Below are 57,047 nucleotides of genomic sequence, written 5' to 3'. Positions count from 1 at the left end.
TCGGCGGTCGCGCCCAGCTCGAGCTCGAGCAGCTGCCCCGGCGCCGGGTTGCCCGCCGAGAACTCCTCCGTGCGGCTGAAGACGATCCGCACCGGGCGGCGGAGGACGAGCGCCGCGGCGGCCGCGAGCGGCTCGGCGATCATCAGCTTGCCGCCGAACGCGCCGCCGAGCGGCGCGGCCTGGACGCGGACCTTCTCCATCGCCAGCCCGAACGTGTTGGCGAGGCCCTGGCGCGTCATGAACGCGCCCTGCGTGCTCGAGTGCACGACCAGCGTGCCGTCGGGCTCGACCCACGCGAGCGTGGACTGCGGCTCGAGGTAGGCCTGGTGGACCCAGCTCGTCCGGAACCGGCCGCGCACGACGTGGTCGGCGGCCGCGAGGCCGGCTTCGACGTCGCCGGCCTGGAGGCGCTGGCGCACGGCGATGTTCGGCGAGGCCGCGGCGCCGCCGTGATCGCCGTCGCCGCCGCGCGCCTCGTCGCCGCCGCCCCCGTGGGCGTCCGCGGCGCTGTCGTCGTCGCCGGCCCGGGCGGAGATGCGGGCGGGCGGGGCGCCGTCGGCGAGCGCGGCATCCAGGTCCAGCACCGGCTCGAGCCACTCCGTGTCGACGTCGACGAGCGCCGCGCCGTCCTCCGCGGCCGCCTCGCTCTCGGCGATCACCAGCGCGACGGGCTGGCCCGCCCAGACGATCTCCTCGCGCGCGAGCGGCTCCGCGGCGCGCCCCGAGCCGCCGGCCAGCGGCAGGTCGGCGTGCGTGAGCACCGCGACGACGCCGGGTTGCGCGCGGGCCGCTTCCGTATCGATGCCGATGATCCGCGCGTGCGCCTCCGCCGCCAGCACCGGCCGGGCGTGCAGCAGCCCGTGTGCCGGCATGTCCCCCACGAAGCGCGTCGCGCCGCGTACCTTCGCCTCGCCGTCGCGCCGGCGCCGCGCCGTCCCGATCATCCGGCGGACACTAATGGCCGAGCGAAGTGGTAGGAGGCGATTCGCATCCCGTGGTTGAAGTAGAAGCGGTGCGCGTCCTCGCGCTCCGGGCCGACGCCGGAGTCCAGGTGCAGCTGGTCGCAGCCGAGGCGCAGCGCCTCCTCCTCGATCCAGGCGAAGACGCGGTTGGCGTGCCCCTTGCCGCGGTAGGCGGCGCGCGTGACGAGGTCGTCGACGTAGAGCATCCGGCCCGCGAACGTCGTCTCGAGCACGCGGAACCCGCCGACTGCCGCCGCCTCGTCGCCGACGAGGTCCACGACGCTCCGGTAGCCGTTCGCGCGCTGCTCGTCGATCCGCGCGGCGAGCGCCTCGACGGTCTGGAAGTGCGGCCGCAGCTCGATCAGCGCGGCGGCGGCGAGGTGGGACTCACCCGGTTCGATCTCACGGACCATCCGGGAGATATAGCGCCGCCGCGTTGTCCCACAGGGCGCGCTCACCGCCGAGCTCGGCCACCAGCTCCAGGTCGGCGTCCACGAACGGCCGTGGCGAGCGCGTGCCGGGGAGGTCGGTGCCGAACAGCAGCGCGGCCGGGTTGACGGCGACGATCGCGCGCAGCGTCGCCGGCACGTCCAGCGTCAGCGCACCGAAGCGCGTCGCTTTCACGCGGGCGCCGCACGCGACCAGCTCCAGGAGCGCCGGAAGCGCGTCGGCGGTCAGCCCGAGGTGGTCGATGACGAGGCGCTCCGGGTTCAGGCCGCGCGGAAGCGCACGCGGGTCGCCGTAGACCTCGAGGTGCCAACCGACCAGTGCGTCGAGTCGCCGGGCCATCTCCACGAGGCCCGTGGGCGCCGTGTTCCGGTGCAGGTTGGCGCGAAACGCGCGCACACCGGCGCTGTGCAGCGTGCGCACCTCGTCCTCGGTGATCCCCGGCGGTACCTGGGCGACGCCCACGAACGTCGGCCCGAGCCGCTCCAGGGCGTCGATCAGGTACCCCTGGTCGTAGGCCTGGAAGGAGCCGGAGACCACGGCGCCGCCCGCGGCTTCGAACCGCGCGCGGTAGTCGTCGACCGTGAACGGCTCGGGCAGGAACCCCTGGTTCTCCACGAGCGGGAAACGCGGATCGACGATGTGAAGATGTGTGTCGAAGACCCGCACTTGAGGAAGCGTCGCAGGCTGCCGAGATACAACGTAGGTACTTCGTATGACTGCGCTCCGCCTCGCCCACCGCCGACTCCGCTCCCGCTCGCTTGCGATCGGTCAGACCGCGCTCGCCGCGCTGACCGCCTGGTACCTCTGCGTCTGGCTGCTGCCGGACCCCGAGCCGGTGTTCGCGTGCATCGCGACCGTGATCGCGATCGGCGCCACGCACGGCCAGCACGGCCAGCGCGCGCTGCATCTGATCGCGGGCGTCGTGCTCGGCCTGACGTTGTCCGCCGTGCTCGTGCACCTGATCGGCACCGGCCCGTGGCAGCTCGCGCTGCTCGTGATCGCCGCGATGTCGGTCGGCGTGCTGTTCAACGGCTCCGACCTCGTGATCGGCGAGGCCGCCGTCTCGGCGATGCTGCTCCTGATGATCGGCGGCACGAACGCGCCGAACCGCATCTTCGAAGCGGTCATCGGCGGCGTCGTGGCGCTCGCCATCGTCGTCATCTTCCCGCCCAAGGCGATCCTGCACGTCGGCCGTGCCGGACAGGCGGTCATGGCCGCGCTCGGCCAGTCGCTCGAGCGGGTCGCGGCCGCGCTCGCCGCCGGCGACGCCGACAAGGCCGAGTCCGCGCTGGTCCAGGCCCGCGCCATCGACGCGCTGCTGGACGCGCTCGACGACGCGCTGGAGATGGGCCGCGAGACCGTCCGCACGGCGCCGACCCGGTTCGCCGAGCGCGAGCCGGTCGAGCGCTACAGCCGCTCCTTCGAGCAGATCGATCTCGCCGTCCGCAACACCCGCGTGCTCGCCCGCCACGCGCACCGCGCCCTGCGGTCCGGCCACGCGCCGACCGGCGTCGCCGCCTCGGTCACCGACCTGGCGCGCGCGGTCTGGGATCTCGCCGCCGCGTTCGACGACCCCGCTCGCGCGGCCGACGCCCGTGAGCACGCCGCCCGCGCCGCCGCCGGAGCGGCGACCGACGCGCTCGGCGAGAGCGTCCGCTCCACCGCCGTGGACCTGATGCGCGCCGCCGAGCTCGTCGCCGGCGCACCGGACGAGCTGCCGACCGAAGAGATCCTGCTGGCGCTGCCCGCTCAGCCGGCCGAGGTCGTCGCGCTCACCCGCAGCGAGCGCAGCGCCGCCTCCACGCGCGAGAGCTCCGAGAGCATGGCGTCCGCCGCCTGATCGAGCACGTCGTTCGGGCGGAACTCGCCGTCCTCGCCGACGAACTGGGCGACGAACGGGATGTTCACGGCCTCCACGACCGCGGTCATCCGCAGCGCGCCGACCACCGGCTTGAGCGCCTGCATCGCGCGGGTGCCCGCCGCGATCCCGCCGTAGCTGACGAAGCCGACCGGCTTGTGCGCCCACTCGGTGTGCAGGAAGTCGATGGCGTTCTTGAGCGGCGCGTTGAAGCTGTGGTTGTACTCGGGCGTGACGAAGACGAACGCGTCCGCGGCGTCCACGCGCGCGCTCCAGTCCTTCGTGTGCTGATGCTCGTACTGCTGCAACCGCGGGTGCTTGGGCTCGTCCATGAACGGCAGCGCCAGCTCCGCGAGGTCGACCGGGTCGACCTCGAACGCGCCGTGGCGTTCCGCGTGGGCGTTGAACCAGTTGAACACCGGCAGCCCGACGCGTCCTGGGCGGGTGCTGGCGAGGATCACTTGCAGTTGCGACATGGGTTCAGCCTGCCCGCGGTCATGCCTCTCGACGCGCCACGATCCGGACGTCCACGTTCGGGAGCGCATTCAGGATCCTGACGATCTGCGGCTCGGCGAAGCGGCTGAGCCCGCGCCGCGGCTCGGGCGGGCCGACGAGCACGTAGGTCGTGCCGCGCTCGCGGGCGACGCGCTGCAGCACCGCGATCTCCTCGCCCTCGTCGACGAGCAGGTGCGCGCCGACCATCGCCGCGAGCCGGCGCAGCGCCTCCAGCCGGGCGCGCTGGTCCGCCGACGCCTCGGACTCGGGGTCGCGGACGACGAGCACGTCGAGCGTCGCGCCGAGCCGCGCGGCCGACCGGGCGGCGCGGCGCACGACCCGCTCTCCCGCCTCGTCAAGGGAGACGAACGCCAGCAGCCGCTCGGCGATCGGCGGCGCGTCCACGCGTCGCGCCTCGACCGTCTCGGCCACCTGCCGCAGCGCGACCTCGCGCAGCGCGCGCAGGTTCTCGACCCGGAAGAAGCCGTTGAGCGCGGCGGGCACGCGGCCGGCGTCGTAGACCTTGCCGTCGCGCAGGCGCCGGACCAGGTCCTCGGGCGGCAGGTCGATCAGCACGATCTCGTCGGCCTTGGCCAGCTCGTCGTCGGGCACGGTCTCGCGCACGCGCACGCCCGTGAGCTCGGCCACCTGGTCGTTCAAGGACTCCAGGTGCTGGACGTTGACGGTGGAGTACACGTCGATGCCCGCGGCGCGCACGTCGGCGATGTCGTCGTAGCGCTTCGGGTGCTCGACGCCGGGCGCGTTCGTGTGCGCGAGCTCGTCGATCAGGCACAGCTCCGGGGCGCGGGCCAGGATGCCCGGCAGGTCCATCTCCTCCAGCTGGACGTCGCGGTAGGCGACGCGCCGGCGCGGGAGCAGCTCCAGCCCTTCGGCCATCCGCTGCGTCTCCGCGCGGTTGTGCGTCTCGAGCAGCCCGACGACGACGTCGCGGCCCGACTCGGCCTGCGCCTGGGCCTCCGACAGCATCCGGTACGTCTTGCCGACGCCCGCCGCCATGCCCAGGAAGATCTTGTAGTGGCCCGCCATGCGTAGGCTCTCAGCCTGCCATGAACGACCGCCCGCGCGTGCTCGTCGTCGACGACGAGCCCCAGATCCTGCGCGCCCTGCGCATCATCCTGCGCGAGGCGGGCTTCGAGGTGCTGCAGGCCGCGACGGCCGAGGAGGCGCTCGACCAGGCGGCGCTGAAGCCACCCGCGGCGGCGATCGTCGACCTCGTCCTGCCCGACCGTGACGGCGTCGAGGTCACGCGCGAGCTGCGCACCTGGACGCAGATCCCGATCATCGTGCTCAGCGCGGTCGGCGAGGAGGACGAGAAGGTCCGCGCCCTTGCGGCGGGCGCCGACGACTACGTGACCAAGCCGTTCGGTCCGCGTGAGCTGGTCGCTCGCCTGCAGGCCGCGCTGCGCCGCGCCGACCCGGGCGTCGCGGAGCCGGTGATCGAGGCCGACGGCCTGCGGATCGACCTCGCCGCGCACACGGTCGCGGTCGACGGCGCGGGCGTGCACCTCACGCCGATCGAGTTCAACCTGCTGCGCACCCTGGCCAAGAACCGGGGCCGGCTCCTCACCCACCGCGCGCTGCTGGTCGAGGTCTGGGGCCCGGAGTACGCCGACGACGTGCAGGTGCTGCGGGTGCACATGTCCAACCTGCGGCGCAAGATCGGCGCGCGCTATCTGCACACCGATCCGGGTGTGGGCTACCGCTTCGCCGCCTGAGCCGCCGATTACTCAAGTCCGGCGAACGCGGTCCGATAGGCCGGGACATGACCCGTTCGGCCGTCCTGCTCACCTTCCTGCTCCTGCTGATCCCGTCCTCCGCCTCCGCGGCGAGCCGTATTCAAGACGGCCTGATCGGCGCCAGCTACGACAAATCCTGTGCGATCGAGGCCGACGGCACCCCGCGGTGCTGGGGCACCGCTTCAAGCCAGGGCAGCGCGGCGATCCCGGGCGGGCTCGGCAAGGTGCGCTGGCTCTCGGTCGGCGCGCACTCGACGTGCGCGATCAAGGTCGATGGCACCCCCGTCTGCTGGGGCGTGGGCTCGACCATCTCCATCCCGGGCTCGGTCGGCCCCGTCAACCAGGTGTACAGCAGCGAGACGCACGCGTGCGCGATCGAGGTCGACGCGTCGCTCAGCTGCTGGGGCGGCAACAGCGACGGGCAGCTCAACCTGCCGCCCGGCCGGTACCTCGACGTCGGCGTCGGCAACCGGAACACCTGCGCGCTCGCCGAGGACGGCACGATCGCCTGCGCCGGGTACAACTCCCAGGGCCAGTCGTCCCCGCCGGCGGGGATGTTCAAGGCGATCAGCCTGAGCCGCAGCAGCGGCTGCGCGATCGCGACCGACAACACGGTGACCTGCTGGGGCCTCAACGGCAACAACGCTCCCGGCGGCCTCGGCCCGGTCCGGCAGGTCGCGACCGGCGATGACACCGCGTGCGCGATCAAGGTCGACAACGAGGTCGAGTGCTGGGGCGCGGCCTCAGCGCCCGTCGGGCTCGGCCCCGTGACGTCGATCTCGATCTACTGGGCGACGGCCTGCGCGATCAAGGTCGACGGCACCACCGCCTGCTGGGGCAACAACGGCTTCGGCCAGCGCAACGCGCCCACGGGCACGTTCGGCCGTCGCGTCGTCGAGGCCGACGAGCAGAGCACCTGCGTGATCGACCTCGACAGCTCGCCGCTGTGCGTCGGCAACAACGGCCAGAACTCGGGCACGATCCCCGGCTCCGTCGGCGACGTCACGCAGATCTCCCTCAGCCCACTGCACGGCTGCGCGGTCAAGGTCGACGGCACCGCCGCGTGCTGGGGCTTCAACGCCAACGGCCAGACCACCGTCCCCGGCGGCCTCGGCCAGGTCCTGCAAGTGGGTGCCGGCGCGCAGCACTCGTGCGCGCTCAAGGCCGACTCGTCCGTGCAGTGTTGGGGCAGCAACACCTACGGGCAGACCAGCGTGCCGGTGTGGCTGGCCCCCGTCAAGCAGCTCGCCGTCGGCCACTCGCACACGTGCGTGCTTCAGGTCGACAGCCAGGTCCTGTGCTGGGGCGACAACTCGAGCGGCCAGACCAACTCGCCGCCGTACACGGCCAAGGCGCTGAGCTCCGGAAACAGCGCGACGTGCGCGGTCAAGCTCGACGGCACGCCGGAGTGCTGGGGCGCCGGCCCCGCCGCGGCGCTCCCGGCCGGGCTCACCGACCTCACCGACGTGACCATGTCCCAGAACGCCGGCTGCGTGTCCGGCGGCGACGGCACGCCCACGTGCTGGGGTGAGAACGACGCCGACTTCGGCAGCACGCGCGCCATCCAGCTGACCGGCGGCCACTACCACGCGTGCGCGATCGACGGCGACGGCTACGTCGACTGCCAGGGCAGCGACCAGCTGCTGCAGATGATCAAGCCGGCCACGTTCTCGGGCGCGACGTCCAGCCTGATCGGGAAGGACGCGTTCTCGCTCCCGCCCGCGACCGGCGTGGGCCGCCCCGCCGCGACCTTCGCCGTCACGGCGGGCACGCTGCCGAACGGCCTGTCGCTCGACCCGGGTACGGGCCAGATCACCGGCACGGCCCTGGCCGAGGGCGACGCGACGGTCACGCTGACGGCGACGAACGGCCTGACCTCGCCGGCCGCCAAGACGCTGACGCTGACGGTCGACCAGACCGCCCCGGTCACCACCGACGACGTGCCCACCACGGCCGTCAAGGCGGCGGTGCCGGTCACGCTGCACGCCACCGACGCCCGCAGCGCCGTGGCGCGCACCTACTACACGACGGGCGCCTCGCCCGCCCTGCCGACGACCGCCTCGGCCGTGTACGACCCGGCCAACAAGCCCGTGCTCGGCAACGGCGAGCAGATCCGCTACTTCAGCGTCGACAAGGCCGGCAACGCCGAGCCCGCGAAGTCGAGCGTCACCGTGGCGGTCCAGGCGCCGCCGCCCGTGCCGCCCATGCCGCCCGTGCCACCCGTCGCCACCCCTACGCCCCAGCCGCCCGCGCGGGAGACCCGGGCCGCGGTCGCCGCGCCCAAGCAGCTCGCGCTCAGCCGCGACAGCATCACGCTCAACGTCACCTGCTCGACGGCCTGCCGCGCGACCGGCTCCGGCACGGTCACGATCGGCGGCCGCACGTTCGGCAAGCTCACCGCGAAGCCGATCGCCGTCACCGCGAACGCCAAGGCGCGCGTGAAGCTCCGGACGACGCGAGCGCTGCGGACCGCGCTGCGCCGCTACCTCAGCCGGCATCCGAAGGCGGTCGCCACGTTCCGCCTGAAGGTCAAGGTCACGACCGCCAGCGGCACGACGACGCACCCGGTGACGATCAAGGTCCGGCGCCTGGAGCGCTAGCGGAGCGCGAGCAACTCGAGGGCGCCGGCGCGGAGATCCGCTCCGCCGTCGGCGCCCGACAGCCCCTGCAGCAGCGCCTGCTGGAACAGCCCGTCCAGCATCGCGTAGATCCGAGCTGAAGGGAATGCGGGGTCCGTGCCACGCAGCTCCGCGTGGCGGCTGACCACGCGCCAGATCATCTGCTCGAGCGCGGCGTCGATCTCGACCGCGCTCTCGCGCAGGGCCACGTCGAACTGCGCCTGCGAGCGCAGGTCGTACCAGAGGCGGTGCATCGCGGCGTCCTCGACCACCGTCATGACGAGCGCGTCCGCGAACCGCTCCGCCAGCTCCTCCGCGTCGGCCGCCGACTCCACGATCGCGTCGTAGCGGGTGACGCACTCCGCCTTGTACTGGCGCACGCAGTAGGTGATCAGCTCCGCCTTGTCGGCGAAGTAGTAGTGCACGACGCCGTGCGAGTAGGGCGAGTTCTGGGCGATCTCGCGCAGCGAGGCGCGGGCGTAGCCGAGCTCCCCGAGCGTCTGCAGCGCGGCCGTGGCGAGCTCGCGCCGACGCGCCTCGAACTTGTCCGCCGGCGGGGTCCTCGTCGCAGCCATCGACGGCGAAGCGTACCGGCCTTGACAAGCGTCAAGCAATCTCTTGACAACTGTCAAGCACGAGTCGTAGGGTCCGGTGCAGTCCAGGCGACAAGAGGAGAGAGATGGCTCAGGACACGCTCGCGGGTCGGCACGCGCTGGTAACCGGCGGCGCGCAGGGGCTCGGCGCGGGGATGGCGCAGGCGCTCGCCGCGGCCGGCGCGCAGGTGATGATCGGCGACGTCCAGGAGGACCTCGCGGCCGAGACCGCCTCCGCGCTCGGCGGGAAGGCCACGCGCCTCGACGTGACTGACGAGGCCAGCTGGGAAGCGGCCGTCGGCGCGACGATCGAGCAGCTCGGCGGGTTCGACATCCTCGTCAACAACGCCGGCATCGAGCTCTCGTCGCTGATCGTCGACATCGACGCGGGTGACCTGCGCAAGATGCTCGAGGTCAACGTGCTCGGCACGGCGCTCGGCGTCAAGCACGCGCTGCGCGCCATGCGCCCCGACGGCGCGGCGGGTAAGGGCGGCGCCATCGTCAACGTCTCTTCGGTCGCCGCGACGATCGCCTTCCCGGGCATCGCGGGCTACTCGGCGACCAAGTCCGCCGTGGACCGGCTCACGCGCGTCGCCGCCTTCGAGGCCGGCAAGCTCGGCCTCGGCGTGCGCGTGAACTGCGTCTACCCCGGCCTCGTGCCGACCGCGATGGGCCAGAAGCTCGCCGTCGACATGGCCGAGCTCGGCCTGTTCGAGAGCCCGGAGGCGGCGGTCGGCGCCGTCGTCGAGCAGACGCCGCTCGGGCGCCTCGGGGAGGTCGCGGACATGGCCGACGCGGTCGTCTTCCTCGCGTCCGACCAGGCGCGCTTCATCACCGGCATCGGCCTGCCCGTCGACGGCGGGATGGGGATGTAGGCGATGGCCAAGCCCGTCGTCGTCTACGGCGCGTCCGGCTACACCGGCCGCCTGATCTGTGAGTACCTGCGCGAGCACCACGTCCCGTTCACGGCGATCGGCCGTGACCTGGAGCGCACGAGCGACGTCGTCGCCCACGTGCCCGGCGTGGACACGATCGACCACGAGGTCACCACCGCCACGCACGACGTCGCCTCCCTCACCGAAGCGTTCGAGGGCGCGTCCGTGGTCTGCAACTGCGTCGGCCCGTTCATCTCCTACGGGCACGAAGTCGCCGAGGCGTGCCTCGCGGTCGGCGCCCACTACCTGGACACGACCGGCGAGCAGGACTGGGTGCTCGAGGCGCAGGAGCGTTGGGGCGAAGCGTTCGCCGAGGCCGGGCTGCTGCTCTCCCCCGGCGTCGCGCAGATGTACACCACGGGCGAGATCGCGGCCAATCTCGCGCTCGAGACGCCCGGGATGGAGACGCTGGACATCCTCGTGCTCTGGAAGGGCTTCCCGACCTACGCGTCGACCCAGACGATCTTCACGATCCTCAAGGCCGACTGGTTCCACCTGGTCAACAACGAGTACGTCGCGTGGGACCACACCGCCACGCGCATGTGCGGCGTCCCCGGCCAGCACGAGGTGGCGCTGACGGTTCCGTGGGGCGGCACCTGCCACCCGGTGTGGTTCAAGAGCGACCCGCGCGTGTCCACCGTGACCGTCACCGGCGGCGTCATGGACCGGGCCGTGATGGACGGCGTCGTCGCCACGACGCAGATGTTCGAGGAGCAGATCCGGCCGCTCGCCCCCGCCGAGCAGGAGGCCAAGCTCGCGGAGATCGCGGCGGGCCTGCAGGCCGGGATGCCGCCGCGCGAGAACCCGCGCGTGAACATCTCCGTCGACAGCGTGCACGCGAGCGGGCCGCTCGGCCGGGCGCACTGCGTCATCCACGGCAACTCGAACTACAAGCAGACCGGGCTGCTGCAGGCGTGGGGCGCGTACTCGCTGCTCCAGCAGGCGCCCAAGCGCGTCGGGCTCGCGAGCGCGTGCCAGGCGTTCGGGCACCGCGAGCTGCTCGGCGTGCTCCGGGCGCACGGCCTGGTCATGAAGCCGGTCCTGACGGTCCAGGACTGACGTGTCGTCGCTCGTCGACTACCTGGACAAGGGCGCGTCGCTCGGCCGCGACGCGCCGTGCCTGGTCGAGGGCGCGCAGACGGTCAGCTACGGCGAGGTGCAGGACCTGAGCTGGTCGGTGGCCGGCGCGCTGTCGGCCGCCGGCGTCCGGCCCGGTGACAAGGTCGGGATCCTCTCCGCCAACAACGCGCGGGCGTTCGCGTGCGTGTTCGGGATCGCGCGGCTCGGGGCGGTCTGGTGCCCGATCAACCCGCGCAACGAGACCGCGGAGAACCGCGCGCTGCTGGAGCTGTTCGACTGCGACTGCCTGCTCTACCACTCCGCCTACGAGGCGATGGTGCGGGAGATCCCGCTGCGCGTCGCGGTCTGCCTCGATCGCGACGACGAGTTCGTGGACTGGCTCTCCCAGCGCGACCCCGTCGAGCCGTCCGACCCGCCCGAGGACCTCGCGATGCTGGTCGGCACCGGCGGCACGACCGGCCTGCCCAAGGGCGTGATGCTGACCGCGCGCAACCTGGAGACGATGACCGCGCTGACGCTGATGGGCTACCCGTTCGCGGGTCGGCCGGCGTACCTCGCGCTCGCGCCGCTCACCCACGCCGCCGGCGTCCTCTGCTTCCCGGTGCTGGCGCTGGGCGGCCGGATCGTGGTCATGCCCAAGCCGGACCTCGGCGCGTTCCTGGAGCTCATCGAGCGCGAGCGGATCACGCACACGTTCCTCCCGCCGACGCTGATCTACATGCTGCTCGGCCACGCGCGGGTGCACGAGACCGACTTCTCCTCGCTGCAGTGCTTCTGGTACGGCGCGGCACCGATGTCGGTCGCGCGCCTGGCGGAGGCGCTCGTGGTGATCGGGCCGGTGATGGCGCAGCTGTTCGGCCAGAGCGAGGCGCCGATGATGGTCTCGATGCTCCCGCCCGCCGAGCACTTCGACTCGAGCGGGAACGTGGCGACGCGGCGGTTGGCCTCTGCCGGGCGGCCTTCGCCGCTCGTGCAGGTCGCGATCATGGACGCCGACGGCCACGTGCTGGGCACCGGCGAGCGCGGCGAGATCGTGGTGCGCGGCTCGCTCGTCATGGCCGGCTACTACAAGGACCCCGAGGCGACCGCCCAGGCGTCGCGCTTCGGCTGGCACCACACCGGCGACGTCGGCTACCTCGACGACGAGGGCTACCTGTTCATCGTCGACCGCCTGAAGGACATGATCATCACCGGCGGCTTCAACGTCTACTCGGCGGAGGTCGAGCAGGCGCTGATGCAGCATCCCGCGGTGCGCGACTGCGCCGTCATCGGCCTGCCCGACGAGAAGTGGGGCGAGCGCGTGGAGGCGGTGGTCGAGCTCAAGCCGGGCGTCGAGACGTCGGTGCCCGAGCTGATCGGGTTCGTGAAGGAGCGGATCGGCAGCGTGAAGGCCCCGAAGGCGATCGCGATCTGGACCGAGCTGCCGCGCTCGCGCGTCGGCAAGGTGCTCAAGACCGAGGTGCGCACCTCGCTACTCGGCGGGTAGCAACCCTGCGTTGCGGAGCCCGCGCAGGACCTCGGCGGCCAGCTCGGCGCCCTTGTCCTCGGGGGCTTCGCTATCCGGGTCGACCTTGACGGAGAGCCGGTAGCCCTCGTACTTGGTCTCGAGGTGGATCTTCCAGCTGAACGGGAAGCCCTTCGTCATCCCGGCCGCGAACCGGTTGGGGTCGAGCTCCTCATCCTTGTCCTGCATCAGCCCCGCGCCCAGGCGGGCGTGCGGCGGCCGGAAGTCGTAGTAGTGCCCTTCCGGCGCGGCGTAGAGCCAGATCGTCCGGTCCGCCGGGAGCGTCGGGTGCTTGAAGGACACGTAGCGCTGGATGTAGCCGCGCCCGTTCCGCGACCGGCGCGTGAGCTTGCTCAGCTCCGCGTCGGGGATCTCCGCGGCGACAAGGTCGGCCGCCCGCTCGACGGCGACCTTGCCCCACGTTTCGAACTCGGCGTCTTCCACGACGCCCGAGGTTACGCGGTCGTCTCGACCTTGAAGTAGCCGATCGCCTCACGCAGGTCCTCGGCGGTCCCGGCCAGGGTGGTCGAGCTCGCGGCGATCTCCTGCGTCGTCGCGCTCGTCTCCTGCGTGGAGGCGGACACCTGCTCGGCGGACGCGCTGGAGGACTCGGCGACCGCGGCGATGCCGGCGATGTCGGCCTGCATGCGGTCGGCGTCGCCGGCGATCGTGCGGACGACCTGCGCGATCTCGGTGACGCGGCCGCTCATGTCCTCGACGCCGGTGCCGATCCGCTCGAACGCCTCGCGGGTGCGCTCGACGGTGTCGACGCCCTCCCCGGTGCGGTGCGTGCTGTCGGCGACGATCGCGACGACCCGCTCGGTCTCGCCCTGCATCTCGGCGATCAGCTGGGAGATCTGCGAAGCGGCGGCCTGAGACTCCTCGGCCAGCTTGCGGACCTCCTCGGCCACGACCGCGAAGCCACGGCCCTGCTCACCCGCGCGGGCGGCCTCGATCGCGGCGTTCAGCGCGAGCAGGTTCGTCTGCTCGGCCAGCATCGTGATCGTGGCGACGATCCCGCCGATGTGCTCGGAGCGGGTCGACAGCTCACCGATCGCGGCGCTGACACCGCGCGACGTGTCGGCGAGCGCACGAATCGCCTCGGACGCCTCGTTGGCGGCGGCGACGCCCTCCTTGGCGATCGCGCGGGTCTCCTCCGCGACCTCGGCCGTGTGGCCGGCGCTGTCGGCGCTCTCGGCGGCGGTGCGGGCCGCGGCCAGGGCGGTCTCGCGCGTGGTCTCCACCAGGCGCACCTGGCGCTCGGCGCCCGCGGCGACCTCACCCACGGCGTCGGCGATCTCGGTCACGGCGCGGCCGGCCTCGTCGGACGTGGCGGACATCTCCTGCGAAGCGCTTGCGACCGAGGACGCCGACACGTGCAGTCGCCCGACCAGCTCGCGCAGCTTGCCGACCATGTCCTTGAACGCGTTGCCGAGCCGGTCGTCCTCGGACTTGGGCTCGACGTCGACCGTGAGGTCGCCGTGGCCGATCCGCTCGGCGGCGCCAGCCATCTCGCGCAGGTAGTCGACCATCTCGCTGAACGCGGTGGCCATCGTGCCGAACTCGTCGCGGCGGTCGATGACCGGCGCGTCGTCGATCTTGCCGGCGGCGATCGCCTCCATCTGCGGCGTCAGCACACTCAGCGGGCGCAGCATGCGGGACGCGAACCAGACGGCGACGGCGGCCGCGATCAGCGCGACGAGCACGCCGACGATCAGCATGTTGCGGCGCGTGGCGGAGGCGGCGGCCTCGACGTCGGACTTCAGGTAGCCCGCGTACCACATGCCGATCGCCTTGCCGTCCGCCCCGCGAATCGGCGCGTAGTGGCTGATGACGGTCTTGTCGACGACGATCGCCTCGCCGGTGAAGGCCTTGTCGCCGCCGTAGACCGCGTCGTGGACCTTCTGCGAGACGGTCGTGCCGACGTTGCGCTTGCCGTTGGTCTTGCCCGTCGTGTTCACGCGGACGTCGCCCTGGAAGATCGTCACGTAGGCGCCCGCGCCCATGTTCTTGGCGGCGTGGTCGACGAGCGCGGCGTCGTCGAGCGGGCGGACCGTGATCAACCGGCCGCCGTCCGCGGTCTTGCCGGACGCGACGACCGCGAGCCGGTCCGTGACCTCGTCCGTGTCCACCTTCACGCCGACCTCGGTCGGCTTGACCGCGATCGGGTTCGAGAGGCCGAGCGCCTCCAGGTCGGCGGCGGGCACGACCGTGAAGCCCGAGCCGTCCTCGGTGAGCGCGGCGGCCAGCGCGGACTTGGTACCGGCCTTCTCCCCGGTGAGGATGCGACCGTCGGCGTCGACGGCCATCGACGCGGCGCCCTTCCCGGGCTTCGCGACGAGCGCGTAGGCCTCGGCGGCGGGCTCACCCGTGGCCAGCGCGGCCTGGATCCGCGCCTCGAGGGCGGTCCCGGCGTCGGCGGCCTGATCGCCCAGCGCGGTGGCCGCCGTGGTGGCGGCCGCGGCCTGGCGGGCGTTGGTCTCGTCGACGGCGTCGTCGATCCCGCGCAGCGCGAGCACCGTGATGACGGCGCCGACGACCACGACGGACAGGACTACAAGGGCAGCGAGTTTGTGGCGAACTGAATGTACGGCAGGCATTGGCCACCGCATTCGGACCCCTGGTGCACATCTTGAATACAAGGCCCCACGGACGGGGGAAACCGCCTTTACGGGATCTGTATGCGGCGCGCCGGAGTCTGTACGGGTCCTTGAGGGGCGCGGTTCCAGCCTGCAAGGCATGGATTTCGTCGCCGTCGCACTGGCCCTGGTGGCCTTTCTCGCGCTCTACGGCCTGATCGCCCTGGTGGACCGCATATGAGCGCCGCCGACGCGTTGGGTCTCGTCATCTCCGCCCTCCTGGCGGGCTTCCTCCTGTACGCGCTGGTGCGCGGGGAGCGGCTCTAGCCATGGCCTGGGTTCAGCTCATCGTCTTCTGCGCCGTGCTGCTGGCGATCGTGCCGCTGCTCGGTGGCTACATCGCGCGCGTCTTCACCTACGAGGCGCGCCGGCCGCAGACCTGGAAGCAGTACGCGGTCAGCCTCATCACCTTCTCGGTCCTCTCGTGGCTGTTCCTCTACCTCGTCCTGCGCGCCCGGATGCCGTGGGACCTCTCCTTCAACACCACTTCATCGTTCGTCACGAACACGAACTGGCAGTACTACGCGGGCGAGACGACGCTCACGGGCTTCATCCAGATGGTCGGGCTCGCGGTGCAGAACTTCGTCAGCGCCGCGGTCGGCCTCGTCGTCGCGATCGTGCTGATCCGCGGCATCGCGGGCCGGCCGCTCGGCAACTTCTTCGAGGACCTCACACGTGCCGTCGTGCGCATCCTGCTGCCGATCTCGTTCGTCGGCGCGCTGATCCTCGCCTCCCAGGGCGTCGTGCAGTCACTTGACCTGCCGGTCGCCTCGCAGGAGATCATCAAGGTCCTCGGGACCAACGGCGGCGGGTTCTTCAACGTGAACTCCGCGATGCCGTTCGAGAACCCGAACGGGCTCACGAACGTCCTCGAGATGCTGGCGATGCTCGCCATCCCGGCGTCGCTGACCTTCACCTACGGGCGGATGGTCGGCTCGGCCCGGCAGGGATGGACGATCTTCGGCGTGATGTTCGCGATCTTCCTGGCGGGCGTCGTGGTCGTCTACCTCGCCGAGCTGCAGGCGACACCCGCGCAGCAGGCCGCCGGGCTCACCGGCGCGAACCTCGAGGGCAAGGAGCTGCGGTTCGGCACGGGCGGCAGCGCGCTGTGGACCGTCGTGACGACCGCGACCTCGACCGGTGCGGTGAACGCCGCGTTCGAGTCGCTCACCGGCATCGGCGGCCTCGTCCCGATGGTCAACCTCGCCTTCGGCGAGTCGATCTTCGGCGGCGTCGGCACCGGGCTCTACACGATGCTGCTCTACGTCCTGCTCGCCGTCTTCATCGGCGGCCTGATGGTCGGCCGCACGCCGGAGTTCCTCGGCAAGAAGCTCGAGGGCCGCGAGATCAAGCTGATCGTGCTCGCGCTGCTGGTGACGCCGCTCGCCGTGCTCGTCACCACGAGCATCGCGATCTCCACCGACTACGGCCAGGCCTCGATCTACGCCGCCGGCCCCCAGGGCTTCTCCGAGTCGCTGTACGCCTACATGTCGCAGGCGAACAACAACGGCTCGGCCTTCGCGGGCTACACCGGCGTCACGTTCGCCGACCTGCTCGGCGGCCTGACGATGCTGATCGGCCGCTTCGCGCCGATCGTCCTGACGCTCGCCGTCGCCGGCGCGCTCGCCACCAAGCGGGTCGCGCCCGCCGGCCTCGGGACCATGCGCACCGACACGCCCACGTTCGCCGGCCTGATCACCGCCACGGTCGTGATCGTCGGCGCCCTCACCTTCCTCCCCGCCCTGCTCCTCGGACCTGTGGTCCAGGGCCTGACGACCCAACTCTTCTGATGAAACGCACCCTCATCTCCTCCATCGTCGCCGTGCTCGCGTCCACCGTGCTGCTCGGCCTCGTGTATCCGCTCGCGGTCACGGGCATCGTCCAGGTCATCCCCACGCGGGAAGTCGTCCTGGCCGAGGCCACGCATGTCGGCGACGCGCGCTACTTCCAGCCGCGTCCGTCGCAGACCGACTACTCCGCCGACGCGACCGCCTTCTCCAACCGCGGCCCGAACTCGAGCAGCGCGAAGTACTTCTACCTCGAGCAGATCGCGGCCTACCGGGCGATGAACGACGGTGCCGAGCCGCCGATGGATGCCGTGACGACCTCGGCCTCCGGCGTCGACCCCGACATCTCCCATGAGAACGCCGTCATCCAGGCCCGCCGGATCGCCCGCGTCCGCAGCCTGCCCGAAGCCGAAGTGCTCGCCCTGGTCGGCGACGACGGGCACGTCAACACCACCAAGCTCAACGAGGCGCTGGACCGATGACCGCCGTAGCCACTCCCCCCGCCGCTCCCCCGCAGCGTCCCGCGCCGATGCGGCCGTCCCGCTCGGTCCTGCTGGACGCGCTGCGCAAGCTCGACCCGCGCGTGCAACTGCGCAACCCGGTGATGTTCGTGGTCGAGGTCGGCGCGGTCATGACGACCGTCGCCGCCGTGGTCGGCGGCGGTGACGACCCGCGCTGGTTCACGGTCACGATCGCCGTCTGGCTGTGGCTGACCGTCGTCTTCGCCAACCTGGCGGAGGCGCTGGCCGAGGGCCGCGGCCGCGCGCAGGCCGCGTCGCTGCGCGCGATGCGGAAGACCACCACCGCGCGGCTGCGCGACGGTGGGGAAGTCGCCGCGTCCGACCTCACCCGCGGGGACATCGTGCTCGTCGCGGCCGGTGAGGTCATCCCCGGCGACGGCACCGTGATCGACGGCATCGCCTCCGTGGACGAGTCGGCGATCACCGGCGAGTCGGCCCCGGTCATCCGCGAGTCCGGCGGTGATCGGTCCGCGGTCACCGGCGGCACACGGGTGCTGTCCGACCTGATCGTGGTCGAGATCACGCAGGAGCCCGGCAAGTCGTTCCTGGACCGGATGATCAACCTGGTCGAGGGCGCCGAGCGGCGCAAGACGCCGAACGAGATCGCGCTGAACATCCTGCTCGCCGGGCTCACGCTGGTCTTCCTCGTCGTGGTCGTCGCGCTCAAGCCGTTCGCGGACTTCGCCGGCACGGACGTGTCCTTGACGACGCTGATCGCGTTGCTGGTGGCGCTCATCCCGACGACGATCGGGGCGCTGCTGAGCGCGATCGGCATCGCCGGCATGGACCGGCTCGTGCGGCGCAACGTGCTCGCGCTGAGCGGGCGCGCCGTGGAGGCGAGTGGCGACGTGGACGTGCTGCTGCTCGACAAGACCGGCACGATCACGCTCGGCAACCGCCAGGCCTCCGAGTTCGTACCGATGCCGGGCGTCGAGGAGGTCGCGCTCGCCGAGGCCGCGCAGCTCGCTTCGCTGGCCGACGAGACGCCCGAGGGCCGCTCGATCGTGGTGCTGGCCAAGCGCTACGGGCTGCGCGAGCGTGAGCTCGGCACCCACGCGTTCGTCCCCTTCACCGCCGAGACGCGCATGAGCGGCATCGACCACGAGGGCACCCGCCTGCGCAAGGGCGCCGGCGACGCGATCATCGCCTTCGTCGAGGCCGAGGGCGGCCAGGCGCCGCACGAGCTGCGGTCGGTCCTGGGAAAGATTGCCCGCGACGGCGGCACGCCGCTGGCCGTCGCCCGCGACGCGCAGGTCCTCGGCGTGATCCATCTGAAGGACACCGTCAAGGACGGCATGCGCGCCCGCTTCGAGCAGCTGCGCGCGATGGGCATCCGCACGATCATGGTCACCGGCGACAACCGCCTGACCGCCGCCAAGATCGCCGAGGAGGCCGGCGTCGACGACTTCCTCGCCGAGGCCACCCCGGAGCGCAAGCTCGAGCTGATCAAGGAGGAGCAGTCCCACGGCCGCCTCGTCGCCATGACCGGCGACGGCACCAACGACGCACCCGCGCTCGCCCAGGCCGACGTCGGCGTGGCCATGAACACCGGCACCCAGGCCGCCCGCGAGGCCGGCAACATGGTCGACCTGGACTCCAACCCGACCAAGCTGATCGAGATCGTCGAGGTCGGCAAGCAGCTCCTGATCACCCGCGGTGCGCTGACGACCTTCAGCATCGCCAACGACATCGCCAAGTACTTCGCGATCCTCCCCGCGATCTTCGTCGCCACCTACGCGGCGGCGGGCGAGTCCGAAGGCCCTTTGGCGAAGCTGAACGTCATGGACCTGGGCACGCCCCAGTCGGCGATCATCTCGGCGATCGTCTTCAACGCGATCGTGATCCCGCTGCTCGTCCCGATCGCCCTGCGCGGCGTGAAGTACAAGGCGGCGGGCGCGACCGCGCTGCTGCGCCGCAACCTGCTGATCTACGGCCTCGGCGGCCTGATCGCCCCGTTCGTGGGCATCAAGCTGATCGACCTGGTCGTGCACGGTCTGCTGGGCGCCTGAGCCAGGCGTACAGCACGGCGCACGAGAGCGCGAGGCTCCCCAGGCCCAGCCCGAAGAAGGCGGCCGGGGAGTCGACGCGCTCCGTGAGCCATGCGAAGTTCTGGCCGAAGAAGCCGACGACGAAGCCGAGCGGCAGGAAGACCGTGGCGACGACCGTCAGCTGACGGATCGTCGCCGTCTGGCGCTGGTTGGCCAGTGCCGCGCTCGCCTCGAAGACGCTCGTGAGCTGCTCGCGCTGGGCGACGATCTCGTCGTGCAGGCGGCGGACGTGGTCGGTGGCGTCGCGGAAGTAGCGGGCGAGCGCCGGGCTGACGTCCTTGAACTGGCCGTGCTCCATCGCCTCGAGCGGGATCAGGAGCGGGTGGACGGCACGGTAGAGGTGGTTGACCTGCTGCTTGAGCTCGTAGATGCGCTCGGTGGCGTCGACGCGGCGGGCGAAGATCTCGGCCTCGACCGCCTCGATGTCGTTCTCGATCTCCTCCACGACCGGTTCGAGGTCGTCGACGATCGCGTCGAGGATGCCGTAGACGACGGCCGCCGGGCCGTGCTTGAGCAGCTCAGGCCGGACGTTCGCGCGGACCTCGCCGTCGCCGTGCCGCACCACGATCACGAAGCCGACGCCCAGGAACAGGTGGACCTCGCCGAACAGGACGGTCGCGCGGTCGGGCGTGTTGCGCGCGGTGCGCAGGACGAGCAGGTGGAAGTCGTCGTAGGCCTCCACCTTCGGGCGCTGATGCGCGCGACGGGTGTCCTCGATCGCGAGCTCGTGCAGGCCGAAGCCCTCGCTCAGCGCGCGCAGCTCCTCGTCGGTCGGCTCGAACAGCTCGACCCAGACGAAACTGCCGCCGCTGCGTGGGTGCGCAGCGGCGGCAGTGAGGCTCAGCGGCGTGCCCGGTTGGCGAACGCCGCGGAGGTAGTGGGCCGCGTCGGTGATCACCAGCCGGCCGTCGGCCGCGCCGGCGTGACCGGGCACGGCGTGACCTTCGGCATGGCGAACTGGTGCTCGGGCCGCCGCGGCGGCTCTGGGGAGGAAGCAGGCACACGGTGATCATCGGCCCGCTCGCGTGAAGGGCTCCTCTAGATCGCGGAGCCCGGCATACAGATGTCGTTAAGACCCGCCGGCTCCGCGGTCCTGCTGGTTCGACGCCGTCCACGCCGCGCGAAGCTCGATCCACTTGCGCAGCCAGTCCGGCAGCATCCACAGCGCGAACAGCGCGAGCCCGGCGGGTGAGAGCTCCAAGATCGTCTTGAGGGCGTCCGCGATCACACCCAATGGTCTACCGCTAAGGCGACCGTTCTTCCCTGTCATTTTGCGTGTTCGGAACCAGGGGTTCTCCCGTGGGGTCCGACGACACCGGCACCGGGAGCTCGACCACGAACGAGGTCGCCTGGTCGGGCAGGGACTCGACCCAGACGCGGCCGCCGTTGGCCTCGACGAAGCCGCGGACGATCGCCAGGCCCAGGCCGGAGCCGCGGGAGCCGCTGCGGTAGAAGGGCTCGAAGATCCGCTCCTGGTGGGCCTTGGGGACGCCCGGGCCGCGGTCGACGACGCGGACGAGGATGCGGCCGCCGACGTCCCGCGCACGCACCGACACCGGATGGCCGCCGGAGTGGCGCTGGGCGTTCTCGAGCAGGTTCGCGAAGGCGCGTTCGAGCTGGGCGGCGTCGGCCTTGACGGGCGGGAGGTCGGTGTCGACGGAGAGCTTGAAGTCGCCGGACGGGACGTCGTCGATCGCGGCGGTGAGGACCTCCTCGATCGAGGACCACTCGGGGCGGGCCTCGGCGGCGCCCGCCTCGAGCCGCGAGAGGTCGAGCAGGTTGTCGATGAGGCGGCTCAGCCGCGTGGCTTCCTCGGTGATCGCCTCGGCCAGCTCGACCCGCTCGTCCGGGGCGAGCTTCAGCGCCTCGGCACTCGTCAGGATCGCCGTCAGCGGGGAGCGCAGGTCGTGGCTGACGGAGCGCAGGAGCGCGGTCTTGATCACGTCGGAGCGGCGCAGCGCGGCGGTCTCGACCGCGTCGTTCATCAGGGCGTCGCGCTCCAACGCCGCCGCGAGGAGCGCTTCGAGCGACGGCACGATGCGCACCTGGATGCGGCGCAGCACCGGCTCCGGCGCGTCGACGGTCAGCGTGCCGATCTGGCGCGGGCCCTCGCGCAGCGGGAAGGTGCCGGGCTCGGCGCGGGCGACGATCGACGCGCTGGGCGCGTCCAGGGCACGGGCGAGCCGCTCGGCCACGGCCGGCAGCGCCTCCTCCAAGCGCCCGCCGCGGAGCAGCAGCCGCGCCATCTCGGCGCTCAGGTCAGCTTCCTGGCGGCGCTCCTCGGCCTCGATCGTGCGCCGCCGGGCCAGCTCGGTCAGCGACGACGCCAGCACGGCCGCGCCGAAGAAGACGATCAGCGCGACCCAGTTCTCGCCGCCCGTGATCGTGAAGCGGCCGGTCGGCGGGATGTGGAAGAAGTTGAACGCGAGCGCGCTGGCGAGTGCCGTGCCCAGGCCGAGCCACGCGTTCCAGACGCTGGCGACCGCAAGCACGACGACGAGGTACACGACGCCGAGCGAGACGACCGGCGCGACGTCACGCAGCGCGAACAGGATCAGCGTGGTCAGCGCCACGCCGAGCGCCGCCGCCGCGACCCCGAGAAGTAGCGGCGGTCGGCGCCGGAGCACCACTTAGCCCCAGACCTCCTCGGCCGTCTCGACGACCAGGCGGAGCTTGTCGATCTCCTGCTCGACGGTCAGCGCGTTGCCCTCGACCGTCGAGGAGAAGCCGCACTGGGGCGAGAGGCAGAGCTGGTCGAGGTCGACGTACTGGGTCGCCTCCTCGATCCGGCGCTTCAGGAGCTCCTTCGTCTCGAGCTCGCCGCTCTTGGTGGTGACGAGGCCGAGCACGACGACCTTGCCCTTGGGCACGAACCGCAGCGGCTCGAAGCCGCCGGAGCGGGCGTCGTCCCACTCCATGAAGAAGCCGTCGACGTCGAGCTCGTTGAAGAGCGCCTCGGCGACGAAGTCGTAGCCGCCCTCGGCGACCCAGCTGGACCGGAAGTTGCCGCGGCACATGTGCGTGGTGACCGCCATGCCCTCCGGGCGGTCGGCGAGCGCCTCGTTGATGTGGCGGATGTACGCCTCGTGCAGGTGCTCGGCGTCGTCGACCTTCGCCGCCATCTCGGCGCGCTGGTTCGGGTCGTTGAGGTAGGCGAGCGACGTGTCGTCGAACTGCAGGTAGCGGCAGCCGAGGTCGTGGAGCGCGCGTACCTCGTCCCGATAGGCGCTCGTGAGATCCGCCCAGAACTGGTCCATGTCCGGGTAGACGGACTCCTCGATCGCGGCGCGGCCGCCGCGGTAGTGGACCATGCTCGGCGACGGGATCGTGAGCTTGGGCGTGGCGGTCGTCACGGCCGACTGCAGGAACTCGAAGTGGTCGGCGAAGATCGGCTTCTCGAGCGTGATCTTGGAGTCCACGTGCATCGCGGCGGGCGTCCACTCGATGTCGCCGTCCGCGTTGTGGAACTTGACCTTGAGCTGGCCCGGGGTCTTCTGCACGCCGCCGAGGCTGTAGATGAAGTCCATGTGCCAGGTCGCGCGGCGGAACTCGCCGTCCGTGGCCGATCTGAGCCCGACGTCCTCCTGCAGCTTCACCGCATCGCGGATCGCGGTGTCCTCCACCCCGCGCAACTCGTCGGCATCGATCTTGCCGTTGGCGAAGGCCTCGCGCGCCTGGAGCAATTCCGGCGGGCGCAGTAGGCTGCCGACGTGGTCGGCGCGGTAGGGCGGCGTCTCACGGCTGGACATGGCGTGCAACGGTATCGGTCGGATGGAGATCGAGTTCGCACCACTGCAGCTGCTGCCGATGCTGGTCTTCGGCGTCCTCTACTGGCTGCGCAACCGCTCGCTGACGTCCACCCCCACCTGGCGCAAGTGGTGCTTCTACGCCGGCCTCGTGCTGATGGCGCTGACGCTCTCCTCCCCGCTCGCGGTGCTGAGCGAGGAGCTGTTCTGGGCGCACATGCTCGAGCACCTGCTGATCGCCGACCTCGGCGCGCTGCTGATCGTGCTCGGGTTGACGGGTCCCGTCCTGGCGCCGCTGCTGCGCGCGGTGCCGTGGCTGCGCGTGTTCGGCCATCCGGTCGTCGCGCTCGTGGCCTGGACCGTGAACTTCTACGTCTGGCACCTGCCCGCCCTCTACCAGGGCGCGGTGAGCAACGACGCCGTCCACGCGCTTCAGCACATGCTGTTCGTGTCCTTCGGGATCGCCATGTGGATGGCGCTGCTCGGCCCGCTCCCCAAACCGGCTTGGTTCGGCAACGGCTGGAAGATCGGCTACATCCTCGCCATCCGGATGATCGGCAGCGTGCTCGCCAACGCGCTGCTGTGGTCCAGCGCCGTGCTCTACCCGCAGTACGCGCGCGGCCAGGCCGAGCACGGCATCAGCGCCGCCAACGACCAGAGCGCGGCGGGCGCGATCATGATGGTCGAGGGGTCGATCGTGACGATCCTCTTGTTCGGGTGGCTGTTCCTGAAGGCCGCGCGGGAGAGCGAGGAGCGGCAGGAGCTGCAGGAGCTGGCGGCGGCGCGGGGTGTCGAGATGCCGGCTGACCGGATCGCGCGGGCGGTCTCGGCGGGGCGTGGGGACGCGCTGCGCGAGCGGATCCTGTCTACCGCAGGCCTGGACTGAGTGCGTCGCGTTTCAGGCGGGCACCGATAAGGGGGGAGCGGGCCTCGCGGCCGGGAAGTGATCGCTGTCCGGCCTGATTTCGAAGGGGTATGCCCGGAAACTTTCCTGTGGGGAAAGTTTCCGGGCATACCCCCTAGTTCCAGGCCAGCGAGGAGCGCAGCGCCCAGTAGGCGTCGCTGTCCTCGGCGAGGCCTGGCTCGTCGACCGGGTCCACGTCCAGCGCGCGCAGGTTCGACTTGAGCACGTCGATCGACGCCGCGCCGCTCAGCACCACGTCCGCCCACGGCTGGGCGAGCGCCACGGCCAGCGCCTGCGCGTCACGCGCCGCCAAGCGACCGTTCGCCAGGCCTTCCTTGACGATCACCTTCAGGCCAGAGCGCGCCAAGGCGTCGCCCGCCGCGCGCTCGTGCAGGTTCCAAGTCGCCTGCACGGCGGAGAAGATCCCCAATGACACCGCAAGATCGATCGTCTCGGCCTGGCCCGTGCCGGACACGGACAGCCCGATCGGCACGCCGGCCTCGCGCATCGCGCTCAGAACCGCGTCATTCCCCAGCACGCCGCTCTCCCGCGTGGCCGAGTGGATCTGGTAGAGGTCGAGCCAGTCGCCCAGGTTCTCCCGCGTCTCGTCGAGTTGGCGCTTGAACGTCTCCACGTCGTGGTGCTTGACCTCCGGCGGATCGGTGGCCACCTCCCAGTTCGCGGTGTAGACGTAGCCCCACTTGGAGGAGATCGTCACGCCGTCGGGCTTGCGGGAACGCAGCCACTCGCCGAGGAACTCCTCGCCGCGGCCGTAGGAGCGGGCGGTGTCGAAGTCGCGGATGCCCGCCTCGTAGGCGAAGTCGAGCACCTCGTGGGTGCGGGCGCGGAGGGCGTCGACGCTGCGGTCCTCGCCCAGCTCCGCGCCGTGGCCGAGGTTGAGATAGCCGGGGCGTCCGAGGGCGGCGGTTCCGAGTCCGAGGCGAGCCATTAATCGCAACGTAGCGTCCGCGCCATACTGGTTAGGTGTCCTCTGTCGACGACCTCCTGGCCGACGCCCCGCTCGGGGCGGCGGTCGCCGCGCTCGCCGAGCGCAATCGCCATCACCTTGACCAGATGACCGATGCCGAGCGCCAGGATGCGCTCTCGCATTGGCATGACCTCGCCGTCGCGGTGCTCACCGCCGCCGGGGCCGCAGTCGGAGGTGGTGAGGGCGTTGCCGGCGACGGTCAGGGCCGAGCGGTGATCGTGCTCGAAGACGCGGGCGGCGACGAGGTCGCCGTGCACGCGAGCTTCTTCCCGCAGCTGGAGGACGTCGGCGGCGAAGTGCTCGTCACGCCCGCTCAGGCCGCCGCGCTCGAGCTGCTCGAGGCGATGACCGGCGAGGGCGAAGACGACGAAGACGTCGTGTAACAAACGAGCCCCTGGCGAGACTGACAAGTACATGCTTTTCGACTTCGCATCCAAGACCAAGATGGTCGAGCGCGAGAAGGCGCTCCCCGGTCGCCCCGAGCCGCGACCGGTCCCCACCACCCACTTCGTCCTCGGTACCCCGCTCCAGCCCCCGTTCCCCGACGGCTACCAGACCGCGATCGTCGGGATGGGCTGTTACTGGGGCGCCGAGCGCACGTTCTGGCAGACGCCCGGCGTGTACACGACGGCGGTCGGCTACGCCGGCGGCTTCACGCCCAACCCCACCTACGAAGAGGTCTGCACCGCCAAGACCGGCCACACCGAGGCCGTGCTGGTGGTCTTCGACCCCGAGAAGATCTCCTACGAGGAGATCCTGAAGACCTTCTGGGAGAACCACGACCCGACCCAGGCCATGCGCCAGGGCAACGACGTGGGCACCCAGTACCGCTCCGCGATCTACACGACCACGCCGGAGCAGGCCGAGATCGCGGAGGCGACCAAGGCCACGTTCGAGGAGCGTCTGAAGGACGCCGGCTACGGCCCGATCGCGACCGAGATCGCCCCGCTCGACACCTTCTACTACGAGTCCGACGACGTGCACCAGCAGTACCTGGCGAAGGTGCCCAACGGCTACTGCGGCCTGGGCGGCACCGGCGTCTCCTGCCCGATCGGGGTCGACGTTCGCCCATAGGGCTCACGTCGACTTGGGAGTATCGCCCAGGGGGCGATACTCCCGCTCTTCGTCCTAGCGTCAGGGCGCGGTCGTCGACAGCGTGAAGGTCAGTGTCGTGGTGTAGGCGCCCGTGCGGAGCGCCTCACCCGCGCCGATCGCCTGGCGGAAGCCGACCGGCACCTCGTCGGTGATCACCGGTCCCTCCCACGACTTGAGCGCGACCGGAGCGACCAGCGGCGTGAAGGCCGCATCGCCCGCGCGCACGCCGAGCGGCTGCGCCAGCGCATGCGCGCCGTTCGTCAGCTTGCCGCCGGTCACGGTCAGCGTCGTGTCCATCGCGCTGGAGATCACGCGCGCGGTCGTCTGCGCCGTGTACTCGCGCTCGACGGCCGGCTGGAAGACGCCGAACACCGGCGGCGTGCCCAGCGTCAGCGACAGCGTGCCCGCGACCACGCCACCGACGGTCGACGGCACCTGCGTCGTCTCGTCCGCGGTGATGCGGTCGAACTGCAGGTAGTCGAGGTTGAAGTTCTGGTACGCGGTCGGGTCGATCCGCACGTAGTAGGAGAGCTTGCCCGCGGGCAGCTCGACCGACGGGATGATCTCCTGCGGCATGAACGCGTCGTGCGAGGTCGTCGAGGCGATGTCGACCGTCTGCGAGCGGCCCGGCAGCTCGAGCGTGATCTTGCCCGCCGGACGGTACGGGCTGCTGAAGCGGCCCCACACGCGGTAGGCACCGGCCGTCTTGACGGTGATGTCGTACTTGAGCCACTCGCCGCCACGGATCCAGCAGACGACCAAAGCGCCCTGCTGGTCGCAGACGTCGACGCCCTCGGCGCCGCGGTAGAGGTTGCCGCCCTGGTTGGCGTCCTCCAGATCGGAGTAGCCGACGCCCTTGCCGTCGGTCGAGTAGTCCTCGCCCTGGACGCGGATCGCGTTCGCGGCGTTGACCGGCTGGGTGACGTCGACGCCGCGCAGGTAGCGCTTGAGCTCGTCCGGGTTGTCGGTCTGGATGACGTCGGCCAGGTGGCGCTCGATGACCGGCTTCCAGCCGCGGGCGGGGTCGATCAGCGACGCCTCGTCCGTGTAGCGGCCGGCGAGCCCGTACCACATGGTGTTGATGAAGATCCGGCTCTGCCGTTTGGCCGCGGCCACCGCGGCGGGCTGGATCTGCGCATCCGTCAGGCGGTCGAAGACGATCTCGTAGGAGTCCGGCGGGTTGTCGCCGAAGCCGCTGAGCGAAGCGGCGTTGCCGTCCTCGACGATGTGCGAGTAGAGGATCCGCGGGTCCTTGGCGCGGAACGCCTGCACGTCGGCCACGGACGCGTTGCTCTTGAAGACCGCGGTCTCGACCGTGCCGGTCTCGATCAGCTCGGCCAGGATCTGGTCGCGGTACGCCCACGCCTTGTCGAGGTTGATCAGCGCCTTCGTGCCGATCACGGCCAGCGCTTCCTTCAGCGTCGGCACCTGCAGGTCGGTCACGGCCGCCTGCGCCCCGCCGAGGCCGTTCTTGAGCCGCAGCGCCTTGATCTGGGCGAGCGTCTTGGACGCGATCGAGCCCGTGCCGTTGGTCGTGCGGTCGACGGTCGTGTCGTGCATGAGCACGAGCTGCCCGTCGGAGGTGCGCATGACGTCGAGCTCGATCATGTCGAGCTTGCGGTCGATCGCCTGCTGGAACGCCGGGAGCGAGTTCTCGGGCGCGCCACGCCAGTAGCCGCGGTGGGCGGCGACGAGGATGCGGGCGTCGTCGCCGTGCGCGCGGTAGTCCGTGGCGAGCGGCGGAGTCTGGGCCATCGCGGTCGCGGGCAACGCGAGCGCGAGGGCAAGGGTCGTCATGCTGAGGAGCCTCATCGGCGCGCCATCTTCACGGCGCATCTGTGAGATTCGGCGGGCCCTTCACCGGACGCTAACGACTTCGGCTAGCTTTGGTCAGATGGCCGAAGCGATCGCCAAGGTTGGCGACATCGACATCTGTTACGAGACCTTCGGGGACCCGGCAGACCCCGCGATGCTCCTGATCATGGGCCTCGGCACGCAGATGCTGGCCTGGCACGAGGACTTCTGCGAGCAGCTCGCGGCGCGTGGCTACTTCGTCATCCGCCACGACAACCGCGACATCGGCCGCTCCACCCACCTGGACGATCTCCCGGTGCCGTCGCTCAAGCAGCTCGCGCTGCGCTCCAAGACCGCCGCGGCCTACACGCTCAGCGACATGGCCCGCGACAGCGTCGGCGTGCTCGACCACCTCGGCATCGAGCAGGCGCACATCGTCGGCGCCTCGATGGGCGGGATGATCGCCCAGCGCGTCGCGATCGAGCACCCCGAGCGCACGCTCTCGCTCGTCTCGATCATGTCCAACTCCGGCGACTTCTGGCACGGGCAGCCCGCGCTGACGATGTACGCGGTCCTGCTGCGGCCCGCGCCGAAGGACCGTGAGAAGTACATCGAGCACGGCGTGAACCTGTTCAGCAAGCTCGGCGGCTCGGGTTGGGAGCCCGACATCGAGGACCTGCGCGACATCGCCTCGCGCGGCTATGACCGCGGCCACAACCCGCGCGGCTCCTCCCGTCAGCTCGGCGCGATCGTCGCCGACCCCGACCGCGCGCCGGAGCTGCGCAAGCTGAAGGTCCCCGCGACGGTCATCCACGGCGCCGAGGACCGGCTCGTGCGACCGAGCGGCGGCCGAGCGACCGCGAAGGCCATCCCGGGCGCGACGCTCGTGCAGATCAACGGCATGGGCCACGGCCTCCCGCGCGGCGCCTGGCCGCAGATCATCGGCGCGATCACGCAGACCGCCGAGCGCGCGACGGTCAGCCCAGCAGCAGGATCAGCACCACCACAAGCAACAGCAGCAGGATGACCCCGCCGGTGATCGCGCCGCCCTGCCACTGCTTCGCCCAGTGGCCGGGATTGGCCTGATCACGCGTGTGGCGGCCCTCGGGCGGCTCGCCGGTCCAGTCGTCGTCGTCGCTCACGACAATGCCCGGCCGATCAACTCGACCATCTCGAGGTCGCGGTGTTCCTGCAGCTGGAGGTAGACGCCGGAGACGCCGACCGCCGCGAGCTCGTCCAGCCGCGCCTTGACCTCGTCGACGGACCCGTTGATCCACGTCTCGGTCGCTTCGGGGTGCGCCTTGCCCACCGACGCCGCGGTCATGATCGTGAACGGGATCGGCTCCCGCCCGGCCTTCTCACAGGCCGCGTCGATGTTGGCCTTGCGCTCGCGGATCTCGTCGAGCGTCGGCATCACGGTGTTGTACTCGTCGGCGTAGCGGGCGGCGAGACGCGCGGCGCGCGGGCCGGCGGCGCCGCCCATGATCAGCGGCGGGTGCGGCTGGGCGACAGGGCGCGGCCGCGCCTTCAGGTCGGTCAGCTCGTAGTGCTCGCCCTTGAAGCTGAACGGCCCGCCGTCGCCGAAGTAGCCGTCGTGGACGATCTCGAGCTGCTCCTCGAGCACGTCCATCCGCTCCTTCATCGACAGGAACGGGAAGCCCGACGCGCTGTGCTCGATCTCGCTCCAGCCTGTCCCCATGCCGAGCGAGACGCGCCCGCCGGACACGTGGTCGGCGGCGATCACGAGCCGGGCGAGCACGGACGGGTGGCGGAAGCTCGTCGGCGAGACCATCGTCCCGAGGTGCAGCTTCGTGGTGCGGGCGGCCAGCGCGTTGATGACCGCCCAGGCGTCCAGCGCGCCGCGTTCGCCCTCGCCCATGACGGACAAGTAGTGGTCTGAGCGGAACAGCGCCTCCACCCCGGAGCGCTCACACGCATCGGCCAGCGCGACCCAGTCCTCCCAGGTCACGTCTTCCTGGCCCTCGATCATCAAAGCGACTCTCACGAGCAGAGTCATACCCTCTCGCGCCGATGTCGCGCGCTGTGGTCTGGAGTCTGTACGCCGCCTGCGTGCTCGTGTGGTCGAGCACCTGGGTGGTCATCGCCGTCGGGCTGGAGGATGTCGCCCCCTTCTTCGGGGCCGGGATCCGCTTCGTCCTGGCGGGCGTCGGCGTGCTCACCGCCGCCGTGCTGCTCAAGCGCTCGCTGCGCACGGACGTGTTCCTCGCCGGCCTGATCGGCGTGCTCCCGTTCGCGACGAGCTACGGGCTCATCTACTGGGCCGAGCAGTACGTCACCTCCGGGCTCGCGGCCGTGCTGTTCGGCGTGTTGCCGCTCTACGTGGCGCTGCTGGCCGCGCTGTTCCTGCCCGAGGAGCCGCTGCGCCCGCGCCTGATCGTCGGCGTGGCGATTGCGCTGCTCGGACTCGTGCTGGCGTTCGGCGAGTCACTGGACCTCGGCACGGGCGAGCACACCGCGCTCGCCGCGCTGGCCGTGATCCTCTCGCCCCTGGCCAGCGCGATCGGCAACGTCGCCACCAAGAAGCGCATGCACGGGCTGGACCCGCTGGTGATGAACGGCTGGGCGATGGTCACGGGCGGCGTGCTCCTGCTCGCGTTCTCCGCGCCCACTGAAGACTGGGGCGCGACCAACTGGTCGGTGTCCTCGATCGGCTCGATCGTCTACCTCGCGGCGTTCGGCACCGGCTTCACGTTCGTGACGCTGACCGTGCTGCTGCGCGAGCTCCCCGCGGTCACGGTGTCCTTCATCTCGATGATCATCCCGTTCGGCGCGCTGGCGCTGGGCGCCGTTTTCCGGGACGAGACGGTGACGGCGGTCGCCGTGGGCGGCGCGCTGTTGGTCGTGGCCGGGATCGCGGTCGCGCAACTGCGATTTGGCAGGATGCGCTGATGCCTTCGATCGTCGTGCTCGGCGCCCGCAATCTCGGCGGCGCGATCCTCTCGCATCACCTGCAGAACGGCTGGAAGGGCGCGGCGGTCGCGCGCTCGGCCGAGACGCTGGAGACCGTGCGCGCCGCCGGTGGACTGCCGCTGGAGGCGGACGCTTCCGATCCGGAGTCGCTGCGCGCCGCGCTGGAGCGGGCGAAGGCCGAGCTCGGCTCGATCGACCTGATCGTCAACGCGGTGTCCGCGGCGCGGCCGACCAAGCCCGGCCCGTTCGGTGGCGGCGCGATCAGCGAGGCCACCGTCGAGGACTTCCGGGGCTGGACGGGCGCGGTCGCCGAGCAGGCGTTCGTCTTCCTGAGCGAGGGCGCGCGGGTGGGCGCGAAGACGCTGATCCAGGTCACGGGCGGCAGCGCGCGGCGCGCGATGGCCGGCCGCGGGCTGTGGGCGGCCGGCGCGCACGCGACCAAGGCGCTCGTGCACGCCGCGGCACAGGAGTTCCGCGAGCAGGGCGTCCACGTGGCGCTGCTGGTCGTCGACGCGACGATCGACTCGCCCAAGACCGCCGCGATGACAGCGGGCAAGGCGGAGAACGAGACGGCCGATCAGGCGCAGATCGCGCGGGCCGTGGAGTACCTCGCGGGGCAGACGCCCCGCGCGTACACCCACGAGCTGGTGGTCACGCCGGCGGGGGACCGCTGGCTGCCATGAGCGCCTCCGGGACCTCGCTGACCATCTCGAACGCCTCGTCGACCGCCGACAGCGCGAACAGCCGCTGCACGTTCGCCGGCCCGCGGACCAGCAGCAGGCGGTGACCGGCGCGGCGCGCTCGCCGGCGGGCCGCGAGCAGCCGGGCGAGCCCGCAGGAGTCCAGGAACGTCAGCTTGCGCAGGTCGAGGACGACCGTGTTGGGGCGCGACTCCTCCACGCGCCGCAGCTCTTCGTCGAAGGTGTAGGCGTGCGCGAGGTCCAGCTCGCCACGCAGCGCGATCCGTACGGCACCTGCGTCCAGCTCTTCGATCATCAGCCCGAAGCCCTGCATCGCGTGCTCCTCTCTAGAGCATGTCCCGACGCTGACAGTGCCCCGCTTCGAGCGTTTTGAATCGCGTCTGGCGTAGGGTTCGTCGCGATGTCCAAGCGCTATGTCCACACCTGCGTGCGGGTCCTCGACCCGGACGCGTCGGTCGCCTTCTACGAGGCCCTCGGCTACGAGCGCCGCGGCAAGCTTCAGTTCGAGACGGCTTACAACATCTACATGGGTCTCCCGGGTGATGCGGACACCCTCGAACTCACGGTCAACATCGGCCGCGAAGAGCCCTACGACCTCGGCGACGGCTACAACCACATCGCCGTGACGGTCGACGACCTGGATGAGCTTTTGACCGAGCTCGCGAAGATCGGCGTGGAGCCCGAGAAGCCGCCGTTCGCCCCGGGCGGCCGCCCCGAGATCGGCCGGATCTGCTTCGTCCAGGACCCGGACGGCTACCGCATCGAGCTGATCGACGGCGGCGAGTTCAAGACCCCGCAGGACGCCTGAGACTTACGTGCTTTCGTGTCGGGCGACGTGCGCTACGAGAGCACGACGCCCGGCTCGCTCGCGGATACTTGCGCCAAAGGTCCGCCAGTCTCCGGCTTTGTTGAGCGCCTTGACGGCTGTGCCGCAGCTTCGCTCTAAGGCTGCACGTCCTTTGCGGGAGACACCGCTACGCGCCGGAAGACTTACCGTGCTGGGAAGGAGGTTCCCCCATGGACGCGACCTGCCGTCTCGGATGTTTGTTCGACTGCTAGGCGCTCAGGACTGCAGGCGACGCGCCGGAACGAAGGGCCTCGGCTGCGCGAGCCCAAGAAGCAAGAAGGAGCTCGCGTTTCTTCGAGTACATCCACTCCAATCCGTGAAGCGACTCCCAGGTATCGCGATCTACCGCGGTCGCCGGGATCTGGGCCAGAGCCTTCCCTGACTGCCATCTCATGCTGAGGTGTGCATCCCGGGCACGTTGGCGCAAACGGATTGCGACGACCGCCGAAGGGCTGCCCAGGGGCCGGAAGTACGAGGTTACCTCCCCGATTGCTACGCCGTCCTCGAGACAGCGCTCTCGAATCGTGGCGATGTCGGAGAACTCGGTGTCGTAACGCGACTCGCGGACGATCCGAGGAAACCCGGTGCCCGGTCGTTCTCGGCTGGCGTCACGATGCTGGTGCGGGCTTGAGACGCCGATCACCCGCCGTGCGTCGCCGGCCGACGAGTCGACCACGATCTGCAACGACGCCGAGCGCTGCGGCTCGGCGGACGGTAGGGACACGGGCGTGATCATCCATCCGCGCTGCATCGGGACAAGCGCTTGTTGGATCCAGGCTCGCGCGGCCCGGAAGTCGTCCTCGCGAGTCGTAACGACTGCGATATCGATCTCATCGGCTCGAACTGCCCGTGCGTAGATTTCGACTTGCGCTTCGTCACGAACCCTCTCACCACCCACGAGATCGAAGACATGGTCGTAGACGAGCTCGGCGCTCAGTTGCCACGTCGCATCGGAGATCTGAAGGTCACGCAGACGAATGCTGCGCTCCGCGTCGTACGGCATTCCCTTGACTTCAGCGGCTGCCTGCGCGAATTCACGAATCAGATCGGACGGCAGTACCCCCTCGATCTGTCGCTGCTCGTCGGTGAGCTTCGCCACGGCAAACCCCGCGACAGTCGGCAAAGGCGTCATATCGAGCATGTGTCCCATCGCGCGATATGCGGATGGCCGCAACCAAACTTCCTCAGCCGCGCGACTCGTTCCTAACTTGTCGTCCGCGAAGACGATTAGCCCGTGGCGCGCGAAGAACCGCTTGGTTCCATGCAGGCTGGCTTTGTCGGCGAAGGTGTCGGCGACCGACGTCGGCGACGGATACGGCGTCACGACGCGCCGCCGCGACGGCAACACGGGAGACGTCTCGAGACGGCCGGGGCGCCTCCGATGCCTCGCTGGCCCCGGACTGGCGGAGAGGGTTGAACCGTCCGACTCGTCCCACCGGCGCTCGAACGGACCTAATGTCTCGTGTCCAACCGACAGGACGTCGACCCGCTCTGGCAAGCGACCACGAGCCAGCTGAGACGTCTGCTCGTGGGCTCTTGCCCAGCCTTCCGAGGCGAGCCGACGTTCTTCTGTCGTCCCGTGCGTGTACGCGACAACGTCAAAACTCTCGCCTGTTCGCCGAGCTAGCTCGCGGATAGCGGCTGGCTCGTGGCGGGACAGCGCATCCCGGACCACAAGGACGACACGGCCTTCCTCAGACCGATAGAGCACAAGGCCCGCCGCAACCTGTTCCGGAGGGCACGGTCGCGCCCATACCCCGTCGTTGCGTCTCGTGGCGGGCCACCAGAATTGCGATGGGGTCCCGAAGCGGGAGAACGCTTCGCCCAGCCCATTCAGCGAATCGGGACCCCAGTACGCCACTCGTACTGGGGCGGGCCCAGACTCGTTCCGCTGTGTCTCGATGCCAGAAAAGATTCGAGCGGCCTTGTCTGGGTCATACCGCGGCGTCCGATGGATAAGGATGCCGCCGCTCAGCTCCTCGATGTGCTGCGCAATCTCGGCATCGCCAAAGAACCGTTGCCGCTGGTTGCCTAGTCGGCGTAGTTTGTCACGCAGAGTCTGCACCTCCGAGGCGATTGCCTGCGGGGTGTAGCGGCTAGGCCCGCTGTGCCGCTTCGCTTCCGTCAACCATCCTTGCGCGCGCCCGTGGACCGGGTTGTGAAACGCCCAAAGCGCATCCATGCCTTGGCTGCGCGCTGTGTCGCCGACGAGAGTGTCGAAGTTGACGTCGACGACCGTGTATCCGAGGTCGTCGGCCATCGGCCGCAGACGACGTTCGAAGTCATCAGCGTCGGCATTTCGCCCCTCAGGGCCGCCCTCAGCAAATAGGTCGTCGTTCAAGGTCTCCTCCAGGCCGGCCGGCCGAGAACATCTCGATGCCGAATGGATACAGGACCCGTCGGACGACTCCCGCGACCTGCGCGCTAACGCCTACAACTCGAGACTGTTTCGAAGCCCTGCTGCGGTCAACAGCCAGCGCTCCGCCTGCGCGTGCGTTTCAGCACGTATCAGCCCGTCTCGATGAAACTCAGCAATGACCGCGCGTCCATCGCGATCGCTCCAGATGCCAGCAATAGCTTCCGCATCGGCGCCACGTAGCGTTCGCAATGCCTCAGCGCCGCTCAATGGTTGCGACCAGCCGCTCTCGCGCAAAACCCGACCTTCGCTAAGCCATAGACCTTCATGGTCCGCGAGTCGAAACGCTGCGGTTAGGAGATCGACGCCTACCGAATCCCACTGCCCGTGTTGGGGAGGAATCGCCGAAGCGATATCTCGTGATAGCCAGAGCGCTACTCCGAGTTCTGGAAGGAGACGCCAAGACGTGCCACGAGGCACGTCGAAGTCCGCTTGCCAGCCACCTCCGCGAGTGGGACCAAACGCCGCAAAAGGCAACCCGAGCGCCTTAGCCGCCGCGAACGGTTCGAGGGGAAGCCCCTTCACTACGAACGCAGGGAGTAGCGGCGCTTTTGAGACTCTCGGCGCAGACTCCGTTCTCAGGCGATCCCATGCAGACAAGAAGGGGAGCGTATCGTCGCGTCCGGCGAGAATCACAGTGCTCAGGCTACCTATTTCATATAGGCACTGGGATTTGGATAGCCTGCCTCGACTGCAAGGCACACAGCCCTCAAATCTCACGCTGGAGTGCCGAAAGAGCAGGGATCAATAGCATGATCCAAACGCAGCTATGCCTTATAGAACTGCGTCCCCAGATTGAACCGGACATGCCTAGTGCGCGGCACCGCACATCGCAGGGACCGAAGAGCGGCGACGACCTCGACGTCGAACGCAACCGTGCTGGTGGTACCGCTGTTGCGGGCTATCGCTACCGACACATCAGCGCTTGTTCGCCCAATCCCAATGACCAGTCTGGATGACGGATCGATGATTCCGGCGCCATAGCGCGCGTGAGTTGCTGGTCGTGACGCTCGTACCCTGAACGCCGTGCCGTCGTCGACCGTCGTCCGTCGCCGCCAAGCGGCGGTGCTCACCGCCGGGGCGCTCGCGCTCGTCACCGGGGCCGCGTTCGGCGCGGGCAGCGGCGACGAGGCGCCGACGCCCCGCGAGGTGCGTGAGCTGGTCGGCACGCCCGAGCCGGTGCAGGCCACGCCGACCGCGACGCCGGAGACCGACCCCGTCGACGCGCTGAGCCTCAAGCAGCAGGTCGGGATGCTCGTCGTGCTGCGCTTCCAGGGCACGACCGCGCCGCGCTACGTCCGCGACGCGCTCAAGAACCGCTGGACGTCCGGCGTGATCCTGTTCGGCGACAACATCAGCTCCCCCGCGCAGCTCAAGCGGCTCACGGGGTCGGTGCGGAAGGCGAGCGGCGACGTGACGCCGATCATCAGCACCGACCAGGAAGGCGGGGACATCCGCAACCTGGAGTGGGCGCCGCCCGCAGTCGGGCAGGCGCGGCAGGTGCCGGGCCGTGACGCGCGCGCCGCCGCGCAGGCGCTCAAGGCGCACGGGCTCAACGTCACGCTCGCGCCGGTCGCGGACGTGCCGAGCGTCAGCGGCGCGGCGATGGCCGGGCGCGCGTTCTCCACCGACCCAGCAAAGGTCGCGAGCGCCACCAAGGCCGCGATCGACGGCTGGCGCGCCGGCGGCGTCGCCTCCACCGCCAAGCACTTCCCCGGCCTCGGCGGCACGACGACCAACACCGACCAGGGCTCCGCGAGCATCCCGGGCGCGCCGACCGCGGCCGACCTGGAGCCGTTCAAGGCCGCGATCGCCGCCAAGGTCCCGCTGATCATGAGCTCGAACGCGCGCTACCCGCGGCTGGATCGCAACCGGATCGCGGCGCAGTCGCCGAAGGTGCTCGACGGGCTCCTGCGCAAGGAGCTCGGCTACGAGGGCGTGATCATCACGGACTCGATCGAGGCCGCCGCGGTCCGGGCGACGGGCGAGACGGAGGCGATCGCGGTGCGGTCGGTCAAGGCCGGCAACGACATCGTCCTCACCACGGGGCAGGGCTCGTGGCTGCGCGCGTTCCGGGCGCTGCTGGCCGAGGCGCAGTCCTCGAAGGCGTTCCGGGAGCGCGTGCGCACCTCCGCGGCACGGGTCCTCGCGCTCCAGCGCTCGCTCTCGTGAACGCGGGCCTCTGCGGTCATTGCGCGCACCAGCGCGTGATCCGGAACACGCGCGGGTCCGTCTTCTCGATGTGCGAACGCGGACTGAAGGGTGAACCCGGCTACGCGAAGTACCCGCGGCTGCCGGTGCTCGGGTGCCCCGGCTTCAGATCCGCCGGTGACCCAGCTTCGCGAGGTCCTCGTGATGACGGGTCACCCGCTGCTTGACGGGATCGTCGTCGCGGCGGGCGTGCACGAGGCCCCACATGGCGTCGGCGACCTGCTCGGCGCTCTCGGGCGTGGCGCGGTTGCGCATCTCGTCGACGAGCGCGAGCTCGAGCCGCTCGATCTTCTGCTCCGCCGTGCCCTCGCCGAGCGACGGGAACGGGACACCGCGCAGGTTCTCGTCCCATGCGCCCTTGACGTAGGCGAAGCGGTTGCGGAGGGCGATCGGGTCAGTCGTCATGCGAGGCGCGATCTTACGGAAGTCCTAGGACCAACAGCGCACAGAAGTCGGGCAACCCGGCGCCTACCCTGTTAGTTGCGTGCACACCTTTGGACGGCTACTCGGTTTCCTGCGCCCGTACAAGTCGGGTGTCGTCTGGTCGCTCGTGCTCGCGGCGGCCGCGATGGTCTGCACCGTCGCGATCCCGTGGCTGACCGGCCGCGCCGTCGACCAGATCTCCGACAAGGACCGGGACGGGCTGCGCACGCTCGCGATCCTGATCGTCGTGATCGCGATCGGCCGGCTCGGCCTGTCGGTCGCGCGGCGGCTCGTGGCGGGCAAGGTCTCGCTCGCGATCGAGTACGACCTGCGCACGCTGCTGTACGCGCACCTGCAGAAGCTCGAGCTCGGCTTCTTCGCCGGCCAGCAGACCGGCCAGCTGATGTCGCGTGCGACGGTCGACCTGTCGTCCGTGCGCTTCTTCCTCGGCTACGGGCTCGTGTTCATCCTGCAGTCGGCGCTGACGATCCTGCTCGGCGCGGTCGCGATGTTCCTCATCTCCCCCGGCCTCGCGGCGATCGCGCTGATCCCGGTGCCGTTCGTGATCGTCGTCGCCACGCGCTACGGGCGGCGCTCACGGCCTGCGCTGCAGGAGGTCCAGCAGCGCATCGCCGAGGTCACCGCGGACGTCGAGGAGAACATCTCCGGCGTGCGCGTGGTGAAGGCGTTCGCGGCCGAGCCACGCCAGCTCACGCGCTTCGAGGGCAACGTCACGCGCGTGTTCGAGCAGTCGATGGTCGCGACCAGGCTGCGCGCCTACTACAACCCGTTCCTCGCCTTCCTGCCGAACCTCGGGCTCGCCGCGCTGCTGCTCGTCGGCGGGCGCCAGGTGATGAACGGGACGCTGACGCTCGGCGACTTCACGGCGTTCTACACGTACCTGCTGATGCTGATCGGGCCGATGCGGATGCTCGGCGTCGCGCTCGGCCTGGCCCAGCGCGCGTCGGCCTCCGGCGCGCGGCTGTTCGAGATCCTCGACCGCGAGCCGACGATCGTCTCCGGCGCCGCGCCGATGCCCGAGGGGAACGGCCGCGTGGAGCTGCGCGACGTCACCTTCGCCTACGGGAGCGGCCGGGACGCGCTGCGCGACGTGTCGCTGGCGGTCGAGCCGGGTTCGACCGTGGCGCTCGTCGGCGCGACCGGCTCGGGCAAGACGACGCTCGTCCAGCTGCTCTCGCGGCTGTACGACCCGACGTCGGGCGCGGTCTTGATCGACGGCGCGGACGTGCGCGACGTGGACCTGGTGGCGCTGCGGCGGGAGATCGCGGTCGTCGACGACGACCCGTTCCTGTTCAGCGACACCGTCGCCGGCAACATCGCCTACGGCCGGCCGGACGCGACCGACGACCAGATCCGGAAGGCTGCGGAGCGCGCGCAGGCCGCCGGGTTCATCGACGAGCTGCCCGACGGCTACGACACCCGTGTGGGTGAGCGCGGGCTGACGTTGAGCGGCGGCCAGCGGCAGCGGATCGCGATCGCCCGCGCGCTGCTCGCCGACCCGCGGATCCTCATCCTCGACGACGCCACCTCGTCCGTCGACGCCACGACCGAGCGCGAGATCAAGGCCGCGCTGCGCGAGGTGATGGAGGGCCGCACGACGTTCGTGATCGCCCACCGGCTGTCGACGATCGCGCTCGCCGACGACATCGTCGTGCTCGAGAAGGGCCGGCTGGAGGCGCGCGGGACACACGAGGAGCTGCTCACGCGCTCGCCGCTCTACCACGAGATCGCGACCAAGGGCTGCACGGACCAGGTGTTCCTGAACGAGGTCCCGGAGGAGAAGGTGGCGGGGCTGTGAGCCAACGCGACGACCTCATCCGGCGCTGGCGCGCGACCTCCGGTCGCGGCCGCAAGCTGCGCGGCCTCGTGGCGTTGCTCTCCCCGTACCGGGGCCGGGTGGCACTGATGTTCGGCTCGCTGATCATCGCCACCGCCGCGGCGTTGGCGCCACCGCCGCTGGCCAAGCTCGCGATCGACAACGGCATCGTGCCCAAGGACATGGCCGCGCTGACGTGGATCGTCGTCGCGTTCATGGTCAGCGCGCTCGCCTACTGGGGCGCGACCTACGCGCAGACGTACCTCGTCGGCTGGATCGGCCAGCGCGCGTTGCAGGACCTGCGCGTCCAGCTCTTCCAGCACCTGCAGAGGATGTCGGTCGGCTTCTACTCCCGTCGCCGCGCGGGCGTGCTGATCTCGCGCATGTCCAACGACGTCGAGGCGCTCGACACGCTGGTCAGCGACGGGATCGTGACGCTCTTCGGGTCGTCTTTGACCCTGATCGGCACAGCCGTGATCCTGTTCGTGCTCGACCCCGAGCTCGCGCTGATCACCTACACCGTCTTCCCCGTCCTCGGGATCGCGTCGTTCGCGTTCCGGATCATCTCCGCCGACGCCTACCGCGCCACGCGCGAGAAGGTCGCGGCGATCACCGCCTACCTGCAGGAGACGCTGTCGGGCATCCGCGTCGTCCGCACGTTCGGCCAGGAGCCGCGCCACCTGCGCCGCTTCGAGGAGCTCAACGAGGAGAACCGCGGCGCGAACATGAAGACGGTCAACCTCAACGCCGCGTACTTCCCGGGCGTGGAGCTGCTGTCCTCGATCGCGACCGCCGGGATCCTGCTCTACGGCGGCCTCCAGGCGCTCGACGGCGAGATCACGATCGGCGTCCTGGTCGCCTTCCTCGCGGCGCTGAACAACTTCTTCGACCCGATCCAGCAGCTCAGCCAGCTCTACACGACCTACCAGGCGGGCATGGCGGCGCTCGACAAGATCTTCGAGCTGCTCGACGAGGAGCCCGACCTCGTCGACGCGCCGGACGCGACCGTCCTCCCCCGCCTGCGCGGTGAGATCGTCCTCGACGACGTGTCCTTCTCCTACGGCGGCGACGCCTACGCGCTGCGCGACGTGACCCTGAAGGTGCCGCCCGGCCAGACGGTGGCCCTGGTGGGCACGACCGGCGCGGGCAAGTCGACCTTCGCGAAGCTCGTCGCCCGCTTCTACGACCCGACGAGCGGGAGCGTGCTGGTCGACGGCCACGACCTGCGCACGGTCACGGCGTCCTCCCTGCGCTCCCAGATGGGCATCGTGCCGCAGGAGGCGTTCCTGTTCAGCGGCACGATCGCGGACAACATCGCGTTCGGGCGGCCGGACGCGTCAGGCGAGGAAGTGCGGGCGGCGGCCGCGGCCGTGGGTGCCGACGACTTCATCGGCGGGCTGGAGCACGGCTACGACACGCCGGTCGGCGAGCGCGGCGTCCAGCTCTCGGCCGGGCAGCGGCAGCTCGTCGCCTTCGCGCGAGCGCTGGTCGCCGATCCCCGGATCCTCGTCCTCGACGAGGCCACGTCCAACGTCGACGTGCATACGGAGTCCAAGATCGAAGCCGGCCTGCGGCGGTTGCTGGCAGGCCGGACCGCGATCGTGATCGCGCACCGGCTCTCCACGATCGAGCGGGCGGGCCAGATCGTCGTGATGGAGCACGGGCGGATCGTCGAGCAGGGCACCCACGCCGAGCTGCTGGCGCTGGGCGGCCACTACTGGCGCCTGCACGAGGACTGGCGCGAGCAGGCCGCGGCCTAAGGGCGCGCCGGACCGTCGGCGGAGGGCTCGCGGGGACCGACCTCGCGGTAGCTGAAGTAGCCGATCTCCGCCGTGCCGTCGCGCTGGAGGTCGACGATCGCGATGCCGGGCGGCGTGTCGCGGTAGCCGGGGTCGCCCTCGTCCCACCAGTTGCCGCTGACCGCGCCGCCGCAGGCGAAGCGCACGGTGTTGTAGGTGATGTCGTCGCGCACGTGGTTGTGGCCGGACAGCGCGAGCCGCACGTTCGGGAAGTCCAGCAGCAGCTCGTTGATCTCCGGCAGGTCGGAGTGCACGCCCCAGCCGCCCGGGACGCGGAACGAGCCGTCGGGCTGGCGCAGGGAGGCGTCGGTGAGCGGGAGCGCGGTCTGGATCGGGATGTGCGTGGCGAGCACGACGTGCATCCAGCGCGGTGTCGCGGCGAGCTCCGCGCGCAGCCACGCGGTCTGCTGGTCGCCGAGCCGCCCGACGTACCCGCCGCCGCCCGTCAGCTCGATCGAGTCGAGCACGATCAGCTTCCAGCCGCCGAGCTTGAGCGCGTACCAGCCCGACTTGAGCCCGTACTCGCGCAGCGCCCACGCCTTCCCGCCGAGCGGATCGCCGCTCGAGCCCGAGCCGGTCCAGCAGTCGTGGTTGCCGATCACGTGGGCGACCGGCGTCCGGATGCCCTTGTAGATGCGCTGGTGCACGGCCCACTGCGCCGCCGTGTCGGCCTTGCTCGCGTAGAGCGCGTCCATGATCGCGTCGCCGCCCTGGACGACCACGTCGGGCCGGTAGGCCAGCCCGAGCTGCAGCGCGCGCTTGGTCAGCGCCTCCGAACGGGCGACGCCGGGCGTGACGTGCGCGTCGGTGAAGTGCAAGAGCCGGATCGAGCCGCCGCGGCGCGGGCCGCCGCCGTGGGCGAGTGCGCCCGACGGTGTGAGCGCCAGCGCGGCGCTCGCCGCTCCGGCTCCCGCGATGAACCGACGGCGGGTCGTGTGATCTGCAGACAAGGCGAGCCTCCCGAATCGCTGTGAGCGAGGGCCACGCTATGGCGCTTCGGGCGACGCGATGTTGCGGGGGCGTGACTACAAGCGTGGATCCACGGGCTCGGACTCCAGCGCGAGCACCGCGAACACGCACTCGTGCACGCGGTAGAGCGGCTCACCGCGTACGAAGCGCTCCAGCGCCTCGATCCCGAGCGCGAACTCGCGGCCGGCCATCGAGCGCTTGCGGGCGAGGCCGCGGGAGCGCAGGCGGGAGATCTGGTCGGGCGCGTCGTACTCGGGGCCGTAGATGATCCGCAGGTACTCGCGGCCGCGGCACTTGATGCCGGGCTGGGCGAGTCCGCGGCGGCCGCGGGTCGTGAACGCGAACGGCTTGACGACCATCCCTTCGCCGCCCGCCGCGGTCAGCGCCTCCCACCAGGCCGTGGCCTCGGCTTCGCTCTCCGGGCTCGTGAGATCGACGACGCGGCGCTCGGTGCGGCGGATCCAGTCTGGGTCGGCGTCCACGAGCGCGTCGCACAGCTCCAGGTGCCAGCTGTGGTCACGCTCGGCGAACGCGCCCGACTCGGCGGCGAGCACGTGGAACGGCGCGAGCCGCAGGTCCTCGAGCCCGGCGACGGGCCAGTTGTAGCGGCGGTAGGCGTCGACGTAGCCGCTCACGCGGGCGGCGCGGCCCTGCGTCCGCTCGAGCAGCGCGCCCACGTCGAGCCCGCGCGCGAGCGCCGTCTCCAGCACGTTCGTGGTCGCGCCCAGCGCCGCGGTGCCCGCCGCGCCGACCGACGCGTACTGGCGCTCGATCAGCTCCTGCGCCTTCGCCGACCACGGCAGCAGCTCGCAGTCGAGCACGAACCAGTCGCTCTCGAGCTTCTCCCACAGGCCGGCGCGGGTGGCAGCTTCACGGATGCGGGCGAGCGCCGGCTCGGCGTCGTCGAGGAACGGGCGGCCGGTGCGCGTGTAGAGCGCGCCGGTCCCCTCCCCGCCGAAGCGGGCCTTGGCCACGGACTCGTCGCGGCACACGACCGCGATCGCGCGCGAGCCCATGTGCTTCTCCTCGCAGATGACGCTGGTGAGCCCTTCCGCGCGGTATTCGGCGAACGCCTCGGTCGGGTACTCGAGCGCGTCCGGGCGCTGCGAGGTGGCGGTCGGGGCCATCGTCGGCGGCAGGTACACGAGCCAGCGCGGGTCCGTCGCGAAGCGGCTCATGACCTCCATCGCGCCCGCGGCCGACTCCTCGCGGATCGTGACCGTCCGCGCGAGGCGGGTCTGGACGATCCGCTTGCCGGCGATGTCGTCGAGGTCGAGCAGCTGGTCCGGGCGCTCTTCGAGCGGGATCAGCGGCTTGGCGGGCGCGTAGTACTCGCGCGCCGCCGGCACGCTGACGAGCTCCTTCTCAGGCCAGCGCAGCGCCGTCAGCGCGCCGCCGAACACGCAGCCGGTGTCGATGTTGATCGTGTTGTTGTGCCACTCCGGCGACGCGACCGGCGTGTGGCCGTAGACCACGGTCGCGTGGCCCCGGTAGTCCGCCGCCCAGTCCAGCCGCACGGGCAGGCCGAACTCGTCGGTCTCCCCCGTCGTGTCGCCGTAGAGCGCGAACTCGCGCACGCGGCGCGAGCTGCGGCCCTGGTAGTGCTCGGGCATGCCCGCGTGGGCGACGACGAGCCGCCCGCCGTCGAGGACGGCGTGGCTGGTCATGCCCTTGAGGAAGTCGAGGACGCCCTCGACGGGGTCGGCCTCGAGCTGCTCGAGCGACTCCGCGAGGCCGTGCGTGATGCGGACGTCGCGCCCGCCGAGCTTGCGGGCGAGCTTGAAGTCGTGGTTGCCGGGCATGCAGATCGCGTGGCCGCGCTCGGTCAGGCGCATGACGGTGCGCAGGACGCCGGGCGTGTCCGGGCCGCGGTCCACGTAGTCGCCGACGAACACGAGCCGGCGCCCGTCGGGGTGCCCGTCCTCCCCGTAGCCGAGCTGCGAAAGCAGCGCGTCCAGCTCCTCACGGCAACCGTGGACGTCGCCGACGATGTCGAACGGGCCCTGCTCGACGCTGCGGTTCGTCCACAGCGGCGCGCGGACGATCTCGACGGCCTCGCCGTCCTTGACGACGTGGACGTGCCGGAAGCCCTCGCGCTGCAGGAAGCGCAGCGACCGCCGCAGCTCGCGCGACTGGCGGCGGATCACGTGCTCGCCGAAGTCACGGTCGGGCCGTGTGGCGTTGCGCGCCTGGCAGACGCTCTCCGGCACGTCGAGGACGATCGAGGTCGCGAACAGGTCGTGCTCGCGCGCGATCCGCACGAGCGGCGCCCGCGCTTCCTTCTGGACGTTGGTGGCGTCGATGACCGTCAGCCGGCCGCGCTTCAGGCGCCGCCCGACGATCTCGTGCAGCACGGCGAACGCGTCCTGCGACGCCGACTGGTCGTTGGCGTCGTCGGCCACGAGCGCGCGGCAGAAGTCGCTGCTGACGGTCTCGGTCGGCAGGAAGTGCTCGGCCGCGAAGGTGCTCTTGCCCGAGCCCGACGCGCCCATCAGCACGACGAGGCAGGGATCGCCCAGCTCGATTTTCATCGCTCGAACACCGCCATCTGCGTGGGAGGGCCGGCCTCGGGGTCCTCGGGACCGACCGGCAGGAAGCGGACGCCGTAGCCGTAGCTCTCGGTCACGTGCCCCGCCCAGGCCGCGAACTCCGCACGCGTCCACTCGAAGCGGTGGTCGCCGTGGCGGAACTCGCCCGCGGGCAGCGTCTCCCAGAGCCGGTTGTACTCGCGGTTCGGGGTCGTCACGACCACCGTCGCCGGCTGGGCCGAGCCGAACACGTTCTGCTCCAGCGCACGCAGCCGCGGCGGGTCCAGGTGCTCGATCACCTCGACCAGGGCCGCCGCGTCGTGTCCGCGGAAGCGTTTATCGCGGTATGTCAGCGGGCTGTGCAAAAGCGTCACGTTGCGGGCGTCGCGCAGCCGGCGCTCGGCGATCTCCAGGGCGCGCGCCGACACGTCGGCGCCCGTGAGGCGCTCGTAGCCGTCCTTCGCGAGCCGCTCCAGCAGCGCTCCGGCGCCGCAGCCCAGATCGAGCACGCTGCGCGCACCCGCGGTCTTCAGCACGGCCTGGACCGTCCCGAGCCGCTGGTCGCGCAGCGAGACCGGGCGCTCCAGCGCCTCCTCCTGCTCACCGTCGGCCTCGACCGGCTGGGCCTCGTCGAGCGCCTGCAGCGCGCCGAAGACGAGCCGCTTCTCGTGCTTGAGGTAGCGCCGCGTGATCAGCGCCCGTTCAGGGTGCTGGGGCAGCCAGCCCTCGCCACGGCGCAGCAGCTTCTCGATCTCGGCCTCGTCGACCCAGTAGTGCTTCTCGTCGTCCAGGACCGGCAGCAGGACGTACAGGTGCGTCAGGAGGGCCGAGAGCCGCGTCGTGGCCTTCAGCGTGAGCCCGACATGCCGCGCGCTGCCGATCTCCCGCACCTCGACCGCGTAGCCGAGCGGCTCGAACAGCCGCCGCACGAGCTCCTCCCCGCCGCGCGCGGGCACGGCGGGCAGCTCGGCCACGAGCGGGATCGGCGTGGCCGCCAGCTCGGGCTTCTGGCCCTCCAGCGCGGTCTTGAACACGGTCACCAGCGCGACGCTCAGCAACGAGGACGCGACGTACGGGCGGTCGTTGACGTACTCGGCGAGCGCGAACGCGCTCTTGCCGCGCCGCGTGAGGCCGACCGGGTCGATCTCCAGCACGAGCGCGGCCGTGCAGCGCTCCTCGGTCGCCTCGGGGTAGAGCACGTGGGCGACCCCGAACGGCAGGCGGAACTCCTGCACGCGGTCGGGGTGCTTGTGCAGCAGGAACCCGAGATCGGTCGCGGGCCGGTGCGTGGTCGAGATGCTCAGGAGCACGGCGCGAGACCGTACCGGACCGCTGCATCCCGTTTCGGGTTCGAACCGCCGCTTAACGAAGAACGGCCCCTCACGGGGCCGTTGACTGCCGGGCAGGGACTCGAACCCCAAATACCAGATCCAGAGACTGGTGTGTTGCCAATTACACCACCCGGCACCGGGTGCTGGGAGCAGTATAGGAAGCTCGAAACGGGAATACCCGACACGACGTAGTTCCTACGCCTTCCCCGCAGGTATTCTCGGCGCTACATTGAAGCTCGGCCTAGCGGGGGCAGCCGCTCCCGCGCGATCGACGAGGAACTTCGCTCGCATGCCAGACGCCGGGAACGGCTCAGTACAGCTGTTGGAAGCAGACCCGGAGCTCGCTCGCGGGTTGGACCCGCGTCGGGTGCGGGAGGTCAGCCAGCGATTGTTCGCGCGGTCGATCGACGTGCCACGGGGGCCGTGGTCCCCAGCCCGCGCGTTGGCGGGCGGGACGAACCCGATCGGCTTGCTCGTCCTGGACGGGTTACTGGTCCGCGAGGCGATCGTGGGCGATCACCCGTGCGCCGAGCTCCTCGGGCCGGGAGATCTGCTGCGGGCCTGGGAGGATCGGGACGCCGAGGTCCTGCTTCCCCGCACCGTTGAGTGGAGCGCCCTGAGCCAGGTGCGCCTCGCCGTGATCGATCAGGCGCTCGCCGTTCGCGCGGCGCAGTGGCCGGAGATCTTCGCCTCGCTCGTCGAGCGGGCCGCGCGACGCGCCGAGCGGCTGGTGGTCATGCAGGCCATCGCCCACCTCACGCGCGTCGACGACCGCCTGCTCGCCCTGCTGTGGTGCCTCGCCGAGCGCTGGGGCCGCGTGGCTCCCGGCGGCGTCGTGGTCTCACTGCGCCTTCCCCACCGCACGCTGGCCGGCATGGTCGGCGCGCGCCGGCCGTCCGTCACCACCGCGCTCGGTCAGCTGATCGCGCGCGGCGAGGTCGAGCGCCGGCCCGACGGCGGCTGGCTGCTCCTGGGCGATCCGCCCGAAGCCCGTCAGCGCCCGGTCGACGACCACTCGTCGATCGCGTTCCAGCGGCACACGGCTTAAGCCTTCACAGAGAAGCGACGGCGCGGCCCGCTCCCGTGAGGGGGCGGGCCGCTTGCCGCTCGCGCCGCCTATGCCTACTGGGCCCAGGGCGGAGGGGTGCCCTTTGTTCGCAGGCGAGCGCGGGGTAGCGCTCTGGTGGCGTCGAGGTGCGTCTTGTCGCGAATGGTACGGGAACGCGGCCTTAGCCGTGCGCAGTTTCACCGACGAAGAGGTCGGTGATGTCCTGCTCGATGCCCGGGTCAAGCACGACGAGGACCTCGTCGCCGGCCTCGACGACCGTGTCCGCCTTGGGCACGAAGCCCGACCCGCCGCGAAGCACCGAAATCACGAGTGCTCCCTCGGGCAGGCCCAGGTTCTGGATCTCGCGGCCCGCTGCAGGCGCCGTTTCAGACACCACGAGCTCGATGATCTCGAGCCGTTCCTCGGGCAGATCGAGCAGATGGACGAGGCCGTAGCGCGGCACCTCGTGCTCGATCAGGCGCAGGATCAGGTCGGTCGCGGACACCGCGGGCTGGATGCCCAGCAGCTTGAAGTGGTCCAGGTTCCGCGGGTTGTTCACGCGGGCGATGATCCGCTCGCAGAGGTACTTCTCCTTCGCGACCTGGCAGATCAGCAGGTTGTCCTCGTCGTCGCCGGTGACGGCCACGACCAGGTCGGCGCGCTGGATGCCGGCGCGCTCGAGCACCCACAGCTCGGTCGCGTCGCCGTACTGGACGGCGTGCTCGAGCTCCTGCTCGACCGTCAGGTAGCGACGGCGGTCCTGCTCGACGCAGGTGACCTCGTGCCCCTTCTCGAGCAGCTCACGGGCCAGGTTCCAGCCGACCTTGCCGGCGCCCGCGATGATGACGTAGAGCCCGTCCTCCATCACAGGACCTCACCGAGCGCCGCCTGCTGCAGCTGCTCGATCGCGATCTGCGTCGGGCAGATCGTCTGCAGGCCCTGCTCCTGGTACCACGCCGCGCGGCGCGGATCGAGCACACGGGCGATCACGCGGTCCACCTTGAACCGGCGCTGCGCGATCTGGGCGACCACGAGGTTGGTGTTGTCGCCGTTGGTCGAGGCGATGAACACGTCCGCCTCCTCGACCCCGGCCTCGATCAGCGCGTCGATCTCCATGGCGGTCCCGATCGTGAAGCGGCCTCCCGCTTCCTCCCAGGACGAGCCGAGCTCGACGTCCAGACGCTCATGCGAGAGCGGATCCTCATCCAAGACGGACACGGTATGACCGCGGCCCAAAGCCGACGTCGCGAGGGCCGCGCCGACGCGCCCTGCTCCGACCACGAGTACGAACACAGCCGGAAACCCTAGCGTCCGGGCTCTTCGTCGGACACGCCGCGCGCGTGGCCGAGCGGAATCGGCGCCTCGACGGGCTCCACGCCCATCGGGTCCAAGGTGCGCGCGGCGGGCGGTGCGGTGAGGATCACGCGGCACGTGGCCTTGTTGATCACGTAGCGGGTCGTCTCCCCCACGCTCGTGTCGTGCAGGCCCGGTTTGCCGCCCAGGCGCAGGCCTCCGCCGACGCGGGTCGGCTCCTCGGCCGCGAGCACCACGGCCTCCACGCCGCGGCGCTTGGCCTCCTTGACGATCGCCGCGCCCGCCTTGCGCGCCCGCACGATCGCCGTCGCGACCTCCACGCCCTCGTACTCCTCCCCCACGGCCTTCGCGCGCTTCAGAGCGGCACGGGCCCGCTTGAGCTCCGCGTCGGGCACGCGCGCGTCCAGGGCGAGCGTCATCGGCACCTCGAAGACCCAGATCGCCTCGATCACGGCGCCCGCGTCCTCGTCGTTCTCCTCCGCCGCGAGCCGGCCCGCCGTCTGCATGATGTCGTCGTCGAGCGGCGTGCCGAGGACCGGGACGAGGATCGAGCCGAACTCGACCTCGCGCGCCCGCCGCGTCAGCGCCGACTCGGGCACGGTCACGCGCTTGAAGACGTCCTTGCCCTGGGAGAGCCGATAGCCGAGGTAGAGCGAGATCCCGGCCACCATCCACACCACGCCGACCCAGCGCGCCGCGCCGTGCTCGACCAGCAGCGCGAAGAACGCGACGCCCGACAGGAGCACGCAGCCCACGGCCAGCAGCGGCAGCTCGCCGCCGCGGAAGCGCACGTTGAGCGGCATCTTGTACGGCCGGTCGCGGGTGGGCTCGCGGTAGCGCAGCCGGATCACCGACAGCCCGACGATCGTGAACGCGATCGTGGCGCCGAACGCGGCGATCGCGGCCAGGAACTCCATGTCGGCCGGGATCAGCAGCACGATCGCCGTGATCGCGCCGAAGCCGATGATCCCCACCGGCGTCGCTCGCGTGGGATGCAGGGAGCCGAACGCGGACGGGATCTGCCGGTTGACCGACAGCGCGTAGCCGAGGCGGGACAGGCCGAGCATGGCCGCCTGCGCGGCGCTGAGGAAGATCACCAGCGCCGAGATCGCGATCAGGTACTTCAGCGGCTCGCGGATCCAGGCCTGCTCGAACGCGTTCGCGACGCCCAGCAGCGGCGCCTCGACCCAGCGGTCGCCGGTCTGGGGCAGCACGGAGGACGCGACGAGCGCGATCCCGAGGTAGGGCACGAGCGCCGCCAGCAGGCGCACGCCGATCAGCCGCCGCAGGCCGGCGCGGCCGATCTTGACCTGCCCGGCGAGCCCGGAGGACGCGTCGATGCCGCTGAAGGCCACCAGCACGAGCGGGAACGCGAAGATGAGGTCCTCGGCCGACGGCGAACCGGCGATCGCGGCGGGGTTGAAGAGCACGTCGGGCTCGAACAGCAGCGCCAGGCCCAGCACGACCAGCAGGACCTGCAGCACGAGGTCGCCGAGGACGAGCACGGCCGCGCGCTCGAAGCGCCGCGGCCCGCCACCGCGGATCGCCAGCAGCGCCACGAAGAGCACGATCGCCGAGCCGATCAGGAACTCGGTCACGCCGCTGTTGAACGCGCCCCAGAACAGCCCGAGGTAGTCCGTGGAGGCGAACGCGCACAGCGCGACGAGGATCAGGTAGTCCAGGCAGATCGCCCAGCCCGCGATGAACGAGACGAGCTCGTTGAACCCGTGGCGCGCGATCACGGTCGCCCCGCCGCGCTCCTGGTGCAGCGAGGCGCCCTCGACGTAGACCGGGACGATGAACGCGAACAGCACCCCGCCCGCGAGGAACACCGCCCACGTCAGGCCGAGCGCCCGCTCGGCGACCAGCCCCGTTGAGAAGTAGATCGACGCGGCGATGAAGCCCTGGACGATCCCGAACAGCGCGGGCGAGCCGAGCTGCTTCCTCAGCGACGGGGCCTTGCGCTTCACCTGAGGCCCCGCTCGACGTAGATGCGGCCCGCGCCGGCGGCGATGAACAGCACGCCGATGATCAGCCCGAAGGCGACCGGACCGCCACCGCCAAGGATTGTCCTTACGATCAGACCGACGCCGATCAGGATCATCAGGGCGGGAAGGATGTAGCCGCGCAGCATCCGGATCACACGATCATCTCCTGGTGGCGGTGCGCTGAGGGCGAGGACTCGATGATGACTCGGCACGGCCGCTCGGCGAGCACCGTCTCGAGCGTCTTGCCGAACACGGACGCGCCGTTGATGCGCCGCGGCAGCGGCATCACGATCGCCGCCGCGCGCATGTCGGTGGCCTCTTCGATGATGCGCCGGCCGGCCTGCCCGGGCCGTACCCGCTCGACGTGGCCGCTCACGCGCGCCCCCGCCTGCAGCCGCGCCTGCTCGATCAGCGACTCCGCGGCCGCGGTGGCCTCCGGCATCTTCGCGTCGATCCGCAGCGCGCTCGGGACGGTGACGAGCGCCAGCACGTGGATCCCACGCCGCCGGCGGGCCGCGAGCTTGGCCGCGGTGGCGATGACCGACTCGTCATAGCCGTCGCTGAGCGGGACGAGCACGGAGTCGTACTCGGCTTCGTGGTCGACGACGGGCTGCGGGATCGCGACCTTGTGCGTGTGGGTCAGGTCCAGCCCCTGCCCGCGGCGATAGAGCAGGTAGACGACTACGCCGAGCGACAGCCAGGCGACGCCGGTGATCGCGACGTCGGGATGCAGCACGATCGTCACGACCAGCGCCGCGAACGTCCCGAACCCGCCGAGGAAGGCGAACACCGGTAGGTCGTGGCCGCGGAAGCGCAGGTTGCCGGGCGCCCGGTACGGCCGCGGCAGCTCCGGGTGCTTGAGCCGCAGCCGGATCACCGCCGAGTGGGCGATCGTGAACGACAGCATCGCGCCGAACGCGTACAGGTTGCCGAGGAAGCCGGCCTGGCCCGGCAGCAGGATGAGGATCGCGAGGAAGCCGAACAGCAGGATCCCGATCCACGGCGTGCGGTACTTCGGGTGCAGCTGCCTGAGCCGGTCCGGCAGCTGGCGGTGGATGCCCATCGAGTAGACGAGCCGGCTGACGCCGATCAGGCCCGCGTTCGTGGCCAGGAACAGGATCGTGGCCGCGAGGATGCCGACGTAGATCTCCGCCGGCGTCTGGAGCGCGCCCAGGTCCAGGTTGGCCACGACGCCCGCGATCGGGTCGCCCGCGTAGCCGCCCTCCTCTTCCGAGAGGCCGAGCAGCGTGGAGTACTCGCCCGTGACGGGGTCCTGCGTGACCGGCAGCGCGACGAGCGCGACCGCGGGCAGCGTGAAGTAGATGGCGAAGACGGCGATCGCCACGCGCTTGATCGCGGCGGGGATCGTCTTGATCTCGTCCTTGGCCTCCTCGGCCATGTTCGAGATCGTCTCGATGCCCGTGTAGGCGATCATGCCGATCGGGATCGCGAGGATGAAGTCCTTCCACGTCGGCGCCACCCCGAGCTCGACGTTGTCGATCAGCTGCCCCGGGTCCGCGCCGAGCACCAGCGCCGCGCCGACCACCACGAGCAGCACCTGGGTGAGGAAGTCCACGACCGCGAGCGCGATGTTCAGGCCCGCGGACTCCTTGACGCCGACGACGTTGATCAGCGCCAGCAGCCCGATGATGATCGCGCCGGCGATGATGTCGCCCGGGGAGTGGCGCAGCGCCGCCCAGCCGAACGCGCTGCCGAGGTAGTGCGGGACGAAGAACGCGGAGATCGCGACCGTCGCCACGTAGTTGAGCATCTGGCCCCAGGCGGCGAAGAACGACCAGAACTCGTTGAACGCGCGCCGGGCGAAGGAGCTCGAGCCGCCCGCCTCCGGGTACATCGCGGTCGCCTCGGCGTACGTGGCGGCCGTGCACAGGAAGAAGAAGCCCGTGACCAGGAAGACGATCGGCGTGAGGCCGAGCGCGAGCGCGGCCACGAGGCCGAGCGCGTAATAGATGGAGGAGCCGACGTTCCCGTAAGCGGTCGAGAAGAGGGCGTTGACCCCCAGGACTCGTTCCAGTCCTTCCAGCCGGCGTCTTGCCATGTGCGGAGGGCGATTCTAGGGAGATGGGTGCGAACACCCATTGACCCCAGATTACGTCGCTACTTGAAGGCCTTCAGCATCCCGTGGGCGGTGCTGCGGACGGCCTCGGACTCGTCGTCCTCGGCGGCGGTCTTCACGGCGGCCTTGAAGTCCGGCCAGCTCGTGTAGGCGATCGCGATCAGGGCGGCCTGGCGCAGGTGGTAGTCGTCCTCGCCCTCGAGCGCCTTGGTGAGCGCGGAGACGACACGCTGGTTGGGCTCCTCGGGCGCGGCGATCCCGGTCTGGTAGAGCGCCTCGAGCTTGTCGTCGCGGGAGGAGGCCGCCTTGAGCGCCTTCAGGGCCTCCGTGTGCGTGACCGTGTCCAGCTCCTTGCGGATCCGGCGCACGTGCTTGTCGCGGTCCTCACCGCGCACGACGAGGAAGCGCAGCCCGGTGACCGGGTCCTCGACCTCGTGCAGCCACGTCTTCTCGTCGATCGTGCGCCACACGTCCTCGCGCGGCGTGTCCTTGTCGCCGTCCGTGCGGTGGTCGATGAAGAAGTCCATCACCCACGCGGCCGTCTCCACGTCGTCGCGGGTGACGTCGGGCGAGAGCGCGACGCGTGTCTGGTCGGCGCTCATCGCAGCCCGTAAATCGCCAAGACCTTCTCCTCCATGTACTTCATGATGGTCGCCTCCGTCATCGCGAGCAGGCCATTCTTGCTGGCCGCGTGGACGGTGAGCCAGCGGACCACGAGCTCCTCCTCGCGCTTGCGCAGCTCCGCGCGGGCGGCGACGGGGCCGGCGGGGCCGTGGCCGGGCACCGGGCGGTCGTCCTCGGCGGCGTTGTCGCGGGCGGCGGGGACCGCGTCGCGCATCGACATCGGGAACGCGCCGCGGCCACCGTGGCGCTCCGGGTCGTTCTCGTGGCCGGCGAACGCCTCGGTGAAGCTCATGTCGCCGCGGGCGATCAGGTCGAGCGTCATCGGCGCCATCGCCAGGTTGCCCGGGTTGCGGATCGACTCGCGGCCGAACATCAGCACGGCCACGCGGTTGATCAGCTGCGCGTGCTTCTTGTTCTCGGTCATCAGCTCGCCGCGGGCGACGATGTCACGCAGCTGGGCGGCGATCTCGCGGTCGGAGAGCTTGGCGCCCTGGAGCGCGGTGGCGATCGCGGGGTAGTCGGCGTGGCGCATGGCCACGACGGCGTTCGTGTAGCTGCCCTGGCCCTGGACCTCGCTGACCGGCGGCTGGCCCTCGCCGGTGCGGGTCTTCTTGACCTTCAGCGGCGACTCGCTCGCGTGGTCGTTGGCGGCGCGGACCATCGACGGGATGCCGACGTTGGGCTCGAGCTGGGCCGGCGGGTACTTCTTGTTGCCCGCGAGGCGCTCCTCCTCGGCCTTGACGTAGTGGCCGTGGAGGCGCTCGGCGGCGGCGATCACGTCGGGGCGGGCGAGGATCTTGTCGGCGACCATGTGGGCGAGCTCGCGCACGCGGGCAGGGGTCGGCTGCTTGCCCCGGCCGGCCGCCTTGAACGGGTTGACCTTGGCGATGACCTCGACGTCGTTGCCCTGCTTCTTGAGCTCCAGTGCCGTGAGCCGATAGCGGACCTTCCAGTACAGGAGCTTGGCCTTGAACAGCAGGCCGGTGGTGCCCTTGGAGAGCATCGCGTTGACCTGCGGCTCGATCGCGGCGACGGCGGTGTCCAGGCGCTTCTGCTTGTCCTCGCGCTCCTCTTCCTTGGTCTTCTTCTTCTTTTTGCCGAAGACCTTCTCCTTGAGCTTGGTCGCGCCGCGCTTGACCTTGTTCACGCCGCGCTTGACGGTCTTGCCGACCTTCTTGACGACCTTCATCAGGCGCTTGCCGATCTTCTGCGCGATCGCCTTGATCTTGCCCGCGACCTTGGCGGCCGCGCCGGCGATCTTGCGCAGCAGGAACTGGCTGACGAACTCGATCACGGCGACCGCGGCGGCGGCGAGGGCCTGAGCGAAGGCCGGGCCGGCGTTGCCGGACTTGACGGCCTTCAGGAAGGCGATGAAGCGGTCGATCGCGGCGAGGATCTTCTGGATGGCGCCCCAGGCCGCCATCAGGCCCTGGACGACGGCCATCACGGCGCCCGCGGCAGGGACGATCATGCTGACCAGACGCTCGACCAAGAGGGCGATGAGCGCGGGCGGGATCGCGGCCTTGAGCGCCTCGAACGCCATCTTGCCGACCTGCGCCATCCCGATCCCGCCCTTTTGGAGCAGGCCCAGGACGCTCTTGCCAAGGCCGAGCAGCGATTCCAGCTTCTCGTTGAACCAGCCCTGGACGGCGGTCTTCAACGCGGTCCAGAGGTGGTTCTTGATGCCGTCGACGACGCTCGCGCCCAGGTTGCTCAGCCACTGGCCGGGGTTGGACGCGATGTCCTTGATGATGCTTGCGAACTGGCCGAGCGCGGCGATCGCGGCCTTGGCCTTCTCGATCGCGGCCTTGACGACGTTCTTGACGGCGTCGATCGCGGCGCTGATGCCCTTCTTGAGCAGGTCCAGGCCCTGTTTGAGCGCGTTGCCGACCGCGGTCATGACCTTGCGGATGCCGTCCTTGACGGCGGTCACGATCTTGTTGAGCACGGTGACCGCCTGCTTGACGCGGTCCTTGATCCACTTGCCGAACTTCTGACGGGCGGCCGCGAAGCCCGGGATCAGGCGGTCGCCGATCGCGAGCAGCTTGCCCGCGACGGCCTTGACCTTGTCGGCGACGAACTTGACGGCGCGGTCGATGACGCTGTGCGCGAGCTCCTTGGCCTTGTTGATGGCCGTGGTGATCGCGCTGCGGACCTTGTTGAAGACCGCGGTGATGCCGTCCTTGACCTTGTCATAGAGCGCCTTGGCCTTGGACGCGACCCAGCCGAAGAAGCCGCCGCCGCCCTCTTCCTGCTTGGCCTTGTCCTTCTCTTTGCGGGCTTCCTCGTCGCCCTTGCGCTTGTGGTCCTCGGCTTCCTTGCGGCCGGCTTCGACGTGCTTGATCGCGTCGGCTTCGGCGCGGGTCTTCTCGGAGCTGATCGCGGTGTGGGCCTCGCCGACGGCGCCGGTCGCCTCGAGCTTGGCTTGGTCGGCCTGCTGCTTCTGATCGGACGTCCAGTCCTGGCGGGCTTGTGAGACGCCCGCCTTGGCCGCGGCGTGCTCGGCGATCTGGTCGGCCTTGCCCTTGGCCTCCTCGGCCTGGGCATCCTCGACGGCGGCGGCCTTGGTCTGGGCGGCCTTGGACGCGTGCTGGGACTTCTCGGCGTTGATCTGGGAGGACGCCTGCGCGGCGGCGGCCTTGAGCGCGGGGCCCTCTTCCTGCTCGGCGACGATGCTCGCGACGTCGTCGCCCGCTCCGGGCCCGGCCGCCCCGGGTGCGGCTTGGGCCGTGCCGGCGGGGATCTCGGCCTTGATCTTCTCGGCCTTGACGGTGGGCGCGAGGTCGTTCTCGCCGGCCGGCTCGTTCGCCTCCTGCGCGCCCTGCGCCGTGGCCTTGCCGACCGTCTGGTGCAGGTGCTGCTGCTGCTCGGCCATCTGGCCGGGGTCGGCCGCGCCGGTGAGGCTGAGCTTCGGCGTGCTGATCTGCGGGACCGCGACCGCGCCGTCCGTGGTCGGCAGGGCGTCGATCGCGGCCTTGATCTTGGCCCCGTCGCCCGACGAGACGTTGCCCTTCTCGTCGGGCTTGAGCGCGGGGCCCTGCGGGAGCGGCGCCTTCGCGGGCGGTGCCGGGGTCGGCGCGGGCTTCTCGGGCTCGCCGCCGGTCTTCTCGGCCGCCTTCGTGGTCTGCGGGCGGGTGGGCGGCGTGGAGACGTGCTTCTCGTCGGCGGCCGGGCCGTCCGCCCCGCCGCCCGCTTCGAGCTCGGGCGGCTGCGCCGCGAGCTTCTCGTGCTCCTTGGTGACGTGGTTCGCGGCCGTCGTCTCGGCGCTGCCCAGCGTCTCGAGCATCTGCGCGGGCTTGAGGCCGGCCGCCGCCGAGACCGCCGCGGCCGGGTCGGCGTTGCTGACGTCCGGAGCCGGCTGCTCGGGCTCGGCCTCGACGGCGCCTCCCCCACCACCGCCGCCTCCGCCGCCGCCGGTGAACTCGCCACCGCCGCTCGCGCCGAGGGCTTCCATCTCGCCCTGCGCGTCCGCGCCGATCGCCGCCGGGTCGCCTTCGGGCTCCTCGTCCGGCTCCGGCGCCGCCAGCTCCTCGGTCGGCGGCGGCAACAGCGTCTCCGCGGGAGCCCGAGCGATCATCGTCTCGGCGCCGCCTGCCTCGTCCGCTTCGGCCGCGGGTTCAGGTTCGGGCGCAACCTCGGCCGCCGGCTCAGGTGTCGGCGCGGGCTCGACGTCGGGGATCGCCGCGCCCGGCTCGCCCGTGAACGCCTGCAGCGCCGCCGCGTCGGCCGCGGGATCGGGCGCGCCGCTGTCCGCCTCGGCCGCCGGTTCCGCCACCGAGTCGTCCGGTCCGAGCTCGGGCTCGGCCGCGTCGGGCTCGGCCGCGGCGGGCGCGGCGATCGACTCGGGCGCCCCGACCGGTTCCTCGGGTTCCGCCTGCGTCTGCGACCCGGCGGCGAGCTGCGCCTCGATCTCGGCCAGCTCCTCGTCCGAAGGCCCTTCCTTCGCCGCCCCGCCCTCGCTCTCGCCACCACCGGCGCCGCCGAGGTCGGGCGCCGGGCCGGCGGGCGCCGCCGCGGGCCCGGTCGCACCGCCGCTACCGACCGCGAGCCCGCCACCGGCGACGGCCGAAGAGAGCCCACCCATGGCCCCCGCGATCGCCCCGGCCGACCCAAGCACCGACACCGGTCCACCCGCCCCAGCGAGCGCCTCGGGCACCGCGGCCTGCGCGGCCCCGACGCTGGGCGCCGCGGGCGCAGCGACGGCCTCGGCCGCGCCGGCCCCGGCAACC

49 protein-coding genes and 1 tRNA gene (1 of these 50 running past the window's edge) are annotated in these 57,047 nt (G+C 70.8%); 20 read left to right on the top strand and 30 right to left on the bottom strand.

Features of this window, described 5'->3' with window-relative positions:
* The 3 genes in view from OJ997_RS21050 to OJ997_RS21040 are tightly spaced (each overlapping or abutting the next) and all read right to left on the bottom strand, a layout consistent with a single transcriptional unit that may run on beyond the window.
* Positions 1–944 carry the 5' portion of a xanthine dehydrogenase family protein molybdopterin-binding subunit gene (locus OJ997_RS21050; RefSeq protein ID WP_270027201.1) on the bottom strand. Its footprint begins 1,333 nt before the window's first position, so 944 of the gene's 2,277 nt are visible here — the first part of the coding sequence; its start codon is at positions 942–944; the stop codon falls past the left edge of the window.
* Positions 941–1,375, bottom strand: coding sequence for a GNAT family N-acetyltransferase (locus OJ997_RS21045; protein WP_270027200.1), 435 nt, complete (start codon positions 1,373–1,375; stop codon positions 941–943). Before OJ997_RS21045 ends, OJ997_RS21050 begins: the two co-directional genes overlap by 4 nt.
* Entirely contained in the window at positions 1,365–2,078 is a 714-nt protein-coding gene (locus tag OJ997_RS21040; RefSeq protein WP_270027199.1) for an amidohydrolase family protein, read from the bottom strand. Before OJ997_RS21040 ends, OJ997_RS21045 begins: the two co-directional genes overlap by 11 nt.
* A gap of 46 nt (positions 2,079–2,124) precedes the next feature.
* Here OJ997_RS21040 and OJ997_RS21035 point away from each other — a divergent pair, with 46 nt between their 5' ends.
* A complete protein-coding gene (locus tag OJ997_RS21035) occupies positions 2,125–3,252 on the top strand; it encodes an FUSC family protein (RefSeq protein ID WP_270027198.1) in 1,128 nt (375 codons plus the stop codon).
* On the opposite strand, the gene OJ997_RS21030 is transcribed toward OJ997_RS21035, so the two are convergent.
* Together OJ997_RS21030 and OJ997_RS21025 are read right to left on the bottom strand one after the other, a co-directional pair.
* Complete coding sequence (locus OJ997_RS21030) at positions 3,162–3,746, bottom strand: NADPH-dependent FMN reductase (protein WP_270027197.1); 585 nt, start codon at positions 3,744–3,746, stop codon at positions 3,162–3,164. The genes OJ997_RS21035 and OJ997_RS21030 overlap by 91 nt on opposite strands.
* A gap of 19 nt (positions 3,747–3,765) precedes the next feature.
* Positions 3,766–4,812, bottom strand: a complete 1,047-nt coding sequence (locus OJ997_RS21025; RefSeq protein ID WP_270027196.1) for a histidine kinase — start codon at positions 4,810–4,812, stop codon at positions 3,766–3,768.
* A gap of 20 nt (positions 4,813–4,832) precedes the next feature.
* Between OJ997_RS21025 and OJ997_RS21020 the strand changes: the two genes are divergently transcribed.
* Both OJ997_RS21020 and OJ997_RS21015 read left to right on the top strand, forming a co-directional pair.
* Positions 4,833–5,501 (top strand): response regulator transcription factor, encoded by a 669-nt coding sequence (locus tag OJ997_RS21020; protein WP_270027195.1) that lies wholly within the window; start codon positions 4,833–4,835, stop codon positions 5,499–5,501.
* 47 nt (positions 5,502–5,548) lie between these two features.
* Positions 5,549–8,122 carry a putative Ig domain-containing protein gene (locus tag OJ997_RS21015; RefSeq protein WP_270027194.1) on the top strand — a complete coding sequence of 858 codons (2,574 nt, stop codon included), beginning with the start codon at positions 5,549–5,551 and terminating at the stop codon, positions 8,120–8,122.
* Here the strand turns inward: OJ997_RS21015 and OJ997_RS21010 are convergent.
* Positions 8,119–8,715, bottom strand: coding sequence for a TetR/AcrR family transcriptional regulator (locus OJ997_RS21010; RefSeq protein ID WP_270027193.1), 597 nt, complete (start codon positions 8,713–8,715; stop codon positions 8,119–8,121). The two genes, OJ997_RS21015 and OJ997_RS21010, sit on opposite strands and share 4 nt — an antisense overlap.
* Before the next feature lie 104 nt (positions 8,716–8,819).
* Here OJ997_RS21010 and OJ997_RS21005 point away from each other — a divergent pair, with 104 nt between their 5' ends.
* The 3 genes from OJ997_RS21005 to OJ997_RS20995 are packed head-to-tail and all read left to right on the top strand — an operon-like array spanning position 8,820 to position 12,234.
* Positions 8,820–9,608: an SDR family NAD(P)-dependent oxidoreductase gene (locus tag OJ997_RS21005; RefSeq protein WP_270027192.1), complete on the top strand. Its 789-nt coding sequence runs from the start codon at positions 8,820–8,822 to the stop codon at positions 9,606–9,608.
* 3 nt (positions 9,609–9,611) lie between these two features.
* Positions 9,612–10,727, top strand: a complete 1,116-nt coding sequence (locus tag OJ997_RS21000; RefSeq protein WP_270027191.1) for a DUF5938 domain-containing protein — start codon at positions 9,612–9,614, stop codon at positions 10,725–10,727.
* Between the two features lies 1 nt (position 10,728).
* A complete protein-coding gene (locus tag OJ997_RS20995; protein ID WP_270027190.1) occupies positions 10,729–12,234 on the top strand; it encodes an acyl-CoA synthetase in 1,506 nt (501 codons plus the stop codon).
* Here the strand turns inward: OJ997_RS20995 and OJ997_RS20990 are convergent.
* Positions 12,220–12,696 (bottom strand): hypothetical protein, encoded by a 477-nt coding sequence (locus tag OJ997_RS20990; protein WP_270027189.1) that lies wholly within the window; start codon positions 12,694–12,696, stop codon positions 12,220–12,222. The two genes, OJ997_RS20995 and OJ997_RS20990, sit on opposite strands and share 15 nt — an antisense overlap.
* 11 nt (positions 12,697–12,707) lie before the next feature.
* Positions 12,708–14,795: a methyl-accepting chemotaxis protein gene (locus OJ997_RS20985; protein ID WP_270027188.1), complete on the bottom strand. Its 2,088-nt coding sequence runs from the start codon at positions 14,793–14,795 to the stop codon at positions 12,708–12,710.
* 365 nt (positions 14,796–15,160) lie between these two features.
* On the opposite strand from OJ997_RS20985, the gene kdpA reads away from it, so the two are divergent.
* The 3 genes from kdpA to kdpB are packed head-to-tail and all read left to right on the top strand — an operon-like array spanning position 15,161 to position 19,208.
* The gene (gene kdpA, locus OJ997_RS20980; protein ID WP_270027187.1) at positions 15,161–16,681 is read left to right on the top strand and encodes a potassium-transporting ATPase subunit KdpA; all 1,521 of its coding nucleotides are present in this window, start codon (positions 15,161–15,163) and stop codon (positions 16,679–16,681) included.
* Positions 16,681–17,160, top strand: coding sequence for a potassium-transporting ATPase subunit C (locus tag OJ997_RS20975; protein WP_270027186.1), 480 nt, complete (start codon positions 16,681–16,683; stop codon positions 17,158–17,160). The genes kdpA and OJ997_RS20975 overlap by 1 nt, the downstream gene beginning before the upstream one ends.
* 47 nt (positions 17,161–17,207) lie before the next feature.
* Positions 17,208–19,208, top strand: a complete 2,001-nt coding sequence (gene kdpB / locus OJ997_RS20970; protein WP_270027185.1) for a potassium-transporting ATPase subunit KdpB — start codon at positions 17,208–17,210, stop codon at positions 19,206–19,208.
* Here kdpB and OJ997_RS20965 read toward each other — a convergent pair.
* The 4 genes from OJ997_RS20965 to OJ997_RS20950 all read right to left on the bottom strand — a co-directional run bounded on the left by OJ997_RS20965 (position 19,165) and on the right by OJ997_RS20950 (position 22,996).
* Positions 19,165–20,181, bottom strand: a complete 1,017-nt coding sequence (locus tag OJ997_RS20965) for a magnesium and cobalt transport protein CorA (RefSeq protein WP_270027184.1) — start codon at positions 20,179–20,181, stop codon at positions 19,165–19,167. The genes kdpB and OJ997_RS20965 overlap by 44 nt on opposite strands.
* A gap of 135 nt (positions 20,182–20,316) precedes the next feature.
* Positions 20,317–20,475 (bottom strand): hypothetical protein, encoded by a 159-nt coding sequence (locus OJ997_RS20960; protein WP_270027183.1) that lies wholly within the window; start codon positions 20,473–20,475, stop codon positions 20,317–20,319.
* A 16-nt stretch (positions 20,476–20,491) separates the two neighbouring features.
* A complete protein-coding gene (locus tag OJ997_RS37700) occupies positions 20,492–21,874 on the bottom strand; it encodes a sensor histidine kinase (protein ID WP_270027182.1) in 1,383 nt (460 codons plus the stop codon).
* A 3-nt stretch (positions 21,875–21,877) separates the two neighbouring features.
* Positions 21,878–22,996: a 5-methyltetrahydropteroyltriglutamate--homocysteine S-methyltransferase gene (locus OJ997_RS20950; protein ID WP_270027181.1), complete on the bottom strand. Its 1,119-nt coding sequence runs from the start codon at positions 22,994–22,996 to the stop codon at positions 21,878–21,880.
* A gap of 22 nt (positions 22,997–23,018) precedes the next feature.
* Here OJ997_RS20950 and OJ997_RS20945 point away from each other — a divergent pair, with 22 nt between their 5' ends.
* Positions 23,019–23,879: a cytochrome c oxidase assembly protein gene (locus OJ997_RS20945; protein WP_270027180.1), complete on the top strand. Its 861-nt coding sequence runs from the start codon at positions 23,019–23,021 to the stop codon at positions 23,877–23,879.
* 133 nt (positions 23,880–24,012) lie between these two features.
* Here OJ997_RS20945 and OJ997_RS20940 read toward each other — a convergent pair whose 3' ends face one another.
* The gene (locus OJ997_RS20940) at positions 24,013–24,846 is read right to left on the bottom strand and encodes an aldo/keto reductase (RefSeq protein ID WP_270027179.1); all 834 of its coding nucleotides are present in this window, start codon (positions 24,844–24,846) and stop codon (positions 24,013–24,015) included.
* A gap of 35 nt (positions 24,847–24,881) precedes the next feature.
* Between OJ997_RS20940 and OJ997_RS20935 the strand changes: the two genes are divergently transcribed.
* A complete protein-coding gene (locus OJ997_RS20935; protein ID WP_270027178.1) occupies positions 24,882–25,268 on the top strand; it encodes a hypothetical protein in 387 nt (128 codons plus the stop codon).
* A gap of 31 nt (positions 25,269–25,299) precedes the next feature.
* On the top strand, positions 25,300–25,959 hold the full coding sequence (gene msrA, locus OJ997_RS20930; protein ID WP_270027177.1) for a peptide-methionine (S)-S-oxide reductase MsrA: 660 nt from the start codon (positions 25,300–25,302) through the stop codon (positions 25,957–25,959).
* A 60-nt stretch (positions 25,960–26,019) separates the two neighbouring features.
* On the opposite strand, the gene OJ997_RS20925 is transcribed toward msrA, so the two are convergent.
* Positions 26,020–27,777 carry a glycerophosphodiester phosphodiesterase family protein gene (locus tag OJ997_RS20925; RefSeq protein WP_270027176.1) on the bottom strand — a complete coding sequence of 586 codons (1,758 nt, stop codon included), beginning with the start codon at positions 27,775–27,777 and terminating at the stop codon, positions 26,020–26,022.
* A gap of 97 nt (positions 27,778–27,874) precedes the next feature.
* Between OJ997_RS20925 and OJ997_RS20920 the strand changes: the two genes are divergently transcribed.
* Positions 27,875–28,801 carry an alpha/beta fold hydrolase gene (locus tag OJ997_RS20920; protein ID WP_270027175.1) on the top strand — a complete coding sequence of 309 codons (927 nt, stop codon included), beginning with the start codon at positions 27,875–27,877 and terminating at the stop codon, positions 28,799–28,801.
* Here the strand turns inward: OJ997_RS20920 and OJ997_RS20915 are convergent.
* Together OJ997_RS20915 and OJ997_RS20910 are read right to left on the bottom strand one after the other, a co-directional pair.
* Positions 28,752–28,916 (bottom strand): hypothetical protein, encoded by a 165-nt coding sequence (locus OJ997_RS20915; protein WP_270027174.1) that lies wholly within the window; start codon positions 28,914–28,916, stop codon positions 28,752–28,754. The genes OJ997_RS20920 and OJ997_RS20915 overlap by 50 nt on opposite strands.
* Positions 28,913–29,779, bottom strand: coding sequence for an LLM class flavin-dependent oxidoreductase (locus OJ997_RS20910; RefSeq protein WP_270027173.1), 867 nt, complete (start codon positions 29,777–29,779; stop codon positions 28,913–28,915). The genes OJ997_RS20915 and OJ997_RS20910 overlap by 4 nt, the downstream gene beginning before the upstream one ends.
* 26 nt (positions 29,780–29,805) lie before the next feature.
* Between OJ997_RS20910 and OJ997_RS20905 the strand changes: the two genes are divergently transcribed.
* Together OJ997_RS20905 and OJ997_RS20900 are read left to right on the top strand one after the other, a co-directional pair.
* Positions 29,806–30,684: a DMT family transporter gene (locus tag OJ997_RS20905; protein ID WP_270027172.1), complete on the top strand. Its 879-nt coding sequence runs from the start codon at positions 29,806–29,808 to the stop codon at positions 30,682–30,684.
* On the top strand, positions 30,684–31,388 hold the full coding sequence (locus OJ997_RS20900) for an SDR family NAD(P)-dependent oxidoreductase (RefSeq protein WP_270027171.1): 705 nt from the start codon (positions 30,684–30,686) through the stop codon (positions 31,386–31,388). The genes OJ997_RS20905 and OJ997_RS20900 overlap by 1 nt, the downstream gene beginning before the upstream one ends.
* Here the strand turns inward: OJ997_RS20900 and OJ997_RS20895 are convergent.
* Complete coding sequence (locus tag OJ997_RS20895; RefSeq protein WP_270027170.1) at positions 31,357–31,719, bottom strand: STAS domain-containing protein; 363 nt, start codon at positions 31,717–31,719, stop codon at positions 31,357–31,359. The two genes, OJ997_RS20900 and OJ997_RS20895, sit on opposite strands and share 32 nt — an antisense overlap.
* A gap of 87 nt (positions 31,720–31,806) precedes the next feature.
* Between OJ997_RS20895 and OJ997_RS20890 the strand changes: the two genes are divergently transcribed.
* Entirely contained in the window at positions 31,807–32,214 is a 408-nt protein-coding gene (locus OJ997_RS20890) for a VOC family protein (RefSeq protein WP_270027169.1), read from the top strand.
* Between the two features lie 247 nt (positions 32,215–32,461).
* Here the strand turns inward: OJ997_RS20890 and OJ997_RS20885 are convergent, their stop codons facing one another.
* Positions 32,462–34,594, bottom strand: a complete 2,133-nt coding sequence (locus tag OJ997_RS20885) for a hypothetical protein (RefSeq protein ID WP_270027168.1) — start codon at positions 34,592–34,594, stop codon at positions 32,462–32,464.
* 1,101 nt (positions 34,595–35,695) lie between these two features.
* On the opposite strand from OJ997_RS20885, the gene OJ997_RS20880 reads away from it, so the two are divergent.
* Positions 35,696–36,841 (top strand): glycoside hydrolase family 3 N-terminal domain-containing protein, encoded by a 1,146-nt coding sequence (locus OJ997_RS20880; protein WP_270027167.1) that lies wholly within the window; start codon positions 35,696–35,698, stop codon positions 36,839–36,841.
* Positions 36,842–36,985: 144 nt separating this feature from the next.
* On the opposite strand, the gene OJ997_RS20875 is transcribed toward OJ997_RS20880, so the two are convergent.
* A complete protein-coding gene (locus OJ997_RS20875) occupies positions 36,986–37,285 on the bottom strand; it encodes a hypothetical protein (protein ID WP_270027166.1) in 300 nt (99 codons plus the stop codon).
* 79 nt (positions 37,286–37,364) lie between these two features.
* Here OJ997_RS20875 and OJ997_RS20870 point away from each other — a divergent pair, with 79 nt between their 5' ends.
* Together OJ997_RS20870 and OJ997_RS20865 are read left to right on the top strand one after the other, a co-directional pair.
* Positions 37,365–39,122 carry an ABC transporter ATP-binding protein gene (locus OJ997_RS20870; RefSeq protein WP_270027165.1) on the top strand — a complete coding sequence of 586 codons (1,758 nt, stop codon included), beginning with the start codon at positions 37,365–37,367 and terminating at the stop codon, positions 39,120–39,122.
* The gene (locus OJ997_RS20865) at positions 39,119–40,900 is read left to right on the top strand and encodes an ABC transporter ATP-binding protein (protein ID WP_270027164.1); all 1,782 of its coding nucleotides are present in this window, start codon (positions 39,119–39,121) and stop codon (positions 40,898–40,900) included. Before OJ997_RS20870 ends, OJ997_RS20865 begins: the two co-directional genes overlap by 4 nt.
* On the opposite strand, the gene OJ997_RS20860 is transcribed toward OJ997_RS20865, so the two are convergent.
* The 4 genes from OJ997_RS20860 to OJ997_RS20845 form a co-directional block, all read right to left on the bottom strand.
* A complete protein-coding gene (locus OJ997_RS20860) occupies positions 40,897–41,889 on the bottom strand; it encodes a metallophosphoesterase family protein (RefSeq protein WP_270027163.1) in 993 nt (330 codons plus the stop codon). The two genes, OJ997_RS20865 and OJ997_RS20860, sit on opposite strands and share 4 nt — an antisense overlap.
* A 75-nt stretch (positions 41,890–41,964) precedes the next feature.
* Positions 41,965–44,439, bottom strand: a complete 2,475-nt coding sequence (locus OJ997_RS20855; protein ID WP_270027162.1) for a polynucleotide kinase-phosphatase — start codon at positions 44,437–44,439, stop codon at positions 41,965–41,967.
* On the bottom strand, positions 44,436–45,746 hold the full coding sequence (locus OJ997_RS20850; RefSeq protein ID WP_270027161.1) for a 3' terminal RNA ribose 2'-O-methyltransferase Hen1: 1,311 nt from the start codon (positions 45,744–45,746) through the stop codon (positions 44,436–44,438). Before OJ997_RS20850 ends, OJ997_RS20855 begins: the two co-directional genes overlap by 4 nt.
* Before the next feature lie 85 nt (positions 45,747–45,831).
* Positions 45,832–45,903: transfer RNA gene (locus OJ997_RS20845), tRNA-Gln, on the bottom strand.
* A gap of 153 nt (positions 45,904–46,056) precedes the next feature.
* Between OJ997_RS20845 and OJ997_RS20840 the strand changes: the two genes are divergently transcribed.
* On the top strand, positions 46,057–46,815 hold the full coding sequence (locus tag OJ997_RS20840; protein WP_270027160.1) for a helix-turn-helix domain-containing protein: 759 nt from the start codon (positions 46,057–46,059) through the stop codon (positions 46,813–46,815).
* A gap of 181 nt (positions 46,816–46,996) precedes the next feature.
* Here the strand turns inward: OJ997_RS20840 and OJ997_RS20835 are convergent, their stop codons facing one another.
* From OJ997_RS20835 to OJ997_RS20805, 7 genes are all read right to left on the bottom strand, one after another.
* Positions 46,997–47,680 carry a potassium channel family protein gene (locus OJ997_RS20835; RefSeq protein ID WP_270027159.1) on the bottom strand — a complete coding sequence of 228 codons (684 nt, stop codon included), beginning with the start codon at positions 47,678–47,680 and terminating at the stop codon, positions 46,997–46,999.
* Complete coding sequence (locus OJ997_RS20830; RefSeq protein WP_270027211.1) at positions 47,680–48,096, bottom strand: potassium channel family protein; 417 nt, start codon at positions 48,094–48,096, stop codon at positions 47,680–47,682. The genes OJ997_RS20835 and OJ997_RS20830 overlap by 1 nt, the downstream gene beginning before the upstream one ends.
* A gap of 23 nt (positions 48,097–48,119) precedes the next feature.
* Positions 48,120–50,099 carry an amino acid permease gene (locus OJ997_RS20825; RefSeq protein ID WP_270027158.1) on the bottom strand — a complete coding sequence of 660 codons (1,980 nt, stop codon included), beginning with the start codon at positions 50,097–50,099 and terminating at the stop codon, positions 48,120–48,122.
* Positions 50,096–50,272 (bottom strand): hypothetical protein, encoded by a 177-nt coding sequence (locus tag OJ997_RS20820; RefSeq protein ID WP_270027157.1) that lies wholly within the window; start codon positions 50,270–50,272, stop codon positions 50,096–50,098. The genes OJ997_RS20825 and OJ997_RS20820 overlap by 4 nt, the downstream gene beginning before the upstream one ends.
* Positions 50,269–52,176, bottom strand: coding sequence for an APC family permease (locus OJ997_RS20815; protein ID WP_270027156.1), 1,908 nt, complete (start codon positions 52,174–52,176; stop codon positions 50,269–50,271). The genes OJ997_RS20820 and OJ997_RS20815 overlap by 4 nt, the downstream gene beginning before the upstream one ends.
* Positions 52,177–52,235: 59 nt before the next feature.
* Positions 52,236–52,796 (bottom strand): hypothetical protein, encoded by a 561-nt coding sequence (locus OJ997_RS20810; protein WP_270027155.1) that lies wholly within the window; start codon positions 52,794–52,796, stop codon positions 52,236–52,238.
* Positions 52,793–57,047, bottom strand: a 4,255-nt coding sequence (locus tag OJ997_RS20805; protein ID WP_505011400.1) for a phage tail family protein, incomplete at its 5' end; no start/stop codon positions are given. The genes OJ997_RS20805 and OJ997_RS20810, both read right to left, overlap by 4 nt.

The organism is Solirubrobacter phytolaccae, from assembly GCF_027587195.1.
GTDB classification, from domain to species: domain Bacteria; phylum Actinomycetota; class Thermoleophilia; order Solirubrobacterales; family Solirubrobacteraceae; genus Solirubrobacter; species Solirubrobacter phytolaccae.
The sequence above is the reverse complement of the archived record's forward strand: the minus strand, read 5'-3'. Positions and strand labels throughout refer to the sequence as shown.

Coding starts and splice junctions, on each gene's coding strand:
- OJ997_RS20815 (WP_270027156.1), bottom strand. CDS start 52,176: ATGGCAAGACGCCGGCTGGAAGGACTGGAACGAGTCCTGGGGGTCAAC.
- OJ997_RS20835 (WP_270027159.1), bottom strand. CDS start 47,680: ATGGAGGACGGGCTCTACGTCATCATCGCGGGCGCCGGCAAGGTCGGC.
- OJ997_RS20940 (WP_270027179.1), bottom strand. CDS start 24,846: ATGGCTCGCCTCGGACTCGGAACCGCCGCCCTCGGACGCCCCGGCTAT.
- msrA (WP_270027177.1), top strand. CDS start 25,300: ATGCTTTTCGACTTCGCATCCAAGACCAAGATGGTCGAGCGCGAGAAG.
- kdpA (WP_270027187.1), top strand. CDS start 15,161: ATGGCCTGGGTTCAGCTCATCGTCTTCTGCGCCGTGCTGCTGGCGATC.
- OJ997_RS20895 (WP_270027170.1), bottom strand. CDS start 31,719: ATGCAGGGCTTCGGGCTGATGATCGAAGAGCTGGACGCAGGTGCCGTA.
- OJ997_RS20875 (WP_270027166.1), bottom strand. CDS start 37,285: ATGACGACTGACCCGATCGCCCTCCGCAACCGCTTCGCCTACGTCAAG.
- OJ997_RS21035 (WP_270027198.1), top strand. CDS start 2,125: ATGACTGCGCTCCGCCTCGCCCACCGCCGACTCCGCTCCCGCTCGCTT.
- OJ997_RS20905 (WP_270027172.1), top strand. CDS start 29,806: ATGTCGCGCGCTGTGGTCTGGAGTCTGTACGCCGCCTGCGTGCTCGTG.
- OJ997_RS20855 (WP_270027162.1), bottom strand. CDS start 44,439: ATGAAAATCGAGCTGGGCGATCCCTGCCTCGTCGTGCTGATGGGCGCG.
- OJ997_RS21005 (WP_270027192.1), top strand. CDS start 8,820: ATGGCTCAGGACACGCTCGCGGGTCGGCACGCGCTGGTAACCGGCGGC.
- OJ997_RS20840 (WP_270027160.1), top strand. CDS start 46,057: ATGCCAGACGCCGGGAACGGCTCAGTACAGCTGTTGGAAGCAGACCCG.
- OJ997_RS20920 (WP_270027175.1), top strand. CDS start 27,875: ATGGCCGAAGCGATCGCCAAGGTTGGCGACATCGACATCTGTTACGAG.
- OJ997_RS21015 (WP_270027194.1), top strand. CDS start 5,549: ATGACCCGTTCGGCCGTCCTGCTCACCTTCCTGCTCCTGCTGATCCCG.
- OJ997_RS21030 (WP_270027197.1), bottom strand. CDS start 3,746: ATGTCGCAACTGCAAGTGATCCTCGCCAGCACCCGCCCAGGACGCGTC.
- OJ997_RS20950 (WP_270027181.1), bottom strand. CDS start 22,996: ATGTCCAGCCGTGAGACGCCGCCCTACCGCGCCGACCACGTCGGCAGC.
- OJ997_RS20945 (WP_270027180.1), top strand. CDS start 23,019: ATGGAGATCGAGTTCGCACCACTGCAGCTGCTGCCGATGCTGGTCTTC.
- OJ997_RS21020 (WP_270027195.1), top strand. CDS start 4,833: ATGAACGACCGCCCGCGCGTGCTCGTCGTCGACGACGAGCCCCAGATC.
- OJ997_RS20810 (WP_270027155.1), bottom strand. CDS start 52,796: ATGAGCGCCGACCAGACACGCGTCGCGCTCTCGCCCGACGTCACCCGC.
- OJ997_RS20975 (WP_270027186.1), top strand. CDS start 16,681: ATGAAACGCACCCTCATCTCCTCCATCGTCGCCGTGCTCGCGTCCACC.
- OJ997_RS20925 (WP_270027176.1), bottom strand. CDS start 27,777: ATGACGACCCTTGCCCTCGCGCTCGCGTTGCCCGCGACCGCGATGGCC.
- OJ997_RS21045 (WP_270027200.1), bottom strand. CDS start 1,375: ATGGTCCGTGAGATCGAACCGGGTGAGTCCCACCTCGCCGCCGCCGCG.
- OJ997_RS21000 (WP_270027191.1), top strand. CDS start 9,612: ATGGCCAAGCCCGTCGTCGTCTACGGCGCGTCCGGCTACACCGGCCGC.
- OJ997_RS21025 (WP_270027196.1), bottom strand. CDS start 4,812: ATGGCGGGCCACTACAAGATCTTCCTGGGCATGGCGGCGGGCGTCGGC.
- OJ997_RS20890 (WP_270027169.1), top strand. CDS start 31,807: ATGTCCAAGCGCTATGTCCACACCTGCGTGCGGGTCCTCGACCCGGAC.
- kdpB (WP_270027185.1), top strand. CDS start 17,208: ATGCGGCCGTCCCGCTCGGTCCTGCTGGACGCGCTGCGCAAGCTCGAC.
- OJ997_RS21010 (WP_270027193.1), bottom strand. CDS start 8,715: ATGGCTGCGACGAGGACCCCGCCGGCGGACAAGTTCGAGGCGCGTCGG.
- OJ997_RS20900 (WP_270027171.1), top strand. CDS start 30,684: ATGCCTTCGATCGTCGTGCTCGGCGCCCGCAATCTCGGCGGCGCGATC.